This is a genomic window from Streptomyces sp. NPDC017943, assembly GCF_044328425.1.
GTDB classification, from domain to species: domain Bacteria; phylum Actinomycetota; class Actinomycetes; order Streptomycetales; family Streptomycetaceae; genus Streptomyces; species Streptomyces djakartensis_A.
Genome location: NZ_JBIRHH010000004.1, coordinates 222,825 through 279,868 on the forward strand (window position 1 = coordinate 222,825; position 57,044 = coordinate 279,868).

Genomic DNA, 57,044 nt, shown 5'->3' on the forward strand with positions numbered 1-57,044 from the left:
CTCGTACGGCTCCAGCACCTCGACGATCAGGCGGACCACGCTCGCCGGGGTGTAGAACTCGCCAGCCCGCTTGCCCTCGGCACGGGCGAACTTCTCCAGGAAGTACTCATACGTCTCCCCCAGCACGTCCTGGGCCGGACGGTCGCCGTGCCCCGTGAAGCGAGCGTCGCTGATGAGGTCGACGAGTTCCTTCAGGCGGTTCTGGTCGACGTTGTCGCGGTTGAAGATCTTCGGGAGGACCCCGGTGAGGGCCTTGTTGGCCTTCATCACCTCGTCCATGGCCGCGTCGAGAAGCGCGCCGACACCGCCCTCCGCGCTCGCCGCGTTCTCGGAGATGTAGTCCCAGCGGGCCGTGGGCGGTACCCAGAAGACGTTCTTTTCGGTGTACTCGTCCTTCTCCTCCAGGAAGGCCGCCCGCCGGTGCTCGGGGATCTGGGCCAGCTCCGGGTCGGCGGCCAGCTCGTCGCGGCGCTCGGCGAAGGCGTCCGAGACGTACTTCAGGAAGACCAGGCCGAGCACGAACTCCTTGTACTGGGCGGCGTCCATGGAGCCGCGGAGCTTGTCCGCGGCCTTCCACAGGATGTCCTGGATCTCCTTGGTGCTGGAGACACTGAGCAGTTCGCCCTGTCCGGCGACTGCTGCGGCTCGCTTGCGGGGAGGCATCGTTCCTTCTTTCAATCAACCAGTGGACAAGTCACGTACGTCGGCGCGTCGGGCTGGCACGTCGGCCAGCGTGAGCGTGCCGTCCGCCAAGCCGGCGACGGTCAAGCTGCGGGCTTCGGCGAGGGCATCGGCCTGGGCCCGCAGCAGGCGTTCCCGGTGTTCGGTCTCGGCCAGCAGGGCATCGAAGCGCCGCACCTCGTCGGGGGTGAGGTCGGGAAGCTGGTAGTCCTCGATGCGGCGGGCGGGGCGTACCGCGCTGGGGCTGCGACCGGTGCCCCGGGCGGCGCCCAGCAGCGCCGCCAGGACACGCGGGGTCAGTGGGCGGTCGGCGTCGGGGTCGACGCGCAGGACGCGGGCCGGGAAGGCGACCACCGAGAAGCCGTCGTGGTCGACGTACAGGGCGAGGCGGGGGGTGAGGGTGTAGACGACGTCTCCGGGCTCGGTGAGTGCCACCCGGTCGTACTCGGTGGCCAGGACCAGCCGGTCGATGCGGCGGGCCCCGACGGGTCGTCCGCCGGTGATCTCCTCGGGGCCGATGACCGCGTGGTGGCCCTCCACCGTGAGGTGGCGGTCGTCGACGCGGTGGCCGGGGAGCCGGGTCACCGCCCGCCCTGCGATCAGCTTGCCGAGGGTGGTGCGCCGGGGCAGGCGGCCCTCGCGGCGCAGGACGCCCCCCAGGTAGGGGCCGTGCCCGGACTCGTAGGCGCGGGCCTCCGCCGTCGCGCGCTCCAGGCGGGCCTCGGCCTCGGCAATCAGGGCGGGGCGCTCCTTGACCTCGTCGGACCAGATCGTGGCGGCGGGCGGGGCCGGCGGGGTGAGCGGGCCGCCGAAGGCACGGTCGAGGTCGGCGACGGGCACCACGCGGCCGTAGCGCGGGTCGTGGCCGTCGAGTTTCCGGAAGCCTTCCGCACGCCAGAGGAGGACGTCCTCGGCGAGCCGCATGCGCACGTCCGGCGTGAGCTGGTCGGCGCTGATGTCGGCGAGTAAGACCTTGCCCTCCGCTTCGCGAACGGGGCCGCGGGTGAGCGTCCACAGGGCGGGGCGGTACCCGGGGCGGAAGGGCAGGACGCCGCCGGGGAGGGCGATGACGGCCTCGACGAGGTTGGCGCGCAGGAGGGCCGAGCGGAGCCGGGACGCCTCGGTGTCCTTGAGTGCGTCCACGAGCGCGTCGGCGGGGCCCAGGACGAGGGCCGTGCAGCCGGGGCGGAGGAGGTCGGCGACCCGCTCGACCTCCTCCAGGGCGGTCAGGACGGAGCGCGTCTCGCCGGGTCGATAGGGGAGCTGGGTGACGACGAGGTCCGGGTCCGCGAGGTGTTCCTCCAGGTGGGGGCCGGTCTGGACGTCGAGGTCGAGTTCGTCGACACCGGCGAGGAGGAGGCGGCGGCGGGTGATGCGGGCCAGCCGCTCGTCGGGATCGGCTGCGAGGACAGTGACGCGGTCGCGGTCCTCCGTGTCGTCGAGAAGCGCGGCGAGCAGGTCGCCGGCGCGGGCGTGCGGGTCGGCGAGGGTGAGGGCCTCGCCGTGCTCCAGCCGGAAGCGGAGGTCGGTGAGCTGGGTGAGCAGGCGCCGCAGCTCGGGAGCGGCGGCGTCAGCGGCGAGGGAGTCCAGGCCCAGCCGGGAGCGTGCGGCGAGCAGCCACTCGTAGGCGCCGTGCTCGTCGTAGGCGGCCTCGACGAGGTCCTCGGCGAGGCGGACGAGCGGGGCCGCGGTGGCGTCGAGGGAGCTCAGTTCCCGCAGGACGAAATCGTCCTCCGCGTCGATCCGTCCGGCGCGGCTCAGCACGGCGGACCACAGGGTGCCGTCGGCTTCGTCCCCGCCCGGCGAGCCGTTCGTGCCGTCGGTCAGCGGGCGGCCGTCGAGCCGGCGCAGGCACAGCAGGCTTCCCAGCCTCTCGACCAGCTGCCACGGCGTGAACCGGTCCCGCAGCGCGACGATGCCGAAGAGGGCTAGCTCAGACCGGAGTTCCGCCGGAGCGGCGTTGCCCAGGCCGGACCGGATCAGCCAGTCGGCCACCTGTGCACCGTCGAAGAGTGGCCTTCCCGAGTTCTGGGACACGGCAGCGGGGAAGTCCCGGTGGCGGCGCCGCCAGGTGGACACGACCGGTCGCTTCACCCGCGCGAACGCGGCGATCTCGGACATCGACACCAGGAGAGGTTCCGGAGAACGTAGTGTCGCGTCTGGCGTACCAGTGACCATGCTCCCCCGTTTCCTCTCTCGTCGCGTCAGGCGCTCCGACCGCGCCGGGAGGGCCCCTGTACGCGCGGTGGCTCTGCTGTGTCAGCGGTTGCTCGCCCGGTGCCTCAGAACGATACGACGTTCGCACGCTGCGATGCAGCGAGATCAGCGATAAGGGGGGTTATCGAAGAAGGTTAGGCAGCCAGCATCCCTCTCCAGGATCATTTCCCGCCATGCCCCACCAACGGACGAATACGCCGCGTAGCCTCGCGGACATGGAGGTACCCGCACCCGGCGCACTACCCGACGCCGCGCCACCGAACACCGGTGACGACGAGACGCGCAGGCGGCTGGACGCGTACAAGTACCTCGGCGCGCCCGAGCGGCTGGAGCATCTCGCGATCATGCGGGTCTTCTGCGGGACGCTGCTCGCGGACCTGGCCGTCCCGGACGTCATGGCGAAGCTGCGCCAGGCCGGTGGCCCGGCTGCCGGTCTCGACGCAGACACCCTCACGGTCCGGCTGGAGCAGCTGGTGCAGTGGGGGAACCTGCTACGCAGCAGCCACACGGTGAAGGCGTCCAGCATCAGCGAGTACCAGCGTTCCCGCTCGCGCTACCAGCTGTCCAAGGCGGGCGAGCGGGTCCAGCGGGACGCCGACGGGGTGCTGGCCGAGGCCGACGCCGCCCGGGAGGTGAGCGGCGAGCTGCTGGCGCTGGTCGAACGCGGTCTGAAGGAACTGGCCGAGCGCGTGACCGCGCCGGGCGGCATCGAGCCGCAGGACGGGCTGGAGCGGGTCAGCACGCTGTTCGTGCAGTTCACCGAGTTCGCGGACTCCGTACGGGACTTCTACGCCTACCTCGGCCAGGTGCTGGCCCGGTACGACCTGGACAGCACCGAGTACCAGGGGTTCAAGGAACTGCTGCTGGACTACGTCGAGGCGATCACGGAGGACGTGTCCTTCCGCGCGCCCCGGATCTCGGCGGCACTGGACACGCTGTGGCCGCACCTCCCGGCCCTGCTCTCCCAGCTGGACGCGCACGCCCAGGGTCTGACCGGACTGTCGGCGGAAGGCGACGGCCGCCTGGAGACCCGGGTCCAGCGCAGCCGGGGGCGCGAGCAGGCTGACTGGGAGGGGCTGCGCGGCTGGTTCAGGGACGCCGACGGGCAGGGAAGCCAGGTCGACCAACTGCGGGACGCCACCCTGCGCGCGTTGCAGTCGCTGCTCGCCAACGCCAAGCGGATGCTGCGTTCGGCCACCGGGGAGATGTCCCGGCGCAGGGACCTGCTGCGGCTGGCCCGGTGGTTCGACGAGGCGGCGCCGCAGGACGCACACGACATCGCCGTCGCCGCCTTCGGGCTGTACGGTGCCCGCCACTTAGGCGTCCCGCCGGCCACCGACGAGGTGGTACCCGCCTACACGAGCTGGTGGACCGGCCCGGTGGTCGAGGTCCCGGTGGCGCTGCGCGAGAGGGGCAGCCGCGCGCAGCGGGGCCGGGCGTCCTCGGTGGAGGACCACTCCGCCCAGAAGCGACGGCTGCAAGAGGCCGCCCGTGAGCGGGCGGCGGCCAGGACGGCGGCAGCGGACGAACTACGCAGTGCCTCCGGTCGCTTCGCCGACGTACGGCTCACCTCGTCGGCACTGGGGCTGCTCCTCGAACTGCTGGCAACGGCGCTCGGAAACGCGCAGCTCAGGAGGGCGCACGGCGGCACGGAACACCGGGAAGCAGACGGAAACGGGACGCCACAGGGGTTCGGTCTGGAGGCGGCGCAGAGCGAGGACGCCGAACTGGGCATCCGGCTCACCGTGCGACGCACGGCGGGCGCACGCACGGTCCTGCACTCGACCGACGGCGACCTGCTGCTGGACGACCTGGAGCTGGAGATCGGCAGGACCTCCGCCACGGCCGACGGCCCTGCCGAGGTGAGCGTGTCATGACCCTCCCCTCGACCCACGACGTCGCCCTCGCCGCCGAGCGCCGGACCGCCGCCCGGCTGCTGCTCGCCCACCCGCTGGTCACGTCCGACGGACCCCACGCCGACCTCTTCCCGCTGATCCGCAGGCACGCCGACTGGCTGGGCAAGCGGTTCCAGCAGGTGCTCGGCTACCGGCTCCTGGTCGACAGCTCGTACGCCCGGCTGTTCAAGGCCGGTCTGGGCGCCGGTACGGGGCACCGGCTCGCACGGTCCACCGGCACACCCTTCACCCCGCACACGTACGCCTGCCTTGCGCTGGCCCTGTCCGTGCTCGTGACCGCGCCCGAGCAGATGCTGCTGTCGCAGCTGGTCGCCGACGTCAGGGCCGCGGCGGCCGATGCCGGGATCGAACTGGAGGGGACGGAACGGGCGGCCGGGAAACGGACCCTGGTCGCGGCTCTGCGCCAACTGGTCGAGTGGGGTGTCCTCATCGAGACCGAGGGCCATGTGACCGCGCTCGCGCAGGAAGCAGGCGGAGAGGCCCTGATCACGGTGGACCGGGAGCTGGCCCGCGTGGTCGTGGCCGGGCCGCTCGCCCAGTCGCGGGACGGTGCCGACCTGGCCCGGCGGGCAGCGGACCCGGGCTTCGGCGGGCCTCGCACCTACGTGCGGCGCATGCTCGTCGAGACTCCTGTCGTCCTTCTCGACGAACTGACCGACGCCGAACGCGACTGGCTGCGCACCAGGCAGCGCCGGGAAGCCCAGGCGTTCTCCGAACTCCTGGGCCTTGAGACGGAGATCCGCGCCGAGGGGGTGGCGCTGGTAGACCCCGAGGAAGAGCTGACGGACCTGCACCTGCCGGGCACCGGTACCGTCACGCAGGCCGCGCTGCTGCTGGTGGAACGGCTCGTGGAGCGGCTCCGGCCGCAGGAGCCGGGGCATCCGGCCACCGGAGGGTCTCTCGTCATCGGAGTGGCGGTCCCGGACGGTCTGGTGGATGAGCTGCTGGCAGAGCTGGTGGCCGAGTACGGGCAGCGCAGCAACTGGCAGCGCGGCCATCTGGAGGACCCGCCCGCCCTGAGGGTGGCCGTACTGGATCTCCTGGCCCGCATGCGGTTGATGGCCCCCGCCCGTCCGCTGCGCGCCGAGGGGGAAGGACTGCCGGAGGGATACGTCGCCCAGGCTCCGGAAGGACGCCTGGTGACCGATGTCCGCGGGGCACGGCCGACCGGGGGCGGCTGGGTGCTGCTCGCCGCGGCGGCACGCTACGCCACCCACGTCACCGTGCGCCCAGCCCCGACAGCCGGCCGAAGGGCCGCCGCACAACAGGAGTTGCCGCTATGACCACCGAACCGCGCGGCCTCGTCCCGCTGCCGCGCTCCGGCCCCGAGACGACAGCCGGTATCCGGTTCCGGCTGCACCGCGCCGGCATCCAGAACGTCTGGCAATACGACGAGCAGGAGTTCGCCTTCGGCGAGGGGCGGCTGCTGCTGCGCGGCAAGAACGGCGCGGGGAAGTCCAAGGCGCTGGAGATGCTGCTGCCCTACCTGCTGGACGGCGATTCCCGGGCCCTGGACGCCACGGGCACCGGCCGGACCACCCTCGCCTGGCTGATGCTCGACGGGTTCGAGCAGACCAACCGCCTCGGCTACTTGTGGGTGGAGTTCCGGGCCATGGCCGACGGGGGCGCCCACCGCTTTCTGACGCTCGGTGTCGCCATCCGCGCCTCGAAGTCGACGCAGAAGGCGCTGCCGACCTTCTTCGTCACCCCGCTGCGCATCGGTGAGGATCTCCAACTGGTCGAAGCGGGGAATCCCTTGGCGATCGACCGGCTCAAGGAAATCGTCGGCCCCGACAACACCACGGATCGTGCCGTCCTCCATCGCGCGCGCGTGGCCCGGGAGCTGTTCGGCATCACGGACGCGACGCACTACCGCAACCTCACCCAGCTCCTCCACCGGCTCCGGCGCCCGACGGTCGGGGACCGCATCGAGCATGGGGGCCTGGCCTCCCTGCTGAGCGAGACCCTGCCGGGACTCGACGAGGACGTGGTCGAGAAGGTGGCACGCAACCTCCACGACCTCGACGCTGTACGGGACGAACTGGGCCGTCTGGAGCGTACGGACACGGCGCTGCGGACGTTCCTCGTCAGCTACCGCGACTACCTGGCGGGGGTTCTGCACACCTCCGCGCAGCGGGTCGGCCGGGAGCTGGACGTCCTCGCACAGCGACGCCGGACTGCCGGTGACGCCGCACAGCGGACCAGCGACCTGCGGACGCGGGAGGAGGAGTCGGAGGCCCGCGTGGAGACCCTGCAAGAGGAAGAAGAGGCCGCTCGGACCGACCTCGCCGCCCTGCACGCCAGTCACGCCTACCGCAGCCTGCGGGAACTGGCCGAACGTCGCGGCACCGTGGAGGCCCTGCACACCGCGGCTGTGGCCGCCTTCACGACCCTGCGCAACGCACACGACGCGGAGGAGAGCGCGGCGGAGCGACTGGCCGAGGGCATCGAGCACCTCGGCAGCAGACTGGCCGAGCTGGGAACCGAGCACCGGGAGCTGCTGGCCCAGGCGGAGAAGGCCGGGCTCCCCACCGGACATCTCGGCGAGGCGGTAGCCCTGCCGCGCACAGTCCGGTCCCGGGGCAGCGAAGCTGAGCTGATCGCCCCGGGCGGCGAGACGCGGATCGTACGGCACCGGCCGGTGGTCCACGTCGACACCGCCGCTGCACAGGAAGGGCTGCGGACCTGGAAGGGACAGCTGGAGGACGCCGAGACGGTGGTGAAACACCGGACGCTGATGGTCCAGGAGGTGGCCCGCCTCTCCACTAGGGCCGACGAGGCACGGGCCAGGGCGGGACAGGCCGATACCGAGCAGGAACGGCTGGAAGGCGAGGCGGAAGAGGCCGCCGCCCGTCTTGAGGGCAGCCGCGAGAAGGTCGCCTCGGAGAGCGGCGGCTACGCCCGCGCGGTCGCCGAGTGGGTGGCACGCACCCGGGACGCGGCGGGCCCCGGCTGTCCGCCCCTGGACGCCGTCCTCGCCACGGTCGGCTGTGAGAGCTCCGCCGAAGGGCCGTTCGCGGACCGAACCCTGCCGCCCGATGTCGACAGCCGGGCGCGGCAGGCCGCTCACACCGCCCTGGAACCATACGGCGAGGAACTCACCGGGCGCCGTGACGCCCTGGCGCTCGACGTCGGACGACTCAGCGAGGAGATCGAGCGCCTGTCGAAGGAGAAGCAGGGCTGGGAGCGACGTACCGACCCCGAGCCGCCGGTCCCGCACCACCGCGACGCCGAGCGGAGTCCGGGCAGCGGAGCGCCCTTCTACCAGCTGGTGGACTTCGCGGAGAACCTGACATCCGCCGACCGGGCCGGTCTGGAGGCGGCGCTGGAGGCGAGCGGCATCCTCGACGCGTGGGTCAGCGCGGACGGTGCCCTCCTCGATCCCGGCACCCGGGACACCCTGCTCCAGCCCGGTGCCGTGCCACCGGAGGGGCCGACGCTCGCCTCGGCCCTGCGCCCGGCCCCGCAGCACGGCTGTGGCGTCACGTCCGAACAGGTGGAACGCCTGCTGGCCGCCATCGCGCTCACACCGGCCGACGAGGCCACCGGCACCGACGCGGTGCACTACGACGGAAGCTGGCGCGTGGGTGTTCTGCGCGGCCGTCACCACAAGAGCGTCGCCGAGTACGTGGGCGCCGCCGTACGCGCCGAGACCCGGCGGCGCATCCTCGCCGAGCTGGAGGACCGGCTCACGCGGACGGAACAGCGTCTGGCCGCCGCCCGCGACGAGCTCGCCGAGGCCGACTCCAGGCGCAGGGCTCTCACGCTCGCGGAACGGGACTTCCCCCGGGCCCGGCTGCTCGCCGACGCCTGGAGCCGTGCCGAATCAGCCGAACGGACTCTGCGGGACCTGACCGCCAAGGCGACCCGCGCGGCACGACTGGCCGAGGAAGCCCGCGCTCACGCCGTATCGGCACGCGCCGAGGCCGAGGCCACCGCGACCGCCCACGACCTGCCGGCCAACACCGCGGCCCTGGACCGGGTACGGACCGCGCTGGCAGCCCTGCTCACCGGCATCGGCCGACTGCGCAGAGCGGTCGGCGGCACGGCCGAGCGGCTCTCCGGGAGCACGGTCGACGACGAGCGGTACGACCGCGCCCGGCAGGACCGCACGGACGCGGAGGACGACCACCGGGTACGCCTCACCGAACTGCGCGCCGCCCAACAGGACCTGCGCACCCGTGAGGAGGCCATCGGGTCGTCCGAAGAGGAGATCCTCGCCCGCGAGCAGGAAGCCAGGCGGCGCGTCGCGGACGCCGGCCGCGCCCTTCCGGCGGCGCAACGGGCCCGCGACGAACTCCGCGAGCTGCGCGTACGCGCGGAAGAGGACGAGAAACGCCTGCGCGAGGACCTGGCCGGCCAGGAGACGGCGGTCATCACCACCGGCGGAGCGCTGCGCGCCGCCCTGGACCGTCCGGAGGTGACGCGCGGCGCGGGACTGGACCGGTCCGCGCTGGCCGAGCTCGTGGCGGACGATCCCGGCTCGGACGTCCGCAGCCGCCTGCGAGCACTCCGGTCACTGGCAGACGCCGTGACACGCGCCCTGCCCCACCCGAGGGACGTGGTGTCGGACAGCACCCTGCTCAACCGGCACACGGAGCTGCACGACCAGCTGGCCGGCGGGTTCGACGCCCAACTCGAAGAACGCGACGGAATCAAGGTGTGCCGTCTCCTCGACGACCATGGGTCCCACGATGTCGCGGCCGTGGGAGAGCGGATCGCGAACCAGGCAGCAGAGGCACGAGGGCGGCTCACCGAGCGCGAACGCGACGTGTTCCAACGGTTCCTGACCGGTGAACTCGGCGACCACCTCTCGGCCCAGGTCATCACCGCGGCCAACCTGGTCGCGGCCCTCAATGCCACCCTGCGGACCGTACGGACGTCACACGGTCTCGGCGTGGAGCTGCTGTGGAAGCTGGACGACGATGTGGACGCGGACGTGAGGGCAGCCGTCGAACTGCTGCGCAGCCCGTCGAGCCTGAGGACGCGCGAGCAGACCGAGCAGCTTCGCGAGGTACTGCAACGCCGGATCGAGGACGCCCGACGTGCCGACCCTTCGGCCGGTTACGCCGCCCATCTGCGGACCGCACTGGACTACCGCAGCTGGTTCCGTTTCCACACCTTCGTGGTGGCGGACGCGGCTCCCGGTCGCAGGCGCAGACTGACCGGCCGTACCGGGCTCAGCCAGGGCGAGCAGCGGGTGCTCTCCTACCTGGTGCTCTTCGCCGCGGCTGCCGCCCACTTCACCAGCCTCGCCGAGTCGGCGCCGCACGCGCCGCGGCTGATCCTCCTGGACGACGCCTTCGCCAAGGTCGACGAACCCACCCACGGGCGGCTGGGACGCATCCTCGTCGATCTCGATCTCGACTTCGTCCTCACGAGCGAGCGGCTCATGGGCAACTGGCCCGAGGTGCCGTCCCTGCACATCTACGAGTGTCTGCGTGACCCCCATGTGCGCGGGGTGGCCACCCTGCACTACACCTGGAACGGTCGGCACCGGCGTCTGGTGTCCGTATGAGCGAGCTGCCCGCCGCGACACGCGAATGGCTGGCAGGGCCAGGGCTATCCCGGCTTTGGGACGCAGCACGCAGACGCCTGGAAGGCAACGGTGTGCAGGCAACCGGTTCCCTCCGGCTGGCCGCGGTGAATGCTCAGGAGCGGAACGACCTGTCACTCCTGCTGGGCAAACCCTTGACCGGTGCCGCCGTGACGGTGCGGCTCGACGCGCTCGACGCGCGACTGCGCACCTCGGCCGCCGGACTCGGGCTCAAGGAGGTCCTGCATGAACTCGGACCACCGCTCACCGACCGCCGTGCCGCCCGCGCGGACGCGGCAGCACGGCGCAGTCATGTGTGGTCGTCGCTCGCTTCCTCGCTGGACGCCTCACCGCTCGCAGGCCAGGACTGGACTCGGCAGTGGTCCGACGTGCTGCGCCGCACCGGTGTTCCGAGAGGAGTGACACCCGAAGCGGCGGTACGCACGCTCCAGCAGGCCGTCCAGGTCCTCGTCGTACTCCTCGATCCCGAACGCGACGGCACCCGTGGCCGTGGGGAACTCGCGGCCACGGTGACCGGGTCAGCGCACGGCCTGGACGATGGGACCTGGCTCGCACGCCTCGTCCAGCGCGGCGTCGCCCTTGCCCACGGCACCGAGTTTCCCAGCGACGCGGCCGGCAGACGCGCCCTGTGGCGGCTGGTGTCCGTCACACCGGACGAGGTCTCCAGCACGGTGCTGACCTACGGACTGCGGCCTGCCGGAGAAGGATGGCGGGAGCAGTCCCTGCGGGAGCGGGCCGCCCACCACGCCGAAGCCCACCTCACCGCGCGCGACCTGCTCACCCTGCGGCTGCGGCTGCCCGCCGGGACGGTGGTCCACATATGCGAGAACCCGCGGGTCGTGGAAGCCGCAGCCGACGCGGCATGTGTCCGACCGCTGGTGTGCACTTCCGGCAGCGCCGCCACGGTGGTCATGACGCTTCTCGACGCCCTCGCCGCGACCGGTTGCACCTTCGCCTACCACGGTGACTTCGACTGGCCGGGAATCGCTCTGGCCAACAGAGTCATCCGCCGTTACGAGGCCCAGCCGTGGCGCATGAGTGCCGAGGACTACGAGCGCCTGGCTGCTCGCAGTCAGGCCGAGGGAATCCCTCAGCTACCGCTCGACGGCGAGCCTGTCCGCGCGACCTGGGACCCGAATCTGGCCCCGGCAATGACCGCCCTCGGCGTCGCGCTCCATGAGGAGGCCACACTCGACCTTCTCGTGAAGGACCTGTCGCGTAGCTGCAGTGAGCCCATGACACGCGGCAGACGGCTTGGCGATCCAGAGCTGTGGGAGCCATCTAGGAGCCGACCCGATCTTTGAGCCCCTGCGGGACCACCCGAGACCACGACACTCCGACGCCCTGATCAGGGCAAACGCCATCAGCGTTGGCAAGATCAGCACCCGAGTCTCATTCGGGACGAAGAGGTCGTGGGTTCAAATCCCGCCACCCCGACAGGTGAAACATCAGGTGAGGCACTCAGGAACGTTCCTGGGTGCCTCACCTGTTTCGCGTGTGAGGCCCACCCGAATTCAGTCGCACAGGGTGGCCACGACCAGGCTGTCGAAGGCCAGGTGGCCGGACTGGTGGGCCGTGACGCGGAGCACGGCGTCCTCCGTGGCGTCCTGGGGCGGGAGTCTCGTCGCCGTGACGTGGCACGGGACGCTGAGGGACAGGGGTGCGTGGAAGGCGCAGCGCAGTTCCGTGGGCAGGACGCGGTAGGGGGCGCAGGCCGCCTGGACGGCCTGGCGGGTGGCCTCCAGCAGGACCATGCCGGGGACGTCGTGCGCGGGGTGGTCGAAGAGCACCGGGTGGCCGGGATCGATCCGCAGGTCCCAGGACAGGCCGCGGCGGGCGGCCGCGGAGCCGGGGACGCCGAGGACGACGTCGCGTTCGTCGAGGCGGCCCACGATCGCCGGCGGGACGGGGGGCGGCAGGGGCGGGTACCCGGCGCCCTCCGCTGCGGCGGGCTCGCGCGGGGCGTCGACGCGCAGGGTGAGGCGTCCCGCCCCGGCGAAGTCGCCGCCGCGCAGCAGGTCGGCCTCCAGGGTGAGGGCGGTGAGGGTGCCGTCGCGGCCCCGGACCTCCGAGGCACCGGCCTCCATGCGCACCTCCGCGGGCCGAGAACCCAGCAGCATGGCGGCCGGGACGATCTCGATCTCCAGGTCGGCGATGGCGAAGTGGTGGTCCGCCGGGACCCCGTAGTACGTCTGGCCGACCAGCACGGACGCCTGGCGCAGCGACTCCACCGCGAGCAGCGGGTCGTACCAGACACCGGCGACGGGCGCGTAGAAGTGGTGGCCGCGCGGCCACTGCGCGCCCAGGCGGAAGGTGTCGGAACCGAGCCGGCGCCAGTCCGTGATCAGTACCTCGGCGACCGCCGTGCGGTCGACGAGATGGCGTGGTGCGGTCCGCACGAAGCGGAGCTCGGCCTCGCCCCTGGCATCCGGCGGCAGGGGCAGGGTGGGTGTGGGGTCGGTGAGGGACACGCGGGTTGCCTTTCTCGTGGGCGTCGGCACGGGCGCGTACCGGACCCGGCCGGGCGCTCGGCCGGTCCGGTCCTGCCGGGGCGGACCGGGTGCGGGTACCGGCCCGTGCCCGGCCGGGTCCGGTCCGGCCCCTGTCCGGCAGAAGTCGGTCGTGTTTCGGCAGGACCGGCCGGGTTCGGCCGGGCCGGCTCACGACGAGCTCGGCAGGCCCGGCGGGCCGAGCAGGGCGGGTGGCCGAGCAGGGCGGGTGGCCGAGCAGGGCAGGCAGGCGAGCCAGACCGAGCGGACCGATGAGCCGAGCCGAGCGAACCGAGCAGCCGAGCGGCCGAGGAACCGAGCTGAGCCGGACGGGCCGAGCGGACGAGCAGGACGGGCCAGCCGACTCAGCCCGGACGGGCCGAGCGGACGAGCAGGACGGGCCAGCCGACCCAGGCCGAACAGGTCGAGCGGGTGAGCAGACCGAGCAGGAAAGGTGAGCCGACCCGAGCCGGACAAGCCGAGCGGACGAGCAGGCGGGTGGGTCGATCCAGGCCGAGTGGGGCGAGCCCGGCCCGGAGAACCCGTTCGGGGTGGGCCGAGGGTCCGGAGGGCTTCGGCCCGGGGCGGTCGACGGTGCCGGGGGCGGTGGCTCCTGGGCGACGCGCTGCGGCCGGTGACGCCGCTGCCGTGCGTCAGGCCGCTGCCAGCGCCGTGAAGCGGCCAGCGTGGAAGACCAGGGGTCCGGCCTGCTCCGTGAGGTCGCCCTCAAGGGCCTCGGCGATCACCAGCTCGTGGTCGCCCGCCCGGTGCAGCGTGCTGATGCGGCAGTCGAGCCAGCCCAGGCCGTCGGCCGGGATGGGGTGCCCGGCCCGGGTCGACGACCAGCGGCCGGTGGCGAACCGGTCCGCGCCCTTGGTGCTGAACAGCCGGCACAGGTCCGCGTGACCGTCCCCGAGGATCGTCACGGCGAACGTGCCGTGCTCGCGGATGGCCGGCCAGGTCGAGGAGGTGTCCGCGGCGCACAGGGCGACCAGCGGCGGTGTCAGGGAGACGGAGGTGAAGGAGTTGACCGCCATGCCCTTCGGGCCCTCGGCGGTATCTGCGGTGACCAGGACCACTCCGGTGGTGAACCGGCCGAGTATGTCGCGGAACGAGCGTTGCTCCAGCATGAGTTCTCTCCGATGGCGTGCGTGCAGGCGTGGCGTGGCACGGGGGTGGGCCGGGGCCGTCGGGCGCCCCCGCCCGTCGGCCGGGCCCCGTGCGGCGGTGCGGTGCCGCGGCGGGGTCCCGGTCGGCGGTGGTTCCGCGGGCTACTTGCGGCGGCCGGCGATCGCGAAGTCGACCGCCTCCTGCGGCCGGGCCGCCGAGCCGGTGATGCGCGGGGCGACGTAGCGGGCCAGCAGTTCCATGCTGCGGTTGGTCCTCTCCCACGACGTCCAGTCGGCGACGTAGACGAGCAGCGTGCCGAAGCCGCCGGTGATCTCGTGCAGCCGCTCGATGCCGGCGACCACGTCGTCGACGGAGCCGACGAGCGCGCCGCCTGCCTCGACCCGGGCCTCCAGCGCCCGCTCCCGGGGCACGTCCGGGCTGAGCACCTCGCGGCCGGCGGCCTTGCCGAAGTACTCGAACAGCCAGCGGTCGTAGCCCTCGCGCACGTCCGCGTAGGCCTCCTCGCGGGTCTCGGCGACGTGCACCGGCAGGGCGATGCGCCACTTGTCGCGGTCCAGCGTCTGCCCGTGCTCGGCCGCCGCCTCCTCGGCGTACTTCCACTGGTGGGCCAGATTGATGTGCGCGGGGGCGCCCGGCGTCAGCAGGGCGAAGGGCAGGGCGAACGAGGTCATGCTCAGCCCGTACTGCCCGATCAGCCGGGGGCTGGACTGCGAGGTGCCGGACGTGGCGACGGCGACCTCGATGCCCTGCGGGCTGAAGCGCGGCAGCTGGAGCTTGGCGTCGCGCAGGTCGAACCAGTCGGTCTGCTGGGTGATGCGCTCCTCGCCGTTGACGAGTTCCAGGACGGTCGGCAGGGCCTCCTCCAGGCGGCGGCGCTGCACCGGCTGCTCCAGGCCGAACATCTTGGCGTCGAAGGGCACGCCCGGCCCGACGCCCAGGATGTACCGGCCGCGGGTGAGGTGGTCGAGGTGGACGGCCCGGCTGGCCACGTGGAAGGGGTGGTGGCCGGAGAGCGGTACGACACCGTGGGCCAGCTTGATCTGGCGGGTGCGCTGCGAGGCGGCGGCTATCAGTGTCTCGGGTGCGCCGACCAGGCCCCAGCCCAGGGTGTGGTGCTCACCGAACCACGCCTCGTCGAAGTTGAGGTCGTCGACGTACTCGACGAGGTCGAGGTTCCGGCGGATCGCCAGGTGCGGGTCCTGGCCGGTCTCGTGGACGGGGGACAGGAAGAGACCGATACGGCTGTGCACAGTGAGCCTCCGGGAAGGATCGTGATGAGGGAAAGGAAGGTCGGGGAGCCGGACGGTGTCCGGTCAGGCGAGCCGGTAGACCGCGTCCTTGAGGGAGCGGACCTTCTCGTAGTCGGCCGTGAGCGCGGCCTCGTCCGGTGCGGTGAGGTACACGCGCATCGAGCTGGTCAGCAGGTCGACGGTGGGGCGGATGCGGGAGCCGGGCGGGAACTTGACCGCCGTGAAGAACACGCTCTCCAGGGAGCGGATCTCCGCCACGGCCGTCTCGTCGACGGCCTCCACCACGCCGTCGAGCGCGGTCGGGGTGTTGTACACGACGGCCGGTTGCAGCCGGGCGTACGTCCGGCCGGCGTGCTGCGCGCGGAACTCGTCGGGCCGGGTGTACGCCTGCGCGGTGAGCGCCGCCTGGTTGTGACCGAGGCACACGTCGTGGAAGGGCGCGTTGATGTTGCCGTTGAGGCGGGTGCCGATCTCGACCAGGACGGGACCCTCGTCGGTGACGATGACCTCGGCGTGGGCCGGTCCCCAGGCGATGCCGAGGGCGGCGAGGACCTGGTCGACGTAGCCGATCAGGTCGGCAACCAGCGGGGTGGTGTCCGGGTCGGCGAGCAGATCGCGGTTGTAGATGTTCTTGCCGGACGGCAGCAGCGTCTTCTCGTACTCCCAGACGCCGCAGGCGTAGCGCTCGCCGCCGCAGCTGACGGTGTCGACGATGTACTCGGTGCCCTTGAGGTAGGACTGCACCAGGATCTCGGTGTTGGCCAGTCCGAACATGTTGGGGGCGTCGAGGACGGCGCGGGCGGCGGCGCGCACCGCGTCGGGGCCGTCGCAGACGACCACGCCGTCGGAGGCGGCCGAGCTGAGCGGCTTGACGACCACCGGGTAGCTGCCGTGGTCCTCGGCCCAGGCCACGGCCGCGTCCGGGTCGGCGGTCTTGATCTGGCGGGCGCAGCGCACGCCGGCCCGCCGCAGCGTCTCGGTCATCTCGTACTTGTCGCGGCGGGCCGGGGACAGCGCCGAGCCGTTGGACGGGACGCCGATCGCTTCGCTCAGCCGGTCGGCGAGGGGCACGGACGACTCCTGGCCGGCGATCACGCACACCGGGTCCAGCGCGCGCAGCGCCGCGACGAGGGCGGTCTCGTCCGAGGACACGATGTTCTCGCGGTACGCGGTGAGGTCGGGCGGTGCCATCGCCGGGATGAGTTCCGGCGTGCTCTGCACGTGGACGACGTCCGTGTCGTACGCGGCGAAGGCAACGGGGTAGAAGTTGCCTGCGGAGTAGCCGTCGACGACGACGGCGACGCGGCGCCTGCCCGGTCCGGTGGATGTGCTGGTCACGAGTGGGCCTCCGGCACGATCGGGGATGTGGGGGCCGTGCCGGGGTCGCCGGCCTGGGCCTTGATGAACCCGGCCAGGCGGGCGACGCCCTCGCGGATCGCGCCGGGCGTGAGGTTGCTGAAGCCGAGGCGCAGGGCGCGCTCGCCGCCGCCGTCGAGGTGGAACATGCTCATCGGCGCCCAGCTGACGCCGTGGTCGCGGGCGGACCGTTCCATGGCGGCCAGGTCGGCCTCGAAGGGCACCTCGACGACCAGGAAGAAGCCGCCGCGCGGCCGGTTCCAGCGCACCTGGTGCTCGGCGTAGTGCTCCGGCGGGAAGTGCTCGGCGAGGGCGTCGAGGGTGGCGGCGAGCCGCTCCTTGTAGACGGCGGCCAGTTCGCGGGTGGCGGAGCGCAGGTCGTGGCCGGCGTCGACCAGGATGCCGCCGATCGCGGCCTGGGACAGCGACGAGGAGCCGACGGTGAACATGGCCTTGGCCTTGGACAGTTCCTGCGCGAGAGTGCGCCGCACGCCGTCCTCGCCGACGACCGTGCGGTCACCGACCAGGAAGCCGAGGCGGGCTCCGGGGAACGCGGACTTGGCGAACGAGCCGAGGTGGACGACGTCGCCGCGGGTGTCGAGCGCCTTCAGGGTCGGCAGCCGCTCCTCGTCGCTCGCGAACAGGCCGTAGGGGTTGTCCTCGAGGATGGTGAAGCCCTCCTCGGCGGCCAGTTCCAGCAGTCGCCGGCGCGCTTCGAGCGGGACGACGGTGCCCGAGGGGTTGGAGAAGTCGGGGACCAGGTACAGGGCGGTGGGGCGGCGGCCCTCGGCGCGGACGGCGCGGACCGCGGCGGCCACGGCCTCGGGCTCCAGACCGCTGGGGCCCTCGGTGATGCCCTTGACCGGGATGTCCAGCATGCGTGCGGCGCCCCGGATCCCGACGTACGCCGGGGACACGCACAGCAGGACGTCGTCGGGCGAGCGGAACAGGCCGCGCAGGGCGATGAGGGCCGCCTCCTGGAAGCCGTGCGTGATCATCACGGCCTCGGGCGGCACCTCGATGCCCTCGTCCTTGGCGAGCATCCGCACGACCTCGTCCTGGATGAAGCCGTTGACCGGCCCGTACTGGAAGTGCAGCCGGGTGATGCGCTGTTCGGGGACGCCCTGGTCCCGTAGGTGGGTCAGGTACCGGTCGACGTAGTAGGAGAGCTTGGTGAGGTCGTGGGTGCCGTCGTGGGGGGCGCCCGAGGAGAACGACAGGGCGTCGGGGAACTTCATCGCCGTCTCGCTGAGCAGGCGCATCGAGTCCATGTCCGGATCGACGATGCCGGCGTGCAGCGCTTCGCGGCGGAGGGCGGTGTCGGGCTGAACTGGCGTCACGAGCACGTCAGTTGCTTCCTTCCGGGGCTGGGGAACGGGAGGGGCGGCCGGGCGGGGTCGCGGTGGGGTCAGGCGGCCGAGGGCTGCGGGGCGGCGAGCATCGCGCCCTTGCCGGGGGCCCACCGGCGGATGCGGACGCGGCAGACGATGCCGCCCTTGACGTAGGGCTCGGCGTCCAGGATCTGCTGCAGGTGCTCGGCGTCGTCGGCCTCGTAGACGAGCAGGCCGCCGTTGACGTCCTTGAGCGGACCGGCGAGCAGCAGCACGCCGCGGTCGGTGAGGTCGCGCAGGTACGCGGTGTGGGCGGGGTGCAGGTGCTCCCGGCCCTCGCGGTCGACGTTGTACTCGAACTCGACGACGAAGGTCGCCATGGGTGCCTCCTGGGGTGTCCGGGCGGTTGCCGGGTCGGGGACGGGGGCGGGCCTCACATGTAGAGGCCGCCGTTGATGTCGATGACGGAGCCGGTCGAGTAGCCGGCGCTCTCGGAGCACAGGTGGAGGACGCTGCCGACCGCCTCGGAGACGGTGCCCATCCGGCCCATGGGCAGCCGGGCGAGCACGGCCTCCTTCTGCGCGGGGTCGCGCCGCTCCCAGGCACCGGCGACCCGGGCGGTGGCGATGGGGCCGTGGGCGACGACGTTGAGGACGACGCCGCTGGCGGCCAGTTCGTAGGCCATCTGCTTGGTCATGCCGATGACGGCGGCCTTGGCGGCGACGTAGGCGGCGTTGTTGAAGTGGCTGTACGTACGGCCGCCGGCGGAGGCGAAGTTGACGATGCGGCCGTAGCCGTCGGCGGCCATGCGCGGGGCGCAGACCTTGACCGCGATCCAGCTGCTGACCACGTTCTCCAGGAACGACTGGTCGAAGTGGTCGGTGGTGAGGTCGGCGTAGCCGATGACGCGGGTGTCGCCACCGACGCCGTTGACGAGGATCGACGGGGCGAACCGGTCGACGATGTCGGTCAGTTGCCGTTCGGCCGCCGGGATGTCGGTGATGTCCCCGACGACGGCCTCGACCTTGGTGATCGCGGTGAGCCGCGTGGCGAGGCGGTCCAGGGCCTCGGCGTCGCGGTCGAACAGAACCAGGGTGTGCCCCTGTTCGGCCAGCTCGCGGGCGACTTCCTCGAGGATGCCGCCGGCGGCGCCGATCAGCAGGGCGGTGCGGGGGGTGTGCGGTGCGGACACGGGGGTCACCTGTTCTCTTGGGTCAGCGCTTCGGTGGGTTCGGGGGCGGTGGGCTGGAGGGCGGTGGATGCGGGGGCGGTGGATTCGGGGGCGGTGGTCTCGGGGGCGGTGGTCTCGGGTTCGGCGTCGGTGCGCGGCTCGGTGGCGAACCCGGCCAGGCGCGGCAGCAGGGCGAAGCCGAGCGTCACGACGAGGCCGAGGCCGAGGACGGTGATCCACAGCGACTCGTAGCCGTGCACCCGGGCGAGGGCCAGTCCGGCGGGGCTGCCGACGACGAAGGCGGCGTTCCAGGCGAAGAAGTACGACCCCTGGTAGGTGCCGCTGCGCCCGGCGGGTGCCCGGTCGGCGATGAACGTCGCGGACATCGGTGCCCACAGCACCTCGCCGAGCGTCCAGACGACCGTGGTGATCGTGAAGGAGACGACGCCCCCGGCGAACGCGTTGGCGCCGAAGCCGACGGCCATGAGGGCGCCGGCCAGCATCAGGGGCACGTGGGCGCGCAGCCGTCCGACGAGCCGGGGTACGAGCGGCAGCAGCATGACGGACAGCACCGCGTTGACGGCCAGGACGAAGCCGATGTCGCCGGAGGTCAGGCCGTTGTCCCGCATGCCCAGGGGCAGGGCGGAGTTGACCTGGAGGTAGATGCAGGCCAGCAGGAAGGTCAGCAGGAGGAAGCCGAGGAGCACCGGGGTGCGGAAGGGCTCGGTGATGCCGCGCGCGGCGGACTTGAGGGCGGCGGCCGCCCCGGTGGGCCGGTCGGCGGCGGGGGGCGCGTCGGCGGGCACGGCGAACACCAGGGCCGCGTAGACGAGGCTGGAGGCGGCCCAGACGACGAACAGCGCGCCGGGGCTGACCGCCAGCAGGAAGCCGGACACGACCGGGCTGAGCGACATGCCGATGTTGAAGCCGACGAGGAAGAGGCTGTACGCCTTCGAGAACTGCTCCTGCGGCACGATCGCCGAGATCAGCCCGGCCCCGGCGGGCCGGTCGACGGACGACAGGAAGCCGGTGATCAGGGACAGGACGCACAGCGCGACCACGTGGTCGGCGATGGCGAACAGCAGGGCCATCGCGGCGGTGACGGGCTGGGCCGCCACGATGGTCCGGCGTGGCCCGATCAGGTCGGCGACCGCGCCGCCCACCAGTCCGGACAGCACGACCCCCGCGCCGAAGAGGCCGACGACGAGCGGGGTCGTCCCCGGGGCGACCAGGCCGTCCTGCTCCAGGTAGAGGACGAGGAAGGCGGGGGCGAGGGTGCCGAGCCGGCTGACGGTCTGCCCGCACCACAGCAGCCAGAACGCTTGGGGAAGGGCCATCAGGAGCAGTCCGTTCGTGTCGGGGCCGGCGGGCACCCGGTGGGGTCCTGCCGATGGCGGGGCGGGGTGGCCGGGGCACGGGGCCCGGCGGGTGGCGGCACGCCCTGCGGGGTGCGTGCGGCCGCGGCGAGATTCCGGGCACGTTCCGTGCCGACCTCCGCCGGTGACCCGGGAGTTCGCGCTCGGAGCGCCTGCGGGTCCGTCGCGGACCCGGGCGTCCGCGCTCGTAACGCCGGCGCGTCCTGCGGATCGTGGTCCGGCGGCGCGGTGTCGGTGCCCGTCGAGGACCCGGGCGTTCGCGCTCGTAACCGCGGCGCGTCCTGCGGATTGTGGTCCGGCAGGGCGGCGCCAGCGGCTTTTGTGGAATCGGGCGTTCGCGCTTCCACCACCGGCACGTCCCGCGGATGGTGCTCAAGCGGCGCAGCACCGGTGTCCCTCGCGGAACCGGGCACTCGCGTGCGAACTGCCGACGCGTGCGCTTTCGCCGACGCGTCCTGCGGACTGTGGTCCGGCGGCGCCGTGCCGGTGCCCGTCGGGGATCCGGGCGTTCGCGTACGAACTGCCGACGCGTGCGCTTTCGCCGACGCGTCCTGCGGATCGTGGTCCGGCGGCGCGGTGTCGGTGCCCGTCGGGGACCCGGGCGTCCGCGCTCGTAACGCCGGCGCGTACAGCGGATCGTGGTCCGGCGGCGCGGTGTCGGTGGCCGTCGCGGAACCGGGCGTTCGCGCTCCCGCCACCAACACGTCCCACGGATCGCGCTGCGGCAGCGCGGCGCCAGCGCCGTTCGCGGAACCGGGCGTTCGCGCTCCCGCCACCGCCGCGTCCCACGGATCGCGCTGCGGCCGTGTGGTCGCGGTCGTCGTAGCGGGGCGGTCATGTGCCGGGAACGGCGTCGGGGCTGCCGGGTCTCGCCGTGTCGGGGTCGGGGCGGTGGCCGGGGGTGCGGTCCTGGCCGGGGCGGACGGTGTGCGGGCGCCGCGGGGCGGGCGGCCGGCGCGGGGGCCGCGGGCGGACCGGGACGGGACGGGGGCGGGCGGCGGCGTGGAGCCGAGGGTGCCGTAGGCGTAGGCCGCGCAGACCAGGGTCATGTGGTGGTGCCAGCCGGGGTACGAACGCCCCTCGAAGGCACGCAGTCCAAAGTCCTCGGCCAGCCGGTCCACCGTGCGGGCGGCGTCCGTCGCCAGCCGGCCCAGTGCCACCACCTCACGGGGCGGCCGGTCCACGAGGTCGGTGAGCCAGATCCGTTCCCCGGTGCCGTCCGGCAGCCGCTCGGCGACCAGCCGGAGGGCGACGGGGAGGCCGGGGAGGCGCACCCTCCCCGTCGCCACGGCGGCCGGCCGGGGAAGGGACGGCCGGGACCGATGGGAGACGGGCACGTCCCCCACCCGCACACCGGCCGGCGCCCCGCCCCGGTCGACGGGGGCGGCCCGCTCCGGCACGACGACCAGCCCGTCGGGTACGGCGAGCACGAACCGCCGTCCGCGGGCCGCGAGTCCGGCGGCCAGGGCGGCGGCGTCCGCGAACCCGGACAGGTCGGCCACCACCGGAAGGGTGTCCGCACCGGCCGCCGGCTCCGGGCCGACCGCCGGCTCCGGGCCGGTCGCGCGCCGGTGCCGGATGTAGGCGTCGACGAGGGCCAGCGCCTGGGCGCAGGCCGAGTCCTCGTCACCGGTCGCGGAGCCGGGGACGCGGGCCCGGCCGCGCAGCTCGGGGTCCTGGGACCAGGGCCCGGGCAGCAGCAGCCGCCAGTCGACCGGGACGGTCCCGCCCTCCACGGCGAGGAACGCGCCGATGCCGACCTGGCAGTTGACCGTGCGGCCCTCGCCGGGGACGAAGCGCCGGTGCACCCCGCAGGAGCGGTCGCCCCGCTTGGGCAGCACGGCGGCGCCGAGGACCAGGGCGTGGAGCGTGGACCGGCGGGCGGCCCAGTCGGTGAGACGGGCGCGGACCGGTTCCCAGTCCCAGGGGCTGGCGTTGACGAACTGATGCAGCGCCTGCGCGGCGGTGGCGGAGTCGGACACGCAGGCCGCGAGCCGCCGTACCGTCTTGCGGCCCGGTGTGACCAGCAGGCCCCGGATGTAGGCCTGCGCCCATCTGCGCTGGTCCGCGCGCGGCAGCCGGTCGAAGAGCTCCGCGGTGAAGCCGTCGAAGGCGGCGTGCCGTGCGACGGAACCGGCCCGGGGACGTGACGCGGGCGTGGACGACGCTCTCACCATGACGCGTTCCCCCTCCTCTGGTCTGACGGGTCGTGGTCGCTGCGCTCGGACCCCCCGGTGCGAGGCCCGCTCCAAAACAATAAAGAGTGATCTCTTTGTTTTCAAAGCAAAAGTCCGGCCACGCTTGCGACTTAGTGGAGTCCGGCTGTAGCCGACGCCCTCACCTGCGATGTCACGGACGGCCGCCCACCGGGGCGGAGAGCACCGACAGCGGCGGCAGCGCCGCACACAGCTCTCGCTCGGCCCGCGCGGCCCAGCCCTCACCGAGTCCGCGCGAGGACAGGGCCAGCGTCAACCCGCCCTTGAACGTGGACAGATACAGCGAGCCGCCCGGCCCCGCGCCGCCGTGGCCGGCCGTCGTGCGCAGCGCGGTGACCCGCGCGGCGTGCGCGCCGAGCGCCGTGTCGACGCATCCGGCGTCGGTGACGCGCAGCTCCGGCACGCCGGCCTCCGCCGCCCGCTCGACCGCCCGGCGGACCGCGGCGTGCCCGCACCGCGCGGGACGCCAGGCACGCCGGGCCGAGCACAGGGCGGTGGTGTGCGCCCGGGCCCGCCCCAGGGGCTCTCCGCCGGTGCCCGCCCGCAACCGTGCCCCGACCATGGTCTGGACGCACCCCGGCTCGGTGATGAGCGTCCGCTCGGCGTACCGCCGCCGCAGCGACATCGCCGTGGCCACGGCGACCTCGCCGCGACCGGTCTCCCGGGCGAGCGCCTCGGCCAGCACGCTCGTGAGGTACCCGCCGGCCGTCACCCGCCGCTGCGCGCACCAGTCCCGCAGCCGGCGGCTCTCCCGGGCGGTCAGCGTGAGCGTCACGGCATCGTCCGCACGGCTGCCCGGCACCGGCCCGAGCCCGTGCCGCGCCGGTGCCGTACCGCGGCCCCGGCCGGGGCCGCCGGGCACGCCGGGCACGCCGGGCACGGCGGACCCGCAGCCGCCGCACGCACAGCCGACGCCGGGCTCGTAGGTCAACGCGTCGGTATCGGGCGGCAGGGCCTCCCGGGCGGGACCGGCGGAGCCCGTGTGCGGGGCGCCGAGCAGCGCGTCCAGCAGCAGCCTCACCAGCCGTCCGGTGGAGTACGCGTCACCGATCGCCGGGTGCAGGCTGAGGGCGAACCGGGTGTCCCCGGACGGTCCGTGACCGACGCGCAGGTCCCACAGCCGCTCCCCGCCGCCGGACCCCGCCACGTCCTCGGCGCCCTCGGCGTCCTCGGCGCCCTGCCCGGACGCCGGGCCGCGGAAGCACAGCCCGTCCCCGGTGCCGGCGATCCGCAGCGAGAGCAGGGGCAGCCGGCCCGTCCACTGCCGCACGGCCCGCTCGATGCTTCCCCGGGAGAACCGGCCGTCCACCGTGAAGGAGGTGGTGATCCGGCCCTGCCCGGTGAGGGCGTGGGCGTAGGCGAACAGGGCCTCCGTGTCGCTGAGTCCGCGGACGCGGTCACCGGCCCCGGGGGCCTGGCCGTCCCGCCTCACGATGCCTCGCGTGCGGCGGCCGCGAGCGCCGGCGAGGCACATCGCACGGTGTTGGACAGGGTGACGCCGTGGGTGGTGAAGTCCAGCGTGACCCGGTCCCCGTCGGTCATGCGGTAGCCGCCGTGGAAGCTGCTGCGGTCGGCGCCGATGTAGACGTAGTGCACCCGGCCCGGGGCGAGCAGGGCGTCGTGGGAGAACAGTTCGGACATGATGGCGTCGAGCCCGTAGTGCAGGGCCTTCGTGCCGGTGGTGAACTCGCCCCGGTAGCGCGTCTCGCCGTCCCGCTCCACGGTCACGCGGCCGGTGACGTGGCGCGGCGGTTCGCCGAGGAACAGCCACGGCGCGACGGCGGCGTCGCACAGCTTGGCGTAGGAGAGGTGGCCCCGGTGGCGCCGGAAGCGGCCGATGTCGGTGAGGTCGTTGCCGAAGGTGTGGCCGACGTACCGGGGCGTGCCGTCCGCGGCCGTGACGTGGACGAGGACGATCTCGGCCTCCTCGGTGAGCGCCACCGCACCGGCGGGGGCCCGCAGATCCTCACCGGAGGTCCGCAGCACGTCGCCGAGGCCCTTGAGGAACCAGTTCGGCTGGGACGGGGTGTCCGCGTCCACCTTGACGTTGTGGGTCTGCATGAACCCGCCGACCATGGCGTCCCCGGGATGCTCCGGCAGCAGCGGCGGCCGGAAGGACACCTCGTCGAGCTCCTCCGCGGGGACGGTCACCTCCTGCGCGCCGGCGAACAGGGCCGTGAGGTCACGGCCCTCGGCGAGGGCCCGCGCCGGCTCCCCGGCCGGCAGTGCGGCCAGGCGCAGGGGCTCACCGGCCCGGGGCAGGCCGAGACCGGCGAGGCGGCGGCCCCGGTAGGTGCATTCGAACAGGACGGTCATGGTTGTCCAGCCTTTCGGGCAGGGGTGAGGGGCGTGGCGCTGAAGGGGGGCGGAAGGGTGCGGGAGGTGGCCGGTCTCAGAGGTCGGCGACGGCCCAGCGCTCCGCGTACGGGGCGAGGTCCATGCCCCAGCCGGTGCCGCCCGCGGGCGACAGGGTGTTGGTGTGCCGGTCGACGGCCGGGGGCGGGACCACGATCATCTCCGGGAAGAACCGGTCGGACTGGCCGGCCTCGACGGTGAGGGCGTCCGGGTGGCCGAAGGCCAGGGCCCGCCCCGCGTTGATCAGCGGCCCGACCTCGGCCACCTGGACGCCGAACTGGAAGCCGAGACCGTGCTGCCGGGCCCGGGCGACGAGCCGGGCGGCGGGCAGCGGTCCGCCGTTCTTGGACACGCGGACGTTGAACGCGTCGCAGGCACCGGACTCGACCGCCGCCCGGGCGTCGCGTTCCGTGCACACCGACTCGTCCAGCATGATCCGCACCCCGCCCTCGCGGCGCAGCCTGCGCAGCGCCTGCCAGGACTTGCGGGGCAGCGGTTCCTCGACCCAGTCGGCACCGGCCTCCCCCAGCCGGCGGGCGTGGCCGACGCAGTCGTCGGGGCTCCAGCTCATGTTGGCGTCGACCATGACCGGTACGCCGTCGCCGAGCTTGTCGCGGATCGTGCGGACCGTGCGGGCGTCGCGCTCGATGTCGTCCGACGCCTTGATCTTCACGAAGTGGAAGGGACCGCGGCCGGCGAGGAACTCCTCGGCGTCCAGGCTGAGATCGAGCACCTGCGACACCGGCAGGGTCGCCGGCCCCGGTGACGTCCCGGGCAGCAGCGCGCGGGCGCCCGCGCCGGTGCGGCGGCCCAGCCAGTCGAGGACGGCCGTCTCCAGCAGGCACAGCAGGTTGTTCCCGCCGTCCACACCGAAGGTCCGCGCGAACCCGTCGCGGTGCAGCAGCCCCAGCGTCTCTGCGGGCGGGCGGCCCGTCAGCAGCCGGGACAGGGCCCCGAGGTCCACCTGGCCCAGCGCGGTGCGCACGCTCGCGGTGGTCTCGCCGGTGACGTACGACCGGGGCGCGCACTCGCCGATGCCGTCCGTGCCGTCCGCCGACAGCCTCAGCACCAGGCTGTCGGAGCTGCGGCGCCGGGCGGCGGGGTGGTCGAACGGCGTCCGCATCGGCAGCCGCACGTGGTACAGCCGGGCCCGGCCGCCCTCAGGCGCCACGGTTCACGCCCCGGAGCAGGGTGTACGTCGAGGTCCAGTCGACCAGGTCACCGCTGACGTCGGTGTAGAAGAGGTAGTGCCGGTCGGTGGGGAACTTCACGATCGCCCCGCGCCCGGACACCAGGTCCTGGAAGACGCGGTGGGCGGCGTCCAGGTCGACGATCGGGTCGGTCATGCCGGACACGAAGGTCGCCGCGGGGACGTTCGGGTGCGCGCGGCCCCGGCTCAGGTAGCGCCGCTCCAGGTCGAGCAGGACGGCCCGCGAGCGGCGCGTCAACTGCCGTACGGCCAGGTCGTCGTGGTCGATGAAGTGCTGGTACTTCACCTCGTCGGTGAAGTCGGCGGACTTCAGGCCCGCGTCCCAGGGTTCCTCGCTCGTGTCCTCGGCGACGGCCGCGCGGGCGTCCGCGTCGAGGGTGGCGTGCATCCGGCCGAGCCAGGAGGAGCAGAAGACGGCCGCGTCGTAGGAGGTGGTGAACTCCTCGTGGCACAGCAGGGCGGCCAGGAAGGAGCCGCCGAGGCAGTGCCCGAAGAGGGACAGCGGCACGCTGTCGCCGATCATCTCCCGTACGTGGGCGACGGCCTGCGCGTAGTCGCCGAGGAGGGTGTCCGCGTCCGGTATCCCGTCGCGTGGGCCGGGGCTGATGCCGCTGCCGCGCCGGTCGAGGACGAAGAAGGCGATGTCGTTGTCGGCGAACCGGGGCCCCACCTCCCACAGCCACCCGGCGTGGCTCTGCAGTCCGTGGAAGTAGAAGACGGCTCCCTTGATCCGTTCGGGCCGCCACACGTGCAGGGCGAGGCGGGTGTCTCCGCACGGCAGGTCGACGATCTCCCGGCGGGTGTTCTGCGGGGGCCTGAGGGTCTCGATCATGACGGGTTCTCCTGAGGTGAGGGGTGGTCGGTGGGGCCGTGCCGCGCGGGGTCAGCCGGCGAGGATCTCGTCGGCGAAGTCCGTGTCCTTCTGGAAGGGCTTGTACTTGTACTGGGTGGCGTTGCCCTGCTGGCGCCGCGACTCGACGTACCCGGCGATGGCGCCCTGTGCCACGGTCCGCACGGTCAGCCCGGCGAGGCGGCCGCTGTCCCGCTTGGACGCGTACTCGATGTTGATGACGGACAGTTCGCGGTCGATCGCCGCGGACAGCGCGCCGTCCAGCGCGGCACTCGGCTCAGGCACCTCCACCACGACGGTGTAGGAGGGCAGTTCGTCCCAGCGCGGACCGCACATGTACAGCCCGGTGTCCAGACCGCTCGCCGCGAGGCCCTGCCGGATGGCCTGGGTGACCTGGCTCTCGGTGATCTTCTCGCCGGTGAAGGAGTGGAAGACCCCGTCCCGGTGGGTGAAGTGGATCCAGGGCGTGCCGTCCACGATGCGGTCGACCCGGTAGATGTCGCCGGTCCACAGGCGGTACAGGCCGTTGCCCTGCGACATGATCAGGTGGTAGTCGCGGCCCGCCTCCACCTCGTGGTGGAGCAGCGTCTCGATCTCCTCACCGGCGTCCAGCAGGGTGCCGAGGGGCACTTCGGCGGGGACGAACTCGAAGTACGCCTGGCTGACGGCGAGCGGCTGGCTGTCCAGGGTGTCGTCCACGGGGATGGTGGTGACGCCCTCCGTCCCGCAGCTCATGAACGGCAGCTTGGCCACGCCGGGCAGCACGGCGTCCAGCCGCGGCCGGTACAGCTCGGCCGACGCGGAGAGCCAGCAGCTGTACAGCGTCAGCGACGGCCAGACGTCGACCAGGCTGAACTCGCCCTGGGCCAGCACCCGTTCCAGGTGACCGGCCGCCTCCTCGTCGGGTTCGGCGCAGGGCCGGCCGTCCAGGGTGCCGTCGCGCAGATCGCGCACCAGCCGGTCACCGTGCTCGGCGATGAGGTCGCGCAGCGACACGAGGGTGCTGGGGTTGATCGCCGAGATGTAGTGCAGGTCCTTGCCGACGAGGTGCCGTACGCGGTGGTACATCCGTTCGGCGTGGCCGGCGGGCGTGCCGGGGCCGAACCAGGGCGAGTCGTACCACGGCGGGTTCCAGTCCCGGCTGTTGATCTGCGGGTGCCGGTTGCTGATCGCCTGGTGCTCGACCCCGTGCACGAAGTCGTAGACGTCCTCGCGGACGGTCTGCGTGTCCAGGGTGGCCCAGGGGTGGGCCAGGATCTCGGGGTGGTGCTGGAGGTAGGTGCCCCACATGGCCTTCATGGCGGGGATGCGGTACGTCAGCAGCCAGTGCAGCGTGTAGGGGACCCGCTTGGGGTCGCCGGTCGTGCCGCTGGTCTTGAGCCAGCGCAGGACCGGGCTGCACGACAGGATGCCGCCCTTGGTGCGGGTCTCCCGGTCGATCTGCTCGGCGAAGTCGTCGTAGCGCATGACCGGCAGGACCGACCGGAAGCGGGACGGGTCGGCGGCGACCACGTCGTAGCCGCGCTCCTTCCAGTGCAGCGCGCTCACGCCGATGTCGATGAGGTCGTCCAGGACGCGGGCCTGTGCGGCGGCCGGGTCCTTCAGGTCGGCGAGCAGGCTGTCGCGTGCCGCGAAGCACTCCTCGGCGAAGGGGTCGCGCCGTGCCTGCCAGTTCTGCTGCCACGGTGACGTGTGCGAGGTCTCCACTGCTGCTTCACTCCTCGGTGGAAGGGGCCGGCGGCCCGTTTCGGGGCATGCGTCGGCGCCGCGCGGCGCATGCGCCGGACGGTGGGGTGGGATGGTGTGCGGGTGCTGCCGGGCGGGGTGGTGCCGCCCGGGGTGGGACGGGATGCGGGCACTGCCGGGCGGGCTGGTACCGCCCGGTCAGGCGGTGCGGGCCGGAGGGCTCCGTCCGGTGAGGCGGTGCGGGCCAGGGGGTGCCGCCCGATCAGGCTGTGCGAGCCAGCGGACTCCGCCCGATCAGGCGGGGCGAGCCAGCGGACTCCGCCCGATCAGGCGGAGCGAGCCAGCGGACTCCGCCCGATCAGGCGGAGCGAGCCAGCGGACTCCGCCCGATCAGGTGGTGCGAGCCAGCGGACTCCATCCGGTCAGGCGGTGCGGGCCGGGGGGACGCCGTTCGCGGGCGCGTCCTCCGCGGCCACCAGTGCGGCCAGCTCGTTCAGGTCGTACAGCGCCTGGCGCCTGGTGCCGTAGCGGGTGATCCTGCCGCGGCGCGCCCACTGGCGGATGGTGCCCTCACGGACGCCGAGGGCGAGCGCCGCGAGCGAGGTGGGAACACGTACGCCGCGGGTGGTCCGGTCGCCGGTCATGCCGTCTCCTTGTCGGGGGAGTTCTGCTGTCGCCGGCTCAGCAGGAGCCACTGGCGCGGGGTCAGCACGTGACCGGCCGCGCACATCGGTCCGCGCAGGACCAGTCCGTCATCGCCGCGCCCGGGCAGCGACACCTCGGCCTCGCAGCCCGGCTCGACGCACCGGCCGAGCGGCACCAGGGCGGGCCGGGGCGGTGCCACGATCCGGCGCAGGGCCGTGGCCGTGTGCGCGATCTCGTCGGCCGCCGTGCCGGCTGCGGGAAGGGCGGCCAGGACGTCGGCGTGCCGGCCGAGAAAGGCGGCCAGCGCGGACACGGTCCGTTCCGGCGCCGCCGGGGCGGGCTCGGCTTCCTCCAGGACCAGCCGGGCCCAGAACGCCAGGCGCACGACGGTGTCGTGCCGGGCCTGAAGCGCCTCCTCGCTCACGGGCGGCGCCTGCGGCCGGTGGCCGGTCACCCGGGGCAGTCCGGCCTGCCGGGCGGGCAGGACCAGGTGCTCCTCGCTGTCCTGGTGGAGTTCCGGCAGGGCGGCCAGGTCGGCGCGCAGGGCGCGCGCGCAGGAGCCGCAGAGCCGGGCGCCGGACAGGGCGGGCCTGCGCCGCAGCGCGCCGGAGCCGGCCGTACGGCGGCATCGGCGTGACGTGCACGCCCCGGAAGGGGAGTCGGAGGTGGTCGGGTCTGCCATGGTCACTGGTCGCCTCACCGGGAGAGGGTCGGGCAGGGTGCGGGAAGGGGCACCGTGCGAGGAAAAGGGCACCGCGGCGACAGCGCGCGCGGGCAACAAAAAAGCGCCGCCCGAGGGCGACGCGGTGACGATGCGAAGGGGCCCGGAAGCGGACACACTCCTTCGCGAAAGAGTGTTACACGTCTGCCGCATCAGCCGCAAGAGGTTGCCGGAGAAACACCAACTCGGCTTGCCCGGACGGCAGATGCCGCCCTCCCCGCTCAGTGCGAGGAGGACGGCACCGGGGGCCGGGGGCAGGTCAGCGGGGCGCCGGCACACCGAGCACCCGATCGCCGAGAGCCGGGAACTCGGCCCGTGTCCTGGCCACGAGCGCGGGGTCGAGCTCGGCGAGGAGCGTCTCCTCCCCCGCGCCCGCCTCGGCCACGACCTCGCCCCAGGGATCGACGACGACGCTGTGGCCGGCCTGTGCCACCCCGGCGTGCTCCCCCGCCGTGCCGCAGGCCAGGACGTACGCCTGGGACTCCACGGCCCGGGCCCGCGCGAGCAGCGACCAGTGGGCGCGGCGGGCGGCGGGCCACCCGGCGGGGACGAGGAGCAGTTCGGCCCCCGCGTCCACGAGCAGCCGGAACTGCTCGGGGAAGCGCAGGTCGTAGCAGGTGGCGAGACCGGCCGTCGGGCCCGCGCCGAGCGGGGTCGTGACGGCCTCCTCGCCCCGGCCCAGCAGGGCGGCCTCGCCCCGGTCGAAGCCGAAGCGGTGGATCTTGCGGTAGGTGCGGTGCAGCCGGCCGGCCGGGTCGAAGACCAGCGAGGTGTTGAACAGGCCGCCCGCCGGGTCGCGTTCGACGATCGAGCCGGCGTGCAGCCAGACCTGCGCGTCGGCGGCGGCGGCGCCCATCGCCCGGGCCGTCGGGCCGTCCAGCGGCTCGGCGTGCGCGGCGAACGCCTCGAAGGCGAACGCGCCGACCGTCCAGAGCTCGGGCAGCATCACCAGGTCGGCGGTGCGCTGTTCGCGCACGAGGGCGGCCGCCCGGAGCCGCCGCTCCTCGGCCGGCTCCCCGGGTCGTACGGCGATCTGAAGGAGTGCGGCGCGCACGGTGTCTCCGTTTCCTCGAGGGGTGCGTGGTCGGGTGGGCCGGTGGTCAGCGCAGGTGGGAAGCACCGTTGACGTCGAGCACGGCGCCGCTGCACCACTCGGCGGGGGCGCTGCTCAGCCAGGCCACCGCGGCGGCGACGTCGGAGGGAACGGCGATCCTGCCGAGCGGGCTCTGCCGGCGGATCGCCTCCTCGGCGTCACCGGCGAGCATGGGCTCGGTCAGGTCGGTGCGGACGACGCCCGGGGCCACGGCGGACACGGCGATGCCCAGCGGCCCGAGGGACTGGGCGAGCGACTGGGTCAGGGCGTGCAGGCCGGCCTTCGTCGCGCCGTAGGCGGGGGCGTCGGGCTCCCCCCGATAGGCGCCGCGGGAGCCGACGTTGACGACGCAGGCGCCCTGGGGCCCCTGGATCCGGTGGCGCAGGTGGTCGACCAGGCACCAGATCAGGTCGGCCGGCCCGAGAAGGTTGACGTCGACCAGGCGCCGCCAGGCGGCCTGCCAGTCCTCGTACGACGTCGTCGCCACGGGTTGCTCGGCGTACAGCCCGGCGTTGTTGACGAGCACGTCGACCGTGCCCAGTTGCTCGACCGCGGAGCCGATGACCTCCCTGGCCGCGCCGGGGGCGCCGACGTCGCCCGTGACGAGGGCGTGGCCGGTCCCGGGCAGGGAGTCGAGCACGGCCTTGGCGGCGGTCGTGTCGGCCCGGCAGTGCACCGCCACGCGGTGCCCGGCGGCGGCGAGTTCGAGGGCGATGGCGGCGCCGATGCCCCGGGAGGCACCGGTGACGAGCGCGCAGCGTCGAGTCATGGAGTGAGCTCTTTCGTGAAGGGATGAACGGCGGTGCGAGGGCGGGCCCTACGGGGTCCGGGAGGGCTCGGGGCGGGGTGTGACGGCGGCCGGGCGCCGGTCCATGCCGGGGAGCGGTCCGGGCACGAGCACCAGGGCCCACAGGCGGACCAGTTCGGTCTGCACGTCCCGGCCCGGGCGGCCCGCCCGCAGCGCCGCCTCGGCCCCCGCCGTGAGGTAGACCGCCAGCAGCTCCAGCCGGTCGGCGAGCGCCTCGCCGCCGCCCGCGGCCATGCGCCGCGTCGGAGCGACCAGTTCGCGCAGGGCGCTCCGCCAGACGGTCTGCCAGCAGGGCGTGACGGCCTGTTCCCGGGCGAGCCGGGCCGCGGCGCGCACGGTGACCTCCTCCTCCAGCAGCCGGGCGACGACGAAGGTGAACTCGGCGACCGGCGGGAGCGATTCGGCCGGCGTGAGACACGCCAGGGCCCGCCGGGTGAGGTCCTCGGCCTCGCGGCAGACGGCGGTCGCCAGGTCGGCCTTGGCGTGGAAGTGGAAGGTGAGTGCCCCCATCGTCACGCCGCAGGCCCGGTGCACGGCGGACAGCGAGGTGCCGGCGTATCCCTGCCGGTCGAACTCCTCGGCCGCCGCCGCGATCAGCGCCTGACGGGTGCGTTCCGCTCTCACCTGCTTCACCATGGGCTTGACCTCGGTATCCATCGCGGGGACTGAATCCCACGGGCCGCCCGGACGGCGGGTGCGCGCTCCACGTGCCCGGGGAGGGCCCGGCGAGGGCTCCGGCCCGCCCGCACGGGGGGCGGCGGACGCCCCATGGGCCCGGTCCTGCGAACGTACCGCCGGGCGCCGCCGCGGACTCCCACCGCGCACGAACCCGGAACGGCTTGACCAAGTCGACGGCCATCTCCGCGACTTCCCCACGGCCCCCGCACACGCACCCGGCCAGCACCGTCCCGGCCCGCGCCACCACACCCCGGGCGAGGCCGACCACCCCACCCCGGCAAGCCGCCGCGCCGCGGCGAACAGGCACCGACCGCCACCGACCGCCGCGCCACCGCCGACCCGCCGCCGGGCCCCGGGCTCCGCCTCGCCGAACCAGGGCACCGTGAGGAGCGCGCCGGCTCCGCCGTACCAGGGCACCACGAACTCCGCCGCCTGGCACCGCCGTAGCCGGGGCGTCACCGAGGCCCTCGCCGGGCGGCCGCCGGAACCGGGGTGTCGCCGAAGCCCCGCTGGGGCCCTCTCAGGCCGCCGGTGCCTGCCGGCGGTACCAGGGGGCCGCCGCTGCCAGTCGGTAGAGCGGACCGGGGCCCGGGGCGCAGCCGGTGAGTCGCCAGATCTCCTCGCTGGCGTACCAGTGGTCACGGGCCAGCAGGGCGAACTGCCGCTCGCTGATGCGGCCCGGTGCCTGCCGCAGCCGTTCCACGCACCGGTCCCAGGGCCAGTCGGGTCCGGCCGCGGGCAGCACGTCCAGCTCCGCGAGCCTCGTCATGAGGTCGCCGTTGCGCACCGGAACCGGGTGGGACGCGTGGAAGACGCCCGGGCCGGCCGGTTCCGGTCCGGTGGCCAGGGCCGCGACGAGCCGGGCCAGGTCCTCGACGGCCACCAGGGACAACAGCGCGCGCCCGCCGTCCCAGCGGGCCGGAACCCGCCGCAGCAGTTCGCCGATCGCGGGCACGACCCAGCGGTCCCCCGCACCGAGGACGAGCCCGGGGCGCAGGACGACGGCGCCCGCCTCCAGGGCGATCCCCTCGGCCGCCAGCCGGGTCCTGCTGGCGGCGGACACGGGTGCGGGCACGACGCCGTCCACGGGGATGCCGCGGTGCGGTCCGGGGCCGTACACCGCCGCCGTGGAGAGCTGGACGATGCGCTCCACGCCGGCGCGACGGGCCTCACGGACGATCGCGCGGGTGCCGTCGACGTTCGTCCGCTCGCACTGCTCGTCGCTGCCGTCCACCCGGCAGGCCAGGTGGACGAGGACGTCCGTGCCGCTCGCCGCCCCGGCCACCGCGTCCGGGTCGGACAGGTCCGCGCGCAGCCACTCCACCCCCGGCTCCCGCGGCCCCTCCGGCACGGTCCGGGCGAGGGCCCGCACCTCGAGGTCGCGGCCCAGGGCGCGCTCCTTGCGCAGCCGGTCGAGCACGGCCCGGCCGACGAAGCCGGTCGAGCCCGTCAGCAGCACCCGGACCGGTCTCATGAAGCGGCCCCGTCCGCGACGTCGGCGGCGGCCTCTTCCGGCAGCCGGCCGTCGTCGGCGGGGAACCGCAGCGTGGCGACGACGTCCGGCGGCGCGATGGCCGGGAGCAGGCAGCGCAGCATCTCGTTTATGCGGCCGGGCAGGTCGTCGCGGTTGTTGGCCAGGCGGGACATGATCTGCGTGCCGGTGTAGGAGGCGACCAGCACCTGGGCGAAGGCGGCCTCGTCGACCTGCGGGTGCAGCTGGCCGAGTTCGCGGGCCTCGGCCAGGTAGATCCCGAACCGCTCGGCCCACCAGTCGTAGATCGAGTAGTCGAGGAGGTTCACCTCGCTCTGCTCGACGGCGAGGCGGACACCGGCCCGGAACAGGACGTCGGAGCGCATCTGCACCGCCAGGTACCGGCAGACGTCGATCAGTTGCTGGAGGCCCTTCGTCCCGGTGGGCCAGCGCAGCCCGGCGGCCTGCTCGACGATGACGGCGCGCGCCAGTTCCTCCTTCGACTTGAAGTGGAAGTACATGGCTCCGGTGGTCATGCCGGCCCGCTGCAGGATCGTGTTCAGCCCCGCACCGCGGTAACCGGCCTGGTCGAACACCTCGGCGGCCGCGCGGATGAGTGTGGCGCGGGTGCGTTCCGCGCGTTCCTGCCGTTGCCGTGCCATCGGCAGTCTCCCTAGTACCCGTAGACAAACAAAAAGAACGACCTCTATTTTATTCACGTCGGCGTCGGCCTGTCACGACCAACGACGCCGCTTCAGTTGCGCGTGCCCATTCGCAGAGCCACCGCATCCAGGGGGGACCTCGTGTCCATCGACATCGCCCAGCACTGCCTCGACGACAGCCGTTTTAACGTGATATCTCCGTCTTTCACCCACAAGACGAACGAGAGTGAAGTGCTGCTGCGCACCTGGCGGCGGACCGCGTCCGACTCCTTCACGGTCACCGCCGTCTGGCCCGCCGCGCACCCGTTCTACGGGAACCGCCTGGGCCTGCACGATCCGCTCCTGCTCTGCGAGACGGTCCGCCAGACGCTGCCGCTGCTGTCCCACGGCGCCTACCAGGTGCCGTTCGGGCACCAGTTGCTGTGGAAGGACTTCGACTGGACGCTCGACCCCGGCGTCGCGTACGCCGACGGCGACCCGGCGGAGCTCGACGTGCACATCACCTGCGACGAGGTGACCTACCGTCGTGAGCGGGCGGCCGGCATCTCGCTGCGCGCCGAGGTGGAGCGCGACGGCCGCCGACTGGCCACCGCACGCTCGCGGTTCACCATCCAGGACCGCACCGTCTACAACCGGCTGCGCGGTGCCTACGCCGACGCCGCCGCGGCCACCGCGCGGGCCGTTCCGCTGCCGCCCCCGGCCGGTCTCACGGCGTTCGGCCGCGACCGGTTCGAGGACGTGGTGCTGGCCGCGACGGACCTGCCCGACCGCTGGCAGCTGCGCGTCGACACCACCCACCCCTTCTTCTTCGACCATGTCGTGGACCACGCCCCGGGGATGCTGCTGCTCGAAGCCGCCCGGCAGGCGGCCCTGGCCACGGCCCATCCGCACTCCGCCGTCGTCACCGGCATGGACTCCGACTTCGTCAAGTACGCGGAGATGGACGCCCCGTGCCGGCTGGAGACCGAGCGGCTTCCGGAGCCGGGGCTGGTGCGCGTCGGCGCATGGCAGCACGACCGGGAGATCTTCTCCAGCGTGGTGAGCCTCGCCGCGGTACCGGCCGTCACCGCCGGCCGCGCCGCGTGACACGGGCGTGGTCCACCACCGCCCGCTCCCCCCGCACGCGCGCCCGGTCCGGGCCGTCGAGGGGCGGGTCGGCGGTGGTGGCCGCGTCCCGCAGCGCGTCCAGCAGCCCGCGCAGGGCGGGTTGTTCGAGCGCGGTGCTCCGGACGGCGGCCGAGATCACCCGGACCGGCTCGGGGTTGCGGACCGGGCGCACGACGACACCGGGGTGCAGGGTGCGCAGCCCCAGGCGCGGCATCAGGCCGACGCCGAGACCGGCCGCGACGAAGCCCTGCGCGGTGGCGTAGTCCTCGCTCTGGATGACGAAGTCGGGGCTGAAGCCGGCCGCCGCGCAGGCCTCGGTCACCGGCTCCAGGCACGGCCCGGGCGGCTCGCTGCCCACCCAGTGCTCGCCGGCCAGCTCGTGCAGGTCGACGACGTCCTCGCCGGCGAGCGGATGGCCGGCGGGAAGCACCGCCGCGTACGGGTCGTCGAGGAGGCGTACGAGCTCGAAGCCCTCGCCCGAGCGGCCCGGGGCCTGCACGACGACGGCCAGGTCGGCCCGGCCGCGCGCCACGTCCTCGAACGGGTCCTCCGGGTCGGTGAGCCGCAGGTCGACCCGGACGCCGGGGTGCTCGGCCCGCAGCCGGGCCAGGGCCGGGGCGACCAGCGTGGAGCCGGCGGTGGCGAAGTAGCGCACCGCCAGGCGTCCGGTGCGGCCGGCCCGCAGGTCGGCCAGGGCGGACTCCGCCCGGGCGACCGCCGAACCGATCAGCGCCGCGTGCTCGGTGAGCAGCAGACCGGCGGGCGTGGGCCGCACGCCCCGGCCGACCCGCTCCAGCAGCGCCGTGCCGGCCTGCTTCTCCAGGGCCGCGACCTGCTGGCTGACGGCGGACGGGGTGTAGCCGAGGTGGGCCGCCGCGGCGGTGACGGTGCCGCTGGTGACCACCGCGCGCAGGACCTGGAGTCGCCTCACGTCGAGCATGTAATGCAGCTTAACAGAATGTGCAGAACCATTTGCTTGTGCTCAATCCACTACTGGGGCACCGTCGAAGGTGCGGGCCTGCCGGGGCCCGGCGAAGGAGGGCCGTGGTGGACGGTGGGACAAGGGGCCTGCGGGGCGGGGTGCGGGTGGCCGTGCTCGCCCTGCTGTGGGGCTCGACCTTCCTGTGGATCGAACTGGCGCTGCGCGGGCTCTCCCCGCTGCAGGTCACGTTCGTCCGCTGCTTCCTCGGCGCGCTCGTGCTCCTGGGCGCGGCCCGGGCGACGGGCCGGAGGCTGCCGCGAGGCGCCGCCGTCTGGCGTCACCTGGTCGTCGCGGCCTTCTTCTGCAACGCCCTCCCCTTCGCGCTGTTCAGCCTGGGCCAGCAGACCGTCGGCTCCGGACTCGCCGGGGTCCTGAACGCCACGACCCCGCTGTGGTCGGTGGTGCTCGGTCTCGTCCTGGGCTCGGAACGCGGGATCCGGCCGGTCCGGCTCGGCGGGCTGCTGCTCGGCTTCGCCGGCACGATCGTCATCTTCGCCCCCTGGCACACCTCCCAGGCCATCGGCTGGGGAGCCCTGGCCATCCTCGGAGCGGCCGCCAGCTACGCCGTGGCGTTCACCTACATGGGCCGCACCCTGGTCCGCCGGGGCACGCCGACCCTCTCCCTGTCGTCCGCCCAGCTGCTGGCGGCCGGCGGGCTGACCGCCGTGGCCCTGCCGGTGGGCGGTTCGGAGCCGGTGGACCTCTCGCCGGTGGTGCTGGTGGCCGCCGTGGTCCTCAGCGTGTTCTGCACCGCCGTCACGTTCCACCTCACGTACCGCATCATCAACGACGAGGGCGCCACCAACGCGGCCGTGGTCGGCTACCTGCTGCCGGTGGTCTCCGTCCTCCTCGGCGTGGTCGTCCTGGGCGAGCAGGTCGGTGTCCGCGTGGTGCTCGGCATGGCCGTGGTCCTGGCCGGTGTCGCCATGACCCGGGCCGGCGCCGGCAGGGCCCGTGGCGACGGCCCGGGGACCGTCCCGCACTCCGCGCCCGCCTCCGCGCAACGGCAGGACGCAGCGGGGGGATCGCGGTGAGCGGCGAGGAGCCCCGGCTGTGGTCCCTGCACCGTGAGCTGACCGAGGGCACCGTGTTCACCGACCTCACCCACGCCTTCCGCCCGGGCCAGCCCCACTTCCCCGGCTTCGGCGACGAACGGCGCGAGACCCTCTTCGACCTGGCACGCGGCGACGGCTTCACCGTGCACCGCTACACCCTCGCCGGCCAGTGGGGCACCCATGTCGACCCGCCCTCGCACTTCGTGGCCGGGGCCCGCACCCTGGACCGCATCCCGGTGCGGGAGATGGTCCTGCCGCTGGTCGTGCTCGACATCACCGCCCGGGTCGCCGCCGACCCCGACGCCACCCCCACCCTGGACGACGTGACGTCCTGGGAGCGCCGCAACGGGCGTGTCCCGGCGGGTTCGTTCGTCGCCCTGCGCACCGGGTGGAGCCGGCGCTGGCCGGACCCGGAGGCGATGGACAACCGGGACGGCGACGGCGTCCGCCACACCCCGGGCTGGTCGCGTGAGGTCCTGCGGTACCTGTTCGAGGACGCGGGCGTGACCGCCATCGGTCACGAGCAGGCCGACACCGACCCGGGGCTCGCCGCCTCCGCGGGGGACCACGGCCTGGAGGAGTACGTGCTCGCCCGCGACCGCTGGCAGCTGGAACTGCTCGCCCACCTGGACCGGGTCCCCGAGGCGGGCTCGCTGCTCGTCGCCTCCTGGCCCCGGCCGCACGGCGGTTCCGGCTTCCCGGCCCGGGTGTTCGCCATCCATCCGGCGGTGTGACGGCCGGCGGTGTGACGTCTGGCGGTGTGACGGCCGGCGGTCAGGTCAGCGTCCCGGTCAGCGTGCCCGCCGCCGTGAGCGCGAGGAAGGCCGCGCCCCAGAGCATCGCGTGCCGTGTGCGGCGGTGCTTCGCCGTGACAGTCGGGCCGGGGCCGGCGGCCAGGTTCAGCAGGAACAGGGACGGGGCGCAGGCCGCGCAGCCGGTCCACAGCAGGAGTTGAGGCAGCACGGCGTACTGGGCCGGCGTGAGGACGCCCGTGGTGATCGCCGTGAGCAGGGCGGTCAGCGCCGCGCCCAGGGTGGCCAGCACCAGGTTCGCCCGGCCGTCGGCCCTCGCCCGCTCGCGCCTCGCCGACGCGGTGACTCCGCTTCCCGCTCGCCGGGTCTCGAGTGTGGTCATCAGCCCCCCTCGCTGATCAGCGGCAGATCCGAGTGCGGCAGGTCCGAGTACCCCGATCGGGGCCCGCCACACCGGAGTTCAGCCGTTCGGTGTCTCGTCGTAGGGATCCTTCGGCGCCGGGACGGGACGGGAGGCGGTGACGTCGACGTAGGGGATCGGGCCGCCGTTGACCGGGTCCTCCGTGCGGCGCGGGGTGTAGTGGCCGGTGATCTCCAGCCAGGTGTCCGGGCGCAGCACCGGCGGGATGTCCCCGGTCAGGGCGATCTTGACCGGCTGGGCGTCCGCCGCGCAGCAGTTGAGGCCCATGCGGACCAGGTACGGGGTGCCGGCGCGGTCGAGGGCGACGAAGCCGGTGATCCGCACCTCGCGGTCGCGCAGGGAGCGGCCGTCGTCGTAGACGGCCCGGCCGGCGTAGTCCGCCACGGCGAGGCGCAGGGGGTCGCCGGCGGGCAGGGGCGGGAAGCCGAGGGGCTCGGTCAGGGCCGTGCCGGTGCGGGTCGCGCTGTAGGAGCCGAGGGCCGGCGGTGCGACCAGGATCAGGGCGAAGACCGGCAGGACGAGCAGCCAGGAGACGCGGGGTTCGCGGTGCCCGTGCCCGTCCGCCGGGGTGCGGCGGCGGTCGTACCAGAGGGTCGCCGCCGCCGTGGCGATCAGGACCGCGCCCGCCAGCAGCACCAGGGGGCGCAGCCCCTCCTTGACGTAGCGGAGGTAGAGGTCGGTCGTGCCGGCGTGCAGGAGCGTCGCGCCGAGCAGGAACAGCAGGGCCGACTGGGCGAGGCGGTTCACAGCAGGACCGTTCCGGTCAGGGCCGACACCAGCACGGCCAGGGCGAAGGTCGCGGGGGCGAAGCGCAGCGCGAAGGCCCGGCCGAAGGTGCCCGCCTGCATCGCGAAGAGCTTCAGGTCGATCATCGGGCCGACGACCAGGAACGTCAGCCGGGCCGTCAGGGAGAACTGGGTGAGGGACGCGGCGACGAACGCGTCCGCCTCGGAGCAGAGGGACAGCAGCACGGCCAGCGCCGCGAGGACAAGGACCGACAGCACCGGGTGGCCGGCCGCCGCCCCCAGCCAGTGCGCCGGGACCACCGCCTTCAGCGTCGCCGCGGCCATCGCGCCGACGACGAGGAATCCGCCCGCGTGCACCACGTCGTGGCGGACCGAGCCCCAGAAGGCCGCCCCCTTGCCCTGCCCCTCGTAGGAGGCCCGGGCCGGGGGTCGCAGCCAGTCCGCGCGGCCGAGCCGGTGCCAGAGCCAGCCCATGGCGCAGGCCACGAGCAGGCTCGCCGCGAAACGGGCCAGGACCATCTCCGGGTTCGAGGGGAAGGCCACGGCCGTCGCCGTCAGCACGATCGGGTTGATGGCGGGCGCCGACAGCAGGAACGCCAGCGCCGCCGCCGGCGTGACCCCGCGGCGCACGAGGGCACCGGCCACCGGCACGGACGCGCACTCGCAGCCCGGGAGCACCGCACCGGCCGCGCCCGCCACCGGCACGGCCAGCACCGGATGCCGGGGCAGGGCGCGGGCGAAGAAGGACGGCGGCACGAACACCGCGATCGCCGCGGACAGCAGCACCCCCAGCACCAGGAACGGCAGGGCCTGGACCAGGACCGCGACGAACACCGTCATCCAGCTCTGCATCACCGGCGCGGCCAGCACCCCGCGCACCGGGTCCTGGAACATCACCGCCGTGATCAGCAGCAGGATCAGCAGGAGCGGGGAGTCGAGCCGCCGGGTCGCCGGCGGGGTGCTCCCGTCCGGCGCGGTGGACGCGCGCTCGCCGCCGTCGCGGGGGGCGCTCTTCGTGGTGGTCACGGGCCCGGTACCTCCGGTGGTGCGCGGGGGCGTTCCCCGTTTCCTCCCCGTGCGTACGTGCCGGCGGGCCCGTGCGTTCACGCACCGGCGGCCCCTTCTGGAACCGTCCGGCCGGGTGGGGCAGTCTTCTCCCCGTGGGGAGCGTTCCGAACCAAGGTCAGCCAGGTGAACCGGCCACGCACATGATCGTGTGCGGCGACGACGGTCTCGCACACCGCCTCGCCGCCGAACTGCGGGGTGTGTACGGCGAACAGGTCACCCTCGTCGTGCCGCCCTCCGGACGCCGGGTGCGGCAGCCGGTGGTCGGACGGGCCCGGGCCGCCTCGGCCGCCCTGCTCGACCGGGTCAGCGCCGCCGTCAACCGGGCGGGGACGGGCGGGGCCGGGGGCGAACCGGCCGGGATCGAACAGGTCGTGGAGGCCGCGGAGGTCACCGAGGCGGTGCTCGGCGAGGCCGGGGCGGAACGGGCGGCGGCCCTGGCCCTCGTGTACGACGACGACGAGACCAACATCCGTGCCGCGCTCACCGCCCGCCGCCTCAACCCCCGGCTGCGGCTGGTCCTGCGGCTGTACAACCGCCGGCTGGGGCAGCACATCGAGGAACTCCTCGACCAGACGGCCGCGTTGGCCTCCGGCTCGGGCCCGGGCGGCGGGCCGGGCTTCGACACGTCGACGACCGTGCTGTCGGACGCCGACACGGCCGCGCCCGCCCTGGCCGCCACCGCCCTGGTCGGCACCAGCAAGGTCGTGCAGACCGAGGGGCTCGTCCTGCGCGCCGTCGAACGGCAGCCGCCCCGGCCGGGCGAGGTGGCCGACCCGGGGCTGTGCACGCTGGCCCTGCTGTCCGCGACGAGCAACGACCCGGCCGGGGCCGACGGTTCGGAGGGCAGCGGGGAGCAGGGGCCGCAGTTGCTGCCCGACGAGGCCGCGGTGGCGGCGGCGACGGGGCGCGGGACCGTCGTCCTGGAGCAGGTGTCGTACTCCGGCCCCGCCCTGGCCAACGGGCGCGGCGGCGTACCGCCGTTGGGTTCGCTGTTCTCGCGGCGGCTGCGGTGGTCGCTGGCCGGGCTGATCGGGTGCGTGCTGGCCCTCGCGGTCGCGCTGACGCTGGTGACCGGCGAGCACCCGCTGTACGCCACCTACGTCACCCTGCTCGACCTGTTCGGCATCAACGACCCCGCGTTCCACCAGCCGACGGGCCAGCAGGTGCTGCAACTGCTGTCCGGGCTGGTGGGGTTGCTGCTGCTGCCGGTGCTGCTGGCCGCGGTCCTGGAGGCCCTGGGCACCTTCCGCAGCGCGTCGGCACTGCGCAAGCCGCCGCGGGGGCTGGGCGGTCACGTGGTGCTGCTCGGACTGGGCAAGATCGGGACCCGCGTGCTGACGCGGCTGCGGGAGCTGCACATCCCCGTGGTGTGCGTGGAGTCCGACCCGGAGGCACGCGGCATGGCCACCGCGCGGCGCCTGCGGGTGCCGGTGGTGCTCGGCGACGTCACGCAGGAGGGCGTGCTGGAGGCGGCGAAGATCCACCGGGCCCATGCCCTGCTGGCGCTGACCAGCGCGGACACCACGAACCTGGAGGCGTCGCTGTACGCCCGGTCCCTGCGGCCCGACCTGCGCGTCGTCCTGCGCCTGTACGACGACGACTTCGCCACCGCCGTCTACCGGACGCTGCGGGCCGCGCACCCGTCCGCCCTGACGCGCAGCCGCAGCGTGTCCCACCTGGCCGCGCCCGCCTTCGCCGGGGCGATGATGGGGCGGCAGATCCTCGGGGCGATCCCGGTGGAGCGGCGGGTGCTGCTCTTCGCGGAGATCGAGGTGGGCGGGCACCCGCAACTGGAGGGCCGCACGGTCGGCGAGGCGTTCCGGCCGGGGGCCTGGCGGGTGCTGGCGCTCAACACCGCGCCCTCCGGGGGCCGGCGGGGTGAGCGGGAGGTCGCCGAGGACGACGGTGCGGCGACCTCTGGACTGGTGTGGGACCTGCCTCCTTCGTACGTGCTGGGGGCCGGGGACCGGGTGGTGCTGGCCGCGACCCGGCGGGGCCTCGCGGAGCTGCTGGGACGCAGACGGCGGGAGCGGGCGGGGGCGTGACGCCGGGCGATGCCCCGCCCTCGGCGCGGACGCCCGGGGGAGCGCACCGACCCGAGGGGCGCGGGGCACCGCCCGGCCGGCCGGCACCCGCCCGCGGCCGCCGCACCACCCCCGCCTCCCGGGCTACCGGGCGCCCGTCACCTCCTTGAGGTGCCGCTCCGCGAACTCCAGCTCCAGCCGCACCTGCTTGATCCGCTCGTCCACGACCAGCGAGCCGTGGCCGGCGTCGTAGCGGTAGACCTCGTGGACCGCGCCCCGCGCCTCCAGGCGCGCGACGTAGTTCTCGATCTGGCGGATCGGGCAGCGCGGGTCGTTCACGCCGGCCGAGATGTACACCGGGGCCGTGACCTTGTCGACGTACGTGATCGGTGAGGAGGCCTCGAAGCGGTCGGGGACCTCCTCCGGGGTGCCGCCGAGGAGCGTGCGGTCCATCGCCTTCAGCGCCTCCATCTCGTCGTGGTAGGCGGTGACGTAGTCGGCGACGGGGACCGCGGCGATGCCGAGGGCCCACATGCCGGGCTGCACGCCCAGGCCGAGGAGGGTGAGGTAGCCGCCCCAGGAGCCGCCGGTGAGGATCAGGCGGTCGGGGTCGGCGAGGCCGGACCCGACGGCCCAGTCGCGCACCGCGGCGATGTCCTCCAGCTCGATGAGCCCCACGCGGTGCTTCAGGGCGTCCGTCCAGGCCCGGCCGTAGCCCGTGGAGCCGCGGTAGTTGACGCGGACCACCGCGTAGCCGTGATCGACCCAGGCGGCCGGGGCCGCGGCGAAGGAGTCGCTGTCGTGCCAGGTGGGGCCGCCGTGGATGTCGAAGACCGTGGGGAGCGGGCCGGTGGCGCCCTCGGGCTTCTGCACCAGGGCGTGGATACGGCCGCCGGGGCCCTCCACCCACACGTCCCGCACGGGCACCGAGCCGGGCGACTTCATGCCGGGCGGGTCGAGCACCACACCGCCGGTCGTGGAGCGCACGGCCGGGGGCTCGGCGGCCGAGGACCACAGGAACTCGACGCTGCTGTCCGGGCGGGCCGTCGCCCCGGACACCGTGCCGGGCGGGGTGGGGATCCGGGACAGGGCGCGGCCCGCCAGGTCGTAGCGGAACAGCTCGCTGCGCGCCTCGAAGCTGTGGACGATGAGCAGGCCGCTGCCGTCCGGATACCACTCGGCACCGACGTCGCCCGGCAGCTCCAGCGCCAGGTCCGTCTGCTCGCCGGTGGCCACGTCCCATACGAGGGGTTCCCAGCGGCCGCGGCGCTGGTGGCCGATCAGCAGACGCGTGTCACCGTCGACGGGCGCGAAGCCGAGGACCTCCAGGCCCAGCTCGCGGGTGCCGCCCTCGGTGTCGTCGAGCTCGGCGACCGGCGTGCCGTCGGGGCGCAGCACGCGCAGGGCGGAGTGCATCGCGTCGCCGTGCTCGGTGTGCTCGACGGCGATCAGGGAGCCGTCGTGGGAGAGGTCTCCGACGCTGGCCGACTCGCGGTGGCGGTAGATCTCCACGGGGCTCTCGCCGGTGCGCACGAGGTGGATCGTCGTCCCGTCCTCGTCGGTCGAGCGGCCCACGACCGCCGTCCGGCCGTCGCGGCCGAGGGCGAGGCCCGCCGGGTAGGAGGCGTCCAGGCCGTCGGCGGCCGGTTCGTCCGCGCCGCCCTCGAAGGGCTGACGGCGCCAGACGCCGAACTCGTCGCCGTCCTTGTCGTCGAACCACCAGATCCAGGCGCCGTCGGGCGTCAGCACGCCGTCCGTCGTGCCGTTGGGCCGGTCGGTCACCTGGCGCTGCTCGCCCGTGGCCCGGTCCCAGGCGTACAGCTCGTAGGTCCCCGTCGCGTTGGACACGAACAGGGAGCGCTCCGGCGCGTCCAGCGCCCAGTCGGGCAGGGACACCCGGGGTGCCCGGAAGCGCTTCTCCCAGTCCGGCATCGGCTCCTGCCGCCCCGACGCCGCCCCTCGCTGCTGGTCCCGCTGATCCCGCGCTTCGGACCCGTTGCTCTCAGTCATGGCCCCATAGTGCACGCACAGGCCACCTGTTCGCCGACGAGGTCCCCAGCCTGTGGAAAACCCGCGACGGTCCCCCTCGGCGCCCGGCCGGCCGCGGCGCCCGCGGGAGCGTCCCCGCGGCGGGACCGCCGTTGCCCACCCCGCGGGCCGGGGACGCCCCCCGGCCCCGTACCGTGGGGGTGTGTACCGGTTTCTGCTGACGCCCCGATGGTGGGGGATCAACGTCTTCGTGCTGTTGTCCATCCCCTTCTGCATCTTCATGGGGTCCTGGCAGCTGGGCCGGTTCGAGGACCGTGTGCAGGACCACCGCACCGCGACCGAGCAGGTCTCCCGGGCGGGGAGCGAGGCGCCGCGGCCGCTCGGCGAGATGCTGCCGGTGACCAAGGCGACGTCCGGCAAGCCGGTCACCGCCACCGGCCGCTACGGCAAGCAGCTGCTGGTCCCGGACCGCAAGCTCGACGAGCGGCAGGGCTTCTACGTGCTGACGCTGCTGCGCACCGACGCGGGTGAGGCGCTTCCGGTGGTGCGCGGCTGGCTGCCGGGCACCGCCGACGCGGCGAAGGCGCCCGCCCCGCCGCGCGGCGAGGTCACGGTCACCGGCGTGCTCCAGGCGTCGGAGACCCCGGGCGACAACGGGGTCAGCGCGCGGGGCGGGCTGCCCGCGGGGCAGACCGCGGCGATCAGCGCGGCGTCGCTGGTGAACCTGGTCTCCTACGACGTGTACGACGCGTGGGTGACGCTGACCGACGGCGACGCGGGGATGAAGGCGGTGCCCGCCGCCGCGCCGCCGGACTCCGGGCTCGACCTGAAGGCGTTCCAGAACCTCGGGTACACCGCCGAGTGGTTCGCCTTCGTCGGGTTCGTGATCTTCATGTGGTTCCGGTTGCTGCGCCGCGAGACCGAACTCGCGCGCGACCTGGAGCTGGGCCTGGTGCCGGACGGGGAAGCGGCCACCGTGGAGACCGCCGCCGCCAAGTAGCCCCGGCCGGGCCCGGCAGGGATCACCCCGCCAGGACCCCCGTCCAGTACACGGTCCCCGCGCACGCGTTCGACACCGTGACCGAGCCCGCGCCCGAGCCGGTGCCCGGGGTGTACGTCACCGCCACGCTGCCGTCGGCCGTGCCGTCCTCCCGGAGGAGCTGCGTGCCGGTGCCCGTGTCGCCGCCGGTGGAGGTGCCCGCCGTGGCCGCCGGGTCGCCCGACGGGGTGGGGTCGGGGCTCGGGTCGGGGCCGCCGGTGCCGCCGCCCGGGGTGCCGCAGGTCTCCGAGGGGACCCAGGCGAACTTCACCTCGTAGCCGGTGCCCGGCTGGAGCACCAGCCCGGCCGCCTCCAGGGACGGGTCGGGCAGCAGACCGGCGGCCGCGTCACCCGCGGCGTGCCGGAGCGTGCCGACCTTCGCCGGGTCCGCCCCGCCCTGCGCCGCGGCGTAGACCGAGCCGGGGCCGGTGACCGTGCAGGCCGCACCGGAGACGTTCACGACGCGGAAGGAGCCGGAGACCGCGCCGGTGGAGTCCGGGGCGCCGCTGCTGCCGGAGGCGGGGCCGAGCTGGGCGGCGGTGCAGGCCGCGACGCCGGCGCCGGTCGTGGAGGAGGGGCCGGTGCCGCCGCTGGAGGCACCCTTGGAGGCGCCGGAGCCCTTGCCCTTGTCCTTGTCCTTCTTGCCGTGCTTCTCCTTCTCCTCGACCTTGTCGGAGGGCTTGCCCGAGGAGTTCTCACCGCCGTCCGGGTCCTTGCCCCCGCCCGAGCCGCCGGGCGTCTCGGAGGCGTGGCCGATGGCGGAGGGGTTGGCGTCGGAGCCGGTGGCGTTGGAGACGTGCACCAGCGCGGGGACGGCGGTGCCCACGAACAGCGCGGCCGCCGCCATGCCCACCAGGGCCTGGCGCTTGCGGGCGCGCCGCTGCGGCACCGCCTTGCGCAGGTAGTCCAGGGTGCCGTCGCGCGGCTCCACCTCGTGCACCGCCTGCTGCAGCAGCCTGCGCAGGTCCAGCTCGTCCGAGTCGAGCCGGTCCGGGCTCTGGTCGTCGGGGCCGTGGTTCACAGTTCCGTTCCCAGCGTGCGATTGCTTCGGATCTTGCCCGTGCAGCCTTGTCGGCTCGTGCCACTCGAAGGGCTCGTGCCGGTCGCGCCCGTCGCGGGGCGCACCGTCGCCGTCGCTCATGCCGGCGCCTCCATGGCGACCCGCAGCGCCGCGATGCCGCGCGAGCCGTACGCCTTGACGGAGCCCAGCGATATGCCGAGCGTCTCGGCGACCTGCGCCTCGGTCATGTCCGCGAAGTAGCGCAGCACGAGCACCTCGCGCTGGCGGCGCTGCAGGCCCTTCATCGCCGTGATGAGGGAGTCGCGCTCCAGCTGGTCGTAGGCGCCCTCCTCGGCACTGGCCATGTCCGGCATGGGCTTGGACAGCAGCTTCAGGCCGAGTATGCGGCGGCGCAGCGCCGAACGCGAGAGGTTCACGACGGTCTGGCGCAGGTACGCCAGGGTCTTCTCGGGGTCGCGGACCCGCTTGCGGGCGGAGTGGACACGGATGAACGCCTCCTGGACGACGTCCTCGCAGGAGGCCGTGTCGTCGAGGAGGAGGGCGGCGAGACCCAGCAGCGAGCGGTAGTGCGCGCGGTAGGTCTCGGTGAGGTGATCGACGGTCGTCCCGGCCGCGACCGAGTCCTCGGCGCCGTCACGCTGACTGGGGATGCGGGCCGGCCGCGCTGCGGGCACGGGCGCGATCACCGGCATGCCACCGGGCGCGCCGGGCATGCGGGGTCGGAGAGCCGCCGGACGGGGCGGTCTGAGGACCGTGCCGCGTGCCGCGCTGAAGTCGAGTACCTCTGCCACGCTTGTTGGACACGCTCACCCCGGTGAGGGTTGTACGTGCCGGGCGTCACTTTCGTGCCGACCGCCGCCACCGACGGTCTACCCGCGTCAGGCAGCACAACCGATGGTGCATCAAATGCCCTCATGCGTCCCGCTCTTCCCCTATGTCCAGATGTGACCGGGCGTCCCCACGTCCGGTTCCAGGCGTCCCCACGCCTGACAAGCGCTCTCACGGCCCGAAGGGCGACCGCAAAGACGCTCCCCGCCCTCCGCGTGGTTGCGGAGAGCGGGGAGATAAATCCTCCGTCGCGAAAGCCCCAGGCCACAAGTGGTCCGGATCATCGACCGGATCACATGCGGGGTGCACCGATCCTACAAACCGGCACCGACATCGGCCCGGGAGTTTCCGGGCCGGCGGGCGGTCACGGGGGCGTGGCAGCCGCTCTCAGGAGAGTTCCCGGGCCACCAGTTCGGCGATCTGGGCGGTGTTGAGCGCGGATCCCTTGCGCAGGTTGTCCCCGCACACGAAGAGTTCCAGCGCGGTCGGATCGTCCAGGGCCCGGCGCACCCGCCCGACCCAGGTCGGGTCGGTGCCCACGACGTCGGCGGGGGTGGGGAACTCCCCCGCGGCCGGGTTGTCGAACAGCACCACCCCGGGCGCCGTGGCGAGGATCTCGCGCGCCTTGTCGACGGTGACCTCGCCCTCGAAGCGGGCGTGCACGGTCAGCGAGTGCGTGGTGATCACGGGGACGCGCACACAGGTGACGGCGACCGGCAGCTCGGGCATCCCGAGGATCTTGCGGGTCTCGCCCCGCACCTTCAGCTCCTCCGAGGACCAGCCGTCCTCGCACGCCGTACCGGTCCACGGCACGACGTTCAGCGCGACGGGCTCCGGGAACGGCCCGGTGCGGTCGCCGAGGGCCCGCCGCACGTCCCCGGGGTGGGTGCCCAGTTCGGTGCCGGCCACCAGGGACAGCTGGCGGCGCAGGGTCGCCACGCCCTCGCGCCCGGCGCCACTGACCGCCTGGTACGAGGAGGCGACCAGCTCGCGCAGGCCGAACTCGGCGTGCAGCGCGCCCAGCGCCACGATCATGGAGAGCGTCGTGCAACTGGGGTTGGCGATGATGCCGCGCCGGCGCATGCGCACGGCGTGCGGGTTCACCTCGGGCACGACGAGCGGCACGTCCGGGTCCATCCGGAACGAGCCGGAGTTGTCGACCACCACCGCGCCCTTGGCGACGGCGACGGGCGCCCACTGCTCGGCGACCTCGTCGGGGACGTCGAACAGCGCGACGTCGACCCCGTCGAAGGCCTCCTCGGTGAGCGCCACGACCTCGGTCTCCTCGCCCCGCACGGCCAGCTTGCGGCCGGCCGAGCGCGCGGAGGCGACGAGCCGGATCTCGCCCCAGACGTCGGCGCGCTCGGACAGGATCCGCAGCATGACCGTGCCGACGGCGCCGGTCGCCCCCACCACGGCGAGCGTGGGCCGGCCGGACCGGCCGGCCCCTCCAAGGCCGGTCATCAGCGGCCGGTGCCTCCGTAGACGACGGCCTCGTCGCTGTCGGAGTCGAGACCGAAGGCCGTGTGCACGGCGCGGACGGCCTCGGGGACGTCGTCGGCGCGGGTGACGACCGAGATGCGGATCTCGGAGGTCGAGATCAGCTCGATGTTCACGCCCGCCCGGGACAGGGCCGTGAAGAAGTCGGCCGTGACGCCCGGGTTGGTCTTCATGCCGGCGCCGACGAGGGAGATCTTGCCGATCTGGTCGTCGTAGCGCAGCGAGTCGAAGCCGATGCCGGCCCTGTTCTTCTCGAGCGCGTCGATGGCCTTGCGGCCCTCGGTCTTCGGCAGCGTGAAGGAGATGTCCGTCAGGCCCGTGGAGGCGGCGGACACGTTCTGCACGACCATGTCGATGTTGATCTCGGCGTCGGCGATCGTACGGAAGATCGAGGCCGCCTCGCCCGGCTTGTCCGGCACGCCGACGACCGTGACCTTGGCCTCGGAGGTGTCGTGCGCGACACCGGAGATGAGAGCCTGCTCCACCTGCTTGTCCCCTTGATCGATCGGCTCGCTGCTGACCCACGTGCCCTGAAGTCCGCTGAAGCTGGACCGGACGTGGATCGGGATGTTGTACCGGCGGGCGTACTCCACGCAGCGGTGGAGGAGCACCTTGGACCCGGACGCCGCCAGTTCGAGCATGTCCTCGAAGGAGATCCAGTCGATCTTCTTCGCCTTCTTCACCACGCGCGGGTCGGCGGTGAATACGCCGTCCACGTCGGTGTAGATCTCGCAGACGTCGGCGTCGAGCGCGGCCGCGAGGGCCACCGCCGTGGTGTCGGAGCCGCCGCGGCCGAGGGTGGTGATGTCCTTGGTGTCCTGGCTGACGCCCTGGAAACCGGCGACGATCGCGATGTTGCCCTCGTCCACCGAGGTCTTGATGCGGCCCGGCGTGACGTCGATGATCCGGGCCTTGTTGTGGACCGAGTCGGTGATGACACCTGCCTGGCTGCCGGTGAACGACTGCGCCTCGTGGCCCAGTTTCTTGATCGCCATCGCCAGCAGGGCCATGGAGATCCGCTCTCCGGCGGTCAGCAGCATGTCGAGCTCGCGCCCGGCAGGCATCGGGGAAACCTGCTCGGCGAGATCGATCAGCTCGTCCGTCGTGTCGCCCATCGCGGAAACGACGGCAACCACCTGGTTGCCACTCTGCTTCGCTTCCACGATCCGCTTGGCGACGCGCTTGATGCCCTCGGCATCGGCTACGGAGGAGCCTCCGTACTTCTGCACGACAAGGCCCACGTGCGCTCCTCGCTCAATCCGTCTCTGTCCGCTCATACGCATTCGTACCGCGGTCGGCTCAGTCTAACGAGCGTCCGAAAATCCCCTCCGCGATATCGCATGGTGAGACCCCGGCGCCCGTCCAGAGTGGCTCATGCCCATCTGGGCACGGGCCACGCGGAAAGTGCCCGGCGTCACAACCGCTGGTCAAGGGCTCCGGCCCGCTGCCGAGTCCACGCGAGGCCGGCGTACGGCCGCGGGACGGGCGCTACCGTGCGGGCATGGAGATACTGCGCTATGTGGCGTTCAGCGGGGATCCCGAGGGCGGAAACCCGGCGGGGGTGGTGCTGGACGCCGCCGGGGCCGACGACGCGGCGATGCTGGCGGCGGCCGCCGAGGTCGGCTACTCGGAGACCGCGTTCGTCACGGAGGCCCGCGACGACGGCTCCCTGGCCGTGCGCTACTTCAGCCCGCTCGCCGAGGTCCCCTTCTGCGGGCACGCGACGATCGCCACGGCCGTGGCGCACGCGGAGCGGCACGGCACCGGCCGCCTGCTGCTGCGCACACCGGCCGGGCCGGTCCCGGTGACCACCGACCGGACGGCCGACGGCGGCCTCGTCGCCACCCTGGTCAGCGTGGCCCCACGCACGGTCCCGCTCGAACAGGCCGACCTCGACACGCTGCTGTCGCTCCTGGGCTGGTCCCCGGAGGATCTGGACCCGCTGCTGCCGCCCCGCGTCGCCTACGCCGGGGCCTGGCACCCCGTCATCGCCACCGCGAGCCGGGAGCGGCTGGCCCGCCTGGACTACGACATGGCCGCCCTGGCCGGCCTGATGGCCCGCAGGGACTGGACGACGGTCGACCTGGTCCACCGGGAGTCGCCCACGGTGTTCCACGCCCGCAACCCGTTCCCGCCCGGGGGTGTCGTGGAGGACCCGGCCACGGGCGCGGCGGCGGCCGCGTTCGGCGGCTACCTGCGGGAGCTCGGACTCGTCACTCCCCCGGCCACCCTGACGATCCGCCAGGGCGAGGACATGGGGCGGCCGAGCACCCTCACCGTGTCGGTGCCGGCCGGCCCGCAGGAGGGCATCGGCGTGACGGGCCGGGCCGTCCGGATCTGACGGAGCGTCCGTCAGGCGGTGGGGGCGGCGGATCCGGCCGGTGCGGCGGATCCGGCCGGCCGGGCCTGACGGCGGGTCACTTGGTCTGCCGCAGGCCCAGGGGGCGGGCGATCTCCTCCACCATCACGCGGCCCGCCTCGAACTCCAGCGTGTCGTCGCCCATGCCCTGGTCGGTGTCCAGCCCGTCGAGCTCGGCGAGGGGCTGGTCCAGGCGGATGTGGGCGAGGACCGACTGCAGGGCGCGCAGGGTGGCCGACGCGGTGGAGCCCCAGTTGGAGAAGTAGGAGAACTGCCACCACCACAGGGCCTCCGTGGTGCGGCCCGCGCGGTAGTGGGACATGCCGTGGCGCAGGTCGGCCATGACGTCGGCCAGGTCGTCGGAGATCCGGGCCGGTACGGGGGCCTTGCGGGGCTCGTAGGGGTCGAAGACCTCGGAGTAGATGTCGATGGGGTCGAGCATCCGCGCCAGGTTCTCGCGCAGTTCGTCGACGTCCGCCTCGGGGCCCGAGTCGGGCTCGTAGCGCTCGTCGGGCACGATGTCCTCGTGCGCACCGAGCCGGCCCCCGGCGAGCAGGAGCTGGGAGACCTCCAGGAGGAGGAAGGGGACGGCCGATTCCGGCTCGTCGCCCTTGGCGACCTCCGTCACGGCGACGAGGAAGCTCTCGATCTGGTCCGCGATCTGGACCGCGAAGTCGTCCGGGTTCCGGTCGGTCGCGTGCAGCGTGGCGTCAGACATCTAGGAGTCGTCTCCCCTCGAAGGCGCGTCCGAGGGTGACCTCGTCCGCGTATTCCAGGTCGCCACCCACCGGGAGGCCGCTGGCCAGGCGGGTGACCTTCAGGCCCATGGGCTTGATCATGCGGGCGAGGTACGTCGCTGTCGCCTCGCCCTCCAGGTTCGGGTCCGTGGCGAGAATGAGCTCGGTGACCGTGCCGTCGGCGAGACGGGCCAGGAGCTCCCTGATGCGCAGGTCGTCCGGGCCCACCCCGTCGATCGGGCTGATGGCGCCGCCCAGCACGTGGTAGCGGCCCCGGAACTCACGCGTGCGCTCGATCGCCACGACGTCCTTGGGCTCCTCGACCACGCAGATGACGGCCGGGTCGCGGCGGGTGTCGCGGCAGATGTTGCACAGTTCCTCCTGCGCGACGTTGCCGCAGGTCGCGCAGAAGCGGACCTTCGCCTTGACCTCCATCAGCGCCTGCGCGAGCCGCCGTACGTCCGTCGGTTCCGCCTGGAGGATGTGGAAGGCGATCCGCTGGGCGCTCTTCGGACCGACGCCGGGCAGCCGCCCCAGCTCGTCGATCAGGTCCTGGACCACGCCTTCGTACAACGGACTGCCCTTCCTGGGTCTTCGGGGTCGGTACGCACCCACCCGTACGTACCGTAGTTGTCAGCCGCCTCCCGGAGGAAGGCGGTGCGCCGGGTCAGAACGGCAGACCGGGGATCCCGCCGCCGCCGAGGCCCTGGGTGAGGGGGCCGAGCTTCTGCTGCTGGAGCGCCTGCGCGTTCTCGTTGGCCGCCTGGACGGCCGCCACGACGAGGTCGGCGAGGGTCTCGGTGTCCTCCGGGTCCACCGCCTTCGGGTCGATCTTCAGGGCGCGCAGCTCGCCGGCGCCGGTGACGGTCGCGGTCACCAGGCCGCCGCCGGCCTGCCCGTCGACCTCCGTCTGCGCCAGTTCCTCCTGCGCCCTCGCCAGGTCCTGCTGCATCTTCTGGGCCTGCTGGAGCAGCTGCTGCATGTTGGGCTGGCCACCACCGGGGATCACGATCAGCTCCTTGCTCGGTACGGGTTTTCCCGCTCGGCACGAGCCTACGTGGTCCGACCTGCCACCGCCCCAGCACTCTTTCGAGTGATGCCCTCTCGCGCCCCATAACCGATCAAGGAATACTTCCGGGCGGAAAACCGGCGAAAGCTTCATCTTCGCCACCCGTTGGGGGGTAGGAAGGGTCGGGCGCGGCAGCACGCCGCGTCCGTCCGTCGCGCAGCGTGATCGGTGAGTGAACCGTACGTGGTCATTCGTGGTCGGTGAGGAGTGCCGGGTGGGTCAGCCGGAGATGCAGCCCGAGGGGCCACCTCAGGACGGGCGGGGCGAGGGGGCGGCGGCCCGGTTGCGGCCGGGCGACCTGACCGGCCGGGCCTTCCCGCTCGGGGACTGGGGCGAGCCGGCGGTCCGGCTGGACGAGCTGTACCGGTGGGTGGAGCGGGGGGCGCTGAGGACGGCGGCCTGGTACCTGGCGGACCGGATGTGGAAGCGGCGCTGCGCGCGGGTGCTGCGCTGCGGGGCGCTGGCCGGCGCGGTCACCGGGCTGGCGCTGCCCCTGCTGGACCTGACGGGCGTGGCGGGCGGGATCGCGTCCTGGGGGTGCCTGGCGCTGCTGCTGTGCGTGGCGTGCGTGGCCGTCGACCGGTACTTCGGGGTGACGTCCGGCTGGATGCGGGACGTGGCCACCGCGCAGGCCGTGCAGCGCCGGCTCCAGGCGCTCCAGTTCGACTGGGCCGCGGAGAGCGTGCGGGAGGTGCTGGGTCCGGCGGAGGGCACGGCCGGTGAGGCCGCGGAGCGGTGCCTGGGGGTGCTGCGCAGGTTCTCCGAGGACGTGACCGAGCTGGTGCGGGTGGAGACGGCGGACTGGATGGGCGAGTTCCGCACCGGGGGCGCCACGACGGCCGCTCTGCACACGGTGGTGTTCCCGGGGCCGGGCCGCCCGGTGGAGGCGGGGAGCGTGAACGGCCGCTTCGCGGTTCCGCCGGCGGGCGGCGCCCGGCCGAACATGCCCCGGCAGCGTCCGCCCGAGCCGAGGTGAGACGACGGGAGCGACCCCGTCGTCGCCCGGCGGTCGGCGACCACCGCCGGATGGTCGACCGGAGTGCCGGGCACCGGGATTCGGCTACTGCTTCGTGTACGTCAGCCGTTCGCCGCTGCTCGTGTTGAGGCGCTCCAGCGTGCCGTTCGGCAGGAGGGTCACCTCGGTGGCGGCGCCCGGGGTGCAGGCGCTGCGCGGCTGTCCGACGGTCACGGTGGACGGGCCGATCCTCAGGGAGCCGCCCGCTCCCGGGGCCGTGACCAGTTCGCCCTCGAACACGCAGTGGTAGGAGCCGCCGCCCCGGGTGGGGCCGTCGGCCACGAGGGAGAGCACGGTGTCGCCCGGCTCCCCCTGCTCGATGGTGAGCGAACGGCTGTGCTGCCCGTCGGCGTTGTCGATGGTCGTGGTCCAGGTGCCCAGGTACCCGGTGGGGATCGTGCCGTCCTGCGGGGAGGCCGAGACGTCCGGCCGGGTGGTCGTCGGCCCGGGGCCCGGGGTGGTCGGGGGCGCGCCGGTGCTCCGGGTGGGGGACGGGTCGCCGCCGGACGTGTCGTGGCCGCCGCCCTGCATCAGGGCGTACACCGACCCGCCCGCGGCCAGCGCGACGACCAGGGCGATCACGACGAGCAGCGCGGTGGACCGGCCGTCCCTGCGCGCCGGCTGGGGCGGCCCGTACGGCGGGGTGGGGCCGTGGGGCGGCGGCCCGTACGGCGGCGTGGAGCCGGGTCCGCCGTAGCCGGGGTGCGCCGGGGCGCCCGGCTGGGGGTGCTGCTGCGGGTAGCCGTACGCGGGGTGCGGCGGCGGGGTCGTGCCCGGCCCCGCGACCAAGGTCGGCAGATGGTTCACCGCCGGCCCGTCGCCGGGCCGGCCCGCCGGGGGCGGCACGGCGGCTCCGGCCGCGGCCCCGGGGGGCAGCGCGGGGGCCGGGGGCAGGGCGGGCCGGGACGGCTCGTCGGCCACGGCGGCGTGCTCGGGGGACGGGCCGGGCCCGGGGCGACCGCCGGCGGCCGGGTGCCCGCCGGGACCGGACTGCCCCGCGTCGCCGCCCTGGCCGGCCGGCGGAAGGGCACCGGCGGCCCCTGCCGCCGCCGGGTCCGCCTCCGGGTTCTCCGCGTCCAGCAACCGCACGGCGTGGCGGCCCAGTTGGGCCACCAGTGCGCTCGGCAGCCAGGGGTCCAGGGCGCGGCCGTCCGCGACGGTGTCGTCGGCGCCGGTGCGTTCCAGGACCTGGTCCAGGGTGGGCCGGGCGGCGGGGTCCTTGCGCAGGCAGTCGCGGACCAGGTCGGCGATGCCCTCCGGGACGCCCTCCAGGTCCGGCTCCTCCTGGGCGATGCGGAACATCAGCGCGTGGACGCCGCTGTTGGCGGTGCCGAAGGGCAGGGCGCCGGTCGCGGCGTAGGCGAGGACCGAGCCGAGGCAGAAGACGTCGCACGCCGGGGTGATGCGGTCGCCCCGCACCTGCTCGGGCGCCATGAAGCCGGGCGATCCGACGAGCGCGCCGGTCCGCGTGAGCCCGCCGTCCGTGACGGTCTCCAGGGCGCGGGCGATGCCGAAGTCGATGACGCGCGGGCCGTCGATGGTGACCAGGACGTTCGACGGCTTGAGGTCGCGGTGGACGATGCCGGCCGCGTGGATGTCCTCGAGCGCGTGCGCGAGCCCGGCCGCGAGGATGCGGACCGACCGCTCGGGCAGGGCCCCGTGGTCGTGGCCGACGACCTGCTGAAGACTCGGCCCGGCGACGTACCCGGTGGCGACCCACGGCACGGCGGCCTCGGTGTCCGCGTCCAGCACCGGCGCGGTCCAGTACCCGCCGACCCGCCGCGCGGACCGGACCTCCTGGCGGAACCGCTCCCGGAACTCCTCCTGCGCGGCCAGTTCCTCGCGCACGAGCTTCACGGCGACGGTCCGGCCGCGCTCCGAGCGGGCCAGGTAGACGTGCCCCATGCCGCCCGCGCCGAGCCGCGCCAGCAACCGGTACGCGCCGATCCGCTGCGGATCGGCGCCCCCCAGCTTCTCCATCGCTCAGCCGCCTTCCCCCCACACGCGAGCAACGGATCGAGGACTCTACCGGACGTCCAGGCGCCCTAAGTAGCAGTTCTCGCCGTCTATCTAGTCCAGGCCAGAGGCCCAAAGTCCACCCCGTGAAGTGCCGTCTGTGAGACGGACGTGAGACGGGGCGGCCCCGACGCGGTGACTCCAACACCGGCCGGGGCCTGAGTCCGACACCTGACGAGACCAGGAGCAGACCCGTGCAGGACCCTATCCGCAGCATCACGCTGCCCACCATCGACCACGGCCCCGTAACCCTCCCGGAGCCCGACTGGTGCGCCGGCCACGAGACCATCCCCGAGTACCGCGTCGACATCACCCACCGCGGCCCTGACCACAGCCTGACCCTGCCCGTACGCGGCGGGTACGCCGAACTCCTCGTCGTCGCCCTGGAGGAGCGGCCCTTCACCGAGACGTGGCCCGGCACCCGGCCGTTCGTGTCCGTCGGCTTC

At 73.8% G+C, this 57,044-nt stretch carries 48 protein-coding genes (2 of these 48 cut by a window edge); 12 read left to right on the top strand and 36 right to left on the bottom strand.

The window, feature by feature from the left end; translation table 11 throughout:
* Together ACH4C6_RS14555 and ACH4C6_RS14560 are read right to left on the bottom strand one after the other, a co-directional pair.
* Nucleotides 1–663 carry the start of a type I restriction-modification system subunit M gene (locus ACH4C6_RS14555; protein WP_398108916.1) on the bottom strand. 978 nt of this gene lie to the left of the window's left edge, so the window shows 663 of its 1,641 coding nt (coding positions 1–663); its start codon is at nucleotides 661–663; its stop codon lies beyond the left edge, outside the window.
* A gap of 15 nt (nucleotides 664–678) precedes the next feature.
* A complete protein-coding gene (locus ACH4C6_RS14560; RefSeq protein ID WP_398108917.1) occupies nucleotides 679–2,802 on the bottom strand; it encodes a hypothetical protein in 2,124 nt (707 codons plus the stop codon).
* Between the two features lie 311 nt (nucleotides 2,803–3,113).
* Between ACH4C6_RS14560 and ACH4C6_RS14565 the strand changes: the two genes are divergently transcribed.
* Genes ACH4C6_RS14565 through ACH4C6_RS14580 form a run of 4 tightly spaced genes read left to right on the top strand, consistent with a single transcriptional unit; the run spans nucleotide 3,114 to nucleotide 11,675 of the window.
* Complete coding sequence (locus tag ACH4C6_RS14565; protein ID WP_398108918.1) at nucleotides 3,114–4,775, top strand: TIGR02677 family protein; 1,662 nt, start codon at nucleotides 3,114–3,116, stop codon at nucleotides 4,773–4,775.
* The gene (locus ACH4C6_RS14570) at nucleotides 4,772–6,097 is read left to right on the top strand and encodes a TIGR02678 family protein (RefSeq protein ID WP_398108919.1); all 1,326 of its coding nucleotides are present in this window, start codon (nucleotides 4,772–4,774) and stop codon (nucleotides 6,095–6,097) included. The genes ACH4C6_RS14565 and ACH4C6_RS14570 overlap by 4 nt, the downstream gene beginning before the upstream one ends.
* The gene (locus tag ACH4C6_RS14575; protein WP_398108920.1) at nucleotides 6,094–10,332 is read left to right on the top strand and encodes a TIGR02680 family protein; all 4,239 of its coding nucleotides are present in this window, start codon (nucleotides 6,094–6,096) and stop codon (nucleotides 10,330–10,332) included. The genes ACH4C6_RS14570 and ACH4C6_RS14575 overlap by 4 nt, the downstream gene beginning before the upstream one ends.
* Nucleotides 10,329–11,675 (top strand): TIGR02679 family protein, encoded by a 1,347-nt coding sequence (locus ACH4C6_RS14580; protein ID WP_398108921.1) that lies wholly within the window; start codon nucleotides 10,329–10,331, stop codon nucleotides 11,673–11,675. The genes ACH4C6_RS14575 and ACH4C6_RS14580 overlap by 4 nt, the downstream gene beginning before the upstream one ends.
* A 210-nt stretch (nucleotides 11,676–11,885) precedes the next feature.
* On the opposite strand, the gene ACH4C6_RS14585 is transcribed toward ACH4C6_RS14580, so the two are convergent.
* The 21 genes from ACH4C6_RS14585 to ACH4C6_RS14685 form a co-directional block, all read right to left on the bottom strand.
* Entirely contained in the window at nucleotides 11,886–12,842 is a 957-nt protein-coding gene (locus ACH4C6_RS14585; RefSeq protein WP_398108922.1) for a ScbA/BarX family gamma-butyrolactone biosynthesis protein, read from the bottom strand.
* A 671-nt stretch (nucleotides 12,843–13,513) separates the two neighbouring features.
* Complete coding sequence (locus ACH4C6_RS14590) at nucleotides 13,514–13,990, bottom strand: flavin reductase family protein (protein WP_398108923.1); 477 nt, start codon at nucleotides 13,988–13,990, stop codon at nucleotides 13,514–13,516.
* 141 nt (nucleotides 13,991–14,131) lie between these two features.
* A complete protein-coding gene (locus ACH4C6_RS14595) occupies nucleotides 14,132–15,241 on the bottom strand; it encodes an LLM class flavin-dependent oxidoreductase (protein WP_398108924.1) in 1,110 nt (369 codons plus the stop codon).
* A 63-nt stretch (nucleotides 15,242–15,304) separates the two neighbouring features.
* Nucleotides 15,305–16,579 (bottom strand): ATP-grasp domain-containing protein, encoded by a 1,275-nt coding sequence (locus tag ACH4C6_RS14600; protein ID WP_398108925.1) that lies wholly within the window; start codon nucleotides 16,577–16,579, stop codon nucleotides 15,305–15,307.
* Nucleotides 16,576–17,943 carry a PLP-dependent aminotransferase family protein gene (locus ACH4C6_RS14605; RefSeq protein ID WP_398108926.1) on the bottom strand — a complete coding sequence of 456 codons (1,368 nt, stop codon included), beginning with the start codon at nucleotides 17,941–17,943 and terminating at the stop codon, nucleotides 16,576–16,578. Before ACH4C6_RS14605 ends, ACH4C6_RS14600 begins: the two co-directional genes overlap by 4 nt.
* A gap of 62 nt (nucleotides 17,944–18,005) precedes the next feature.
* The gene (locus tag ACH4C6_RS14610; RefSeq protein ID WP_398108927.1) at nucleotides 18,006–18,308 is read right to left on the bottom strand and encodes a YciI family protein; all 303 of its coding nucleotides are present in this window, start codon (nucleotides 18,306–18,308) and stop codon (nucleotides 18,006–18,008) included.
* Between the two features lie 53 nt (nucleotides 18,309–18,361).
* Nucleotides 18,362–19,120, bottom strand: coding sequence for an SDR family NAD(P)-dependent oxidoreductase (locus ACH4C6_RS14615; RefSeq protein ID WP_398108928.1), 759 nt, complete (start codon nucleotides 19,118–19,120; stop codon nucleotides 18,362–18,364).
* A gap of 5 nt (nucleotides 19,121–19,125) precedes the next feature.
* Nucleotides 19,126–20,436, bottom strand: a complete 1,311-nt coding sequence (locus ACH4C6_RS14620) for an MFS transporter (protein WP_398108929.1) — start codon at nucleotides 20,434–20,436, stop codon at nucleotides 19,126–19,128.
* A complete protein-coding gene (locus ACH4C6_RS14625; protein ID WP_398108930.1) occupies nucleotides 20,436–22,652 on the bottom strand; it encodes a transposase in 2,217 nt (738 codons plus the stop codon). The genes ACH4C6_RS14620 and ACH4C6_RS14625 overlap by 1 nt, the downstream gene beginning before the upstream one ends.
* Nucleotides 22,653–22,824: 172 nt before the next feature.
* Nucleotides 22,825–24,123: a hypothetical protein gene (locus ACH4C6_RS14630; RefSeq protein WP_398108931.1), complete on the bottom strand. Its 1,299-nt coding sequence runs from the start codon at nucleotides 24,121–24,123 to the stop codon at nucleotides 22,825–22,827.
* Nucleotides 24,120–25,007, bottom strand: a complete 888-nt coding sequence (locus ACH4C6_RS14635; protein WP_398108932.1) for an FAH family protein — start codon at nucleotides 25,005–25,007, stop codon at nucleotides 24,120–24,122. Before ACH4C6_RS14635 ends, ACH4C6_RS14630 begins: the two co-directional genes overlap by 4 nt.
* Nucleotides 25,008–25,083: 76 nt before the next feature.
* The gene (locus ACH4C6_RS14640) at nucleotides 25,084–26,217 is read right to left on the bottom strand and encodes an enolase C-terminal domain-like protein (RefSeq protein WP_398108933.1); all 1,134 of its coding nucleotides are present in this window, start codon (nucleotides 26,215–26,217) and stop codon (nucleotides 25,084–25,086) included.
* Nucleotides 26,207–27,088 carry an alpha/beta hydrolase gene (locus tag ACH4C6_RS14645; RefSeq protein WP_398108934.1) on the bottom strand — a complete coding sequence of 294 codons (882 nt, stop codon included), beginning with the start codon at nucleotides 27,086–27,088 and terminating at the stop codon, nucleotides 26,207–26,209. Before ACH4C6_RS14645 ends, ACH4C6_RS14640 begins: the two co-directional genes overlap by 11 nt.
* 51 nt (nucleotides 27,089–27,139) lie before the next feature.
* Nucleotides 27,140–28,813, bottom strand: a complete 1,674-nt coding sequence (locus ACH4C6_RS14650; RefSeq protein ID WP_398108935.1) for a GH3 auxin-responsive promoter family protein — start codon at nucleotides 28,811–28,813, stop codon at nucleotides 27,140–27,142.
* Nucleotides 28,814–29,214: 401 nt separating this feature from the next.
* Nucleotides 29,215–29,436 (bottom strand): hypothetical protein, encoded by a 222-nt coding sequence (locus tag ACH4C6_RS14655; protein WP_398108936.1) that lies wholly within the window; start codon nucleotides 29,434–29,436, stop codon nucleotides 29,215–29,217.
* Nucleotides 29,433–30,119 carry a hypothetical protein gene (locus ACH4C6_RS14660; protein ID WP_398108937.1) on the bottom strand — a complete coding sequence of 229 codons (687 nt, stop codon included), beginning with the start codon at nucleotides 30,117–30,119 and terminating at the stop codon, nucleotides 29,433–29,435. The genes ACH4C6_RS14655 and ACH4C6_RS14660 overlap by 4 nt, the downstream gene beginning before the upstream one ends.
* Before the next feature lie 298 nt (nucleotides 30,120–30,417).
* Entirely contained in the window at nucleotides 30,418–31,212 is a 795-nt protein-coding gene (locus tag ACH4C6_RS14665) for a nitrilase-related carbon-nitrogen hydrolase (RefSeq protein WP_398108938.1), read from the bottom strand.
* Between the two features lie 46 nt (nucleotides 31,213–31,258).
* A complete protein-coding gene (locus tag ACH4C6_RS14670) occupies nucleotides 31,259–32,020 on the bottom strand; it encodes an SDR family NAD(P)-dependent oxidoreductase (protein WP_398108939.1) in 762 nt (253 codons plus the stop codon).
* Between the two features lie 48 nt (nucleotides 32,021–32,068).
* Nucleotides 32,069–32,716, bottom strand: a complete 648-nt coding sequence (locus tag ACH4C6_RS14675; RefSeq protein WP_398108940.1) for a TetR family transcriptional regulator — start codon at nucleotides 32,714–32,716, stop codon at nucleotides 32,069–32,071.
* Nucleotides 32,717–33,257: 541 nt separating this feature from the next.
* Complete coding sequence (locus tag ACH4C6_RS14680) at nucleotides 33,258–34,211, bottom strand: NAD-dependent epimerase/dehydratase family protein (RefSeq protein ID WP_398108941.1); 954 nt, start codon at nucleotides 34,209–34,211, stop codon at nucleotides 33,258–33,260.
* Nucleotides 34,208–34,870, bottom strand: coding sequence for a ScbR family autoregulator-binding transcription factor (locus ACH4C6_RS14685; RefSeq protein ID WP_398108942.1), 663 nt, complete (start codon nucleotides 34,868–34,870; stop codon nucleotides 34,208–34,210). Before ACH4C6_RS14685 ends, ACH4C6_RS14680 begins: the two co-directional genes overlap by 4 nt.
* A 141-nt stretch (nucleotides 34,871–35,011) precedes the next feature.
* Between ACH4C6_RS14685 and ACH4C6_RS14690 the strand changes: the two genes are divergently transcribed.
* Nucleotides 35,012–35,956: a ScbA/BarX family gamma-butyrolactone biosynthesis protein gene (locus ACH4C6_RS14690; protein ID WP_398108943.1), complete on the top strand. Its 945-nt coding sequence runs from the start codon at nucleotides 35,012–35,014 to the stop codon at nucleotides 35,954–35,956.
* On the opposite strand, the gene ACH4C6_RS14695 is transcribed toward ACH4C6_RS14690, so the two are convergent.
* Nucleotides 35,934–36,917, bottom strand: coding sequence for a LysR family transcriptional regulator (locus ACH4C6_RS14695; protein WP_398108944.1), 984 nt, complete (start codon nucleotides 36,915–36,917; stop codon nucleotides 35,934–35,936). The genes ACH4C6_RS14690 and ACH4C6_RS14695 overlap by 23 nt on opposite strands.
* A gap of 107 nt (nucleotides 36,918–37,024) precedes the next feature.
* Between ACH4C6_RS14695 and ACH4C6_RS14700 the strand changes: the two genes are divergently transcribed.
* Together ACH4C6_RS14700 and ACH4C6_RS14705 are read left to right on the top strand one after the other, a co-directional pair.
* Entirely contained in the window at nucleotides 37,025–37,993 is a 969-nt protein-coding gene (locus ACH4C6_RS14700) for a DMT family transporter (RefSeq protein WP_398108945.1), read from the top strand.
* The gene (locus ACH4C6_RS14705) at nucleotides 37,990–38,748 is read left to right on the top strand and encodes a cyclase family protein (protein ID WP_398108946.1); all 759 of its coding nucleotides are present in this window, start codon (nucleotides 37,990–37,992) and stop codon (nucleotides 38,746–38,748) included. Before ACH4C6_RS14700 ends, ACH4C6_RS14705 begins: the two co-directional genes overlap by 4 nt.
* A 40-nt stretch (nucleotides 38,749–38,788) precedes the next feature.
* Here ACH4C6_RS14705 and ACH4C6_RS14710 read toward each other — a convergent pair whose 3' ends face one another.
* From ACH4C6_RS14710 to ACH4C6_RS14720, 3 genes are all read right to left on the bottom strand, one after another.
* The gene (locus ACH4C6_RS14710; RefSeq protein WP_398108947.1) at nucleotides 38,789–39,148 is read right to left on the bottom strand and encodes a hypothetical protein; all 360 of its coding nucleotides are present in this window, start codon (nucleotides 39,146–39,148) and stop codon (nucleotides 38,789–38,791) included.
* A 78-nt stretch (nucleotides 39,149–39,226) separates the two neighbouring features.
* Nucleotides 39,227–39,934, bottom strand: coding sequence for a TIGR03943 family putative permease subunit (locus ACH4C6_RS14715; RefSeq protein WP_398108948.1), 708 nt, complete (start codon nucleotides 39,932–39,934; stop codon nucleotides 39,227–39,229).
* A complete protein-coding gene (locus ACH4C6_RS14720; protein WP_398108949.1) occupies nucleotides 39,931–40,959 on the bottom strand; it encodes a permease in 1,029 nt (342 codons plus the stop codon). The genes ACH4C6_RS14715 and ACH4C6_RS14720 overlap by 4 nt, the downstream gene beginning before the upstream one ends.
* Nucleotides 40,960–41,141: 182 nt before the next feature.
* Between ACH4C6_RS14720 and ACH4C6_RS14725 the strand changes: the two genes are divergently transcribed.
* Nucleotides 41,142–43,046, top strand: coding sequence for a potassium channel family protein (locus ACH4C6_RS14725; RefSeq protein ID WP_398108950.1), 1,905 nt, complete (start codon nucleotides 41,142–41,144; stop codon nucleotides 43,044–43,046).
* Nucleotides 43,047–43,169: 123 nt separating this feature from the next.
* Here ACH4C6_RS14725 and ACH4C6_RS14730 read toward each other — a convergent pair whose 3' ends face one another.
* Nucleotides 43,170–45,035, bottom strand: coding sequence for a prolyl oligopeptidase family serine peptidase (locus tag ACH4C6_RS14730; RefSeq protein WP_398108951.1), 1,866 nt, complete (start codon nucleotides 45,033–45,035; stop codon nucleotides 43,170–43,172).
* Nucleotides 45,036–45,216: 181 nt separating this feature from the next.
* Between ACH4C6_RS14730 and ACH4C6_RS14735 the strand changes: the two genes are divergently transcribed.
* On the top strand, nucleotides 45,217–46,014 hold the full coding sequence (locus ACH4C6_RS14735; RefSeq protein WP_398108952.1) for an SURF1 family protein: 798 nt from the start codon (nucleotides 45,217–45,219) through the stop codon (nucleotides 46,012–46,014).
* A gap of 22 nt (nucleotides 46,015–46,036) precedes the next feature.
* Here the strand turns inward: ACH4C6_RS14735 and ACH4C6_RS14740 are convergent, their stop codons facing one another.
* The 4 genes from ACH4C6_RS14740 to ACH4C6_RS14755 all read right to left on the bottom strand — a co-directional run bounded on the left by ACH4C6_RS14740 (nucleotide 46,037) and on the right by ACH4C6_RS14755 (nucleotide 50,643).
* The gene (locus ACH4C6_RS14740) at nucleotides 46,037–47,074 is read right to left on the bottom strand and encodes a hypothetical protein (RefSeq protein ID WP_398108953.1); all 1,038 of its coding nucleotides are present in this window, start codon (nucleotides 47,072–47,074) and stop codon (nucleotides 46,037–46,039) included.
* Nucleotides 47,075–47,190: 116 nt separating this feature from the next.
* A complete protein-coding gene (locus tag ACH4C6_RS14745) occupies nucleotides 47,191–47,766 on the bottom strand; it encodes a SigE family RNA polymerase sigma factor (RefSeq protein ID WP_398109345.1) in 576 nt (191 codons plus the stop codon).
* A 523-nt stretch (nucleotides 47,767–48,289) separates the two neighbouring features.
* On the bottom strand, nucleotides 48,290–49,366 hold the full coding sequence (locus ACH4C6_RS14750) for an aspartate-semialdehyde dehydrogenase (protein ID WP_398108954.1): 1,077 nt from the start codon (nucleotides 49,364–49,366) through the stop codon (nucleotides 48,290–48,292).
* A complete protein-coding gene (locus ACH4C6_RS14755) occupies nucleotides 49,366–50,643 on the bottom strand; it encodes an aspartate kinase (RefSeq protein ID WP_398108955.1) in 1,278 nt (425 codons plus the stop codon). Before ACH4C6_RS14755 ends, ACH4C6_RS14750 begins: the two co-directional genes overlap by 1 nt.
* Nucleotides 50,644–50,903: 260 nt before the next feature.
* Here ACH4C6_RS14755 and ACH4C6_RS14760 point away from each other — a divergent pair, with 260 nt between their 5' ends.
* Entirely contained in the window at nucleotides 50,904–51,743 is an 840-nt protein-coding gene (locus ACH4C6_RS14760) for a PhzF family phenazine biosynthesis protein (protein ID WP_398108956.1), read from the top strand.
* 76 nt (nucleotides 51,744–51,819) lie between these two features.
* Here the strand turns inward: ACH4C6_RS14760 and ACH4C6_RS14765 are convergent, their stop codons facing one another.
* From ACH4C6_RS14765 to ACH4C6_RS14775, 3 genes are all read right to left on the bottom strand, one after another.
* Nucleotides 51,820–52,479, bottom strand: coding sequence for a DUF5063 domain-containing protein (locus tag ACH4C6_RS14765; RefSeq protein WP_398108957.1), 660 nt, complete (start codon nucleotides 52,477–52,479; stop codon nucleotides 51,820–51,822).
* Nucleotides 52,472–53,071: a recombination mediator RecR gene (recR, locus tag ACH4C6_RS14770; protein ID WP_003991835.1), complete on the bottom strand. Its 600-nt coding sequence runs from the start codon at nucleotides 53,069–53,071 to the stop codon at nucleotides 52,472–52,474. Before recR ends, ACH4C6_RS14765 begins: the two co-directional genes overlap by 8 nt.
* Before the next feature lie 94 nt (nucleotides 53,072–53,165).
* Nucleotides 53,166–53,507 carry a YbaB/EbfC family nucleoid-associated protein gene (locus ACH4C6_RS14775; protein WP_398108958.1) on the bottom strand — a complete coding sequence of 114 codons (342 nt, stop codon included), beginning with the start codon at nucleotides 53,505–53,507 and terminating at the stop codon, nucleotides 53,166–53,168.
* Between the two features lie 274 nt (nucleotides 53,508–53,781).
* Between ACH4C6_RS14775 and ACH4C6_RS14780 the strand changes: the two genes are divergently transcribed.
* Entirely contained in the window at nucleotides 53,782–54,543 is a 762-nt protein-coding gene (locus ACH4C6_RS14780) for an SLATT domain-containing protein (protein ID WP_398108959.1), read from the top strand.
* 84 nt (nucleotides 54,544–54,627) lie between these two features.
* Here the strand turns inward: ACH4C6_RS14780 and ACH4C6_RS14785 are convergent, their stop codons facing one another.
* Entirely contained in the window at nucleotides 54,628–56,562 is a 1,935-nt protein-coding gene (locus tag ACH4C6_RS14785) for a serine/threonine-protein kinase (protein ID WP_398108960.1), read from the bottom strand.
* Nucleotides 56,563–56,792: 230 nt separating this feature from the next.
* Here ACH4C6_RS14785 and ACH4C6_RS14790 point away from each other — a divergent pair, with 230 nt between their 5' ends.
* A protein-coding gene (locus ACH4C6_RS14790) for a DUF6907 domain-containing protein (protein ID WP_398108961.1) crosses the window boundary here: on the top strand, nucleotides 56,793–57,044 show its 5' portion. The gene runs 129 nt beyond the window's last position; 252 of the gene's 381 nt are visible here — the first part of the coding sequence; it begins with the start codon at nucleotides 56,793–56,795; the stop codon falls past the right edge of the window.

Bases quoted from the DNA above. Each gene is read 5' to 3' on its own strand.
- ACH4C6_RS14575 (WP_398108920.1), top strand. From the start codon at position 6,094: ATGACCACCGAACCGCGCGGCCTCGTCCCGCTGCCGCGCTCCGGCCCC.
- ACH4C6_RS14725 (WP_398108950.1), top strand. From the start codon at position 41,142: ATGATCGTGTGCGGCGACGACGGTCTCGCACACCGCCTCGCCGCCGAA.
- ACH4C6_RS14610 (WP_398108927.1), bottom strand. From the start codon at position 18,308: ATGGCGACCTTCGTCGTCGAGTTCGAGTACAACGTCGACCGCGAGGGC.
- ACH4C6_RS14645 (WP_398108934.1), bottom strand. From the start codon at position 27,088: ATGATCGAGACCCTCAGGCCCCCGCAGAACACCCGCCGGGAGATCGTC.
- ACH4C6_RS14685 (WP_398108942.1), bottom strand. From the start codon at position 34,870: ATGGCACGGCAACGGCAGGAACGCGCGGAACGCACCCGCGCCACACTC.
- ACH4C6_RS14785 (WP_398108960.1), bottom strand. From the start codon at position 56,562: ATGGAGAAGCTGGGGGGCGCCGATCCGCAGCGGATCGGCGCGTACCGG.
- ACH4C6_RS14695 (WP_398108944.1), bottom strand. From the start codon at position 36,917: ATGCTCGACGTGAGGCGACTCCAGGTCCTGCGCGCGGTGGTCACCAGC.
- ACH4C6_RS14655 (WP_398108936.1), bottom strand. From the start codon at position 29,436: ATGACCGGCGACCGGACCACCCGCGGCGTACGTGTTCCCACCTCGCTC.
- ACH4C6_RS14710 (WP_398108947.1), bottom strand. From the start codon at position 39,148: ATGACCACACTCGAGACCCGGCGAGCGGGAAGCGGAGTCACCGCGTCG.
- ACH4C6_RS14635 (WP_398108932.1), bottom strand. From the start codon at position 25,007: ATGACCGTCCTGTTCGAATGCACCTACCGGGGCCGCCGCCTCGCCGGT.
- ACH4C6_RS14560 (WP_398108917.1), bottom strand. From the start codon at position 2,802: ATGTCCGAGATCGCCGCGTTCGCGCGGGTGAAGCGACCGGTCGTGTCC.
- ACH4C6_RS14765 (WP_398108957.1), bottom strand. From the start codon at position 52,479: ATGTCTGACGCCACGCTGCACGCGACCGACCGGAACCCGGACGACTTC.
- ACH4C6_RS14570 (WP_398108919.1), top strand. From the start codon at position 4,772: ATGACCCTCCCCTCGACCCACGACGTCGCCCTCGCCGCCGAGCGCCGG.
- ACH4C6_RS14580 (WP_398108921.1), top strand. From the start codon at position 10,329: ATGAGCGAGCTGCCCGCCGCGACACGCGAATGGCTGGCAGGGCCAGGG.
- ACH4C6_RS14750 (WP_398108954.1), bottom strand. From the start codon at position 49,366: ATGACCGGCCTTGGAGGGGCCGGCCGGTCCGGCCGGCCCACGCTCGCC.
- ACH4C6_RS14680 (WP_398108941.1), bottom strand. From the start codon at position 34,211: ATGAGACCGGTCCGGGTGCTGCTGACGGGCTCGACCGGCTTCGTCGGC.
- ACH4C6_RS14620 (WP_398108929.1), bottom strand. From the start codon at position 20,436: ATGGCCCTTCCCCAAGCGTTCTGGCTGCTGTGGTGCGGGCAGACCGTC.
- ACH4C6_RS14675 (WP_398108940.1), bottom strand. From the start codon at position 32,716: ATGGATACCGAGGTCAAGCCCATGGTGAAGCAGGTGAGAGCGGAACGC.
- ACH4C6_RS14660 (WP_398108937.1), bottom strand. From the start codon at position 30,119: ATGGCAGACCCGACCACCTCCGACTCCCCTTCCGGGGCGTGCACGTCA.
- ACH4C6_RS14670 (WP_398108939.1), bottom strand. From the start codon at position 32,020: ATGACTCGACGCTGCGCGCTCGTCACCGGTGCCTCCCGGGGCATCGGC.
- ACH4C6_RS14760 (WP_398108956.1), top strand. From the start codon at position 50,904: ATGGAGATACTGCGCTATGTGGCGTTCAGCGGGGATCCCGAGGGCGGA.
- ACH4C6_RS14565 (WP_398108918.1), top strand. From the start codon at position 3,114: ATGGAGGTACCCGCACCCGGCGCACTACCCGACGCCGCGCCACCGAAC.
- ACH4C6_RS14625 (WP_398108930.1), bottom strand. From the start codon at position 22,652: ATGGTGAGAGCGTCGTCCACGCCCGCGTCACGTCCCCGGGCCGGTTCC.
- ACH4C6_RS14745 (WP_398109345.1), bottom strand. From the start codon at position 47,766: ATGCCGGTGATCGCGCCCGTGCCCGCAGCGCGGCCGGCCCGCATCCCC.
- ACH4C6_RS14590 (WP_398108923.1), bottom strand. From the start codon at position 13,990: ATGCTGGAGCAACGCTCGTTCCGCGACATACTCGGCCGGTTCACCACC.
- ACH4C6_RS14730 (WP_398108951.1), bottom strand. From the start codon at position 45,035: ATGACTGAGAGCAACGGGTCCGAAGCGCGGGATCAGCGGGACCAGCAG.